Origin of the sequence: Acinetobacter sp. 1566109 (genome assembly GCF_000582255.1) — a bacterium.
GTDB classification, from domain to species: Bacteria; Pseudomonadota; Gammaproteobacteria; order Pseudomonadales; family Moraxellaceae; genus Acinetobacter; species Acinetobacter nosocomialis.
The window spans coordinates 1-45,398 of record NZ_JEYB01000029.1 but is presented as its reverse complement, the minus strand read 5'-3'; the positions used below and the strand labels follow the sequence as shown (position 1 = coordinate 45,398).

At 40.3% G+C, this 45,398-nt stretch carries 50 protein-coding genes, 1 tRNA gene and 2 pseudogenes; 33 read left to right on the top strand and 20 right to left on the bottom strand.

Features of this window, described 5'->3' with window-relative positions; genetic code table 11:
* The 5 genes from J582_RS16940 to J582_RS16920 form a co-directional block, all read right to left on the bottom strand.
* The coding region (locus J582_RS16940; protein WP_050674845.1) for an FtsW/RodA/SpoVE family cell cycle protein at window positions 1-1,004 on the bottom strand (1,004 nt) is incomplete at its 3' end.
* Window positions 1,005-1,130: 126 nt separating this feature from the next.
* The gene (locus J582_RS16935) at window positions 1,131-1,781 is read right to left on the bottom strand and encodes a hypothetical protein (protein ID WP_002052502.1); all 651 of its coding nucleotides are present in this window, start codon (window positions 1,779-1,781) and stop codon (window positions 1,131-1,133) included.
* Window positions 1,782-1,804: 23 nt separating this feature from the next.
* Window positions 1,805-2,617: an NADPH-dependent 7-cyano-7-deazaguanine reductase QueF gene (gene queF, locus J582_RS16930; protein WP_031983575.1), complete on the bottom strand. Its 813-nt coding sequence runs from the start codon at window positions 2,615-2,617 to the stop codon at window positions 1,805-1,807.
* Entirely contained in the window at window positions 2,614-3,387 is a 774-nt protein-coding gene (locus tag J582_RS16925) for an ABC transporter permease (RefSeq protein WP_002052782.1), read from the bottom strand. The genes queF and J582_RS16925 overlap by 4 nt, the downstream gene beginning before the upstream one ends.
* On the bottom strand, window positions 3,384-4,319 hold the full coding sequence (locus tag J582_RS16920; RefSeq protein WP_002052950.1) for an ABC transporter ATP-binding protein: 936 nt from the start codon (window positions 4,317-4,319) through the stop codon (window positions 3,384-3,386). The genes J582_RS16925 and J582_RS16920 overlap by 4 nt, the downstream gene beginning before the upstream one ends.
* 297 nt (window positions 4,320-4,616) lie before the next feature.
* On the opposite strand from J582_RS16920, the gene J582_RS16915 reads away from it, so the two are divergent.
* Window positions 4,617-5,603 carry a tyrosine-type recombinase/integrase gene (locus J582_RS16915; RefSeq protein WP_006581899.1) on the top strand — a complete coding sequence of 329 codons (987 nt, stop codon included), beginning with the start codon at window positions 4,617-4,619 and terminating at the stop codon, window positions 5,601-5,603.
* Here J582_RS16915 and J582_RS16910 read toward each other — a convergent pair.
* From J582_RS16910 to J582_RS16895, 4 genes are read right to left on the bottom strand one after another with little or no spacing between them, the layout of a single operon-like run.
* The gene (locus tag J582_RS16910; RefSeq protein WP_032048289.1) at window positions 5,600-5,869 is read right to left on the bottom strand and encodes a hypothetical protein; all 270 of its coding nucleotides are present in this window, start codon (window positions 5,867-5,869) and stop codon (window positions 5,600-5,602) included. The genes J582_RS16915 and J582_RS16910 overlap by 4 nt on opposite strands.
* A 1-nt stretch (window position 5,870) precedes the next feature.
* Entirely contained in the window at window positions 5,871-6,065 is a 195-nt protein-coding gene (locus J582_RS16905) for a hypothetical protein (protein ID WP_000005732.1), read from the bottom strand.
* Entirely contained in the window at window positions 6,062-6,271 is a 210-nt protein-coding gene (locus J582_RS16900) for a hypothetical protein (protein ID WP_000028947.1), read from the bottom strand. Before J582_RS16900 ends, J582_RS16905 begins: the two co-directional genes overlap by 4 nt.
* Complete coding sequence (locus J582_RS16895; protein ID WP_032048288.1) at window positions 6,268-6,804, bottom strand: DUF551 domain-containing protein; 537 nt, start codon at window positions 6,802-6,804, stop codon at window positions 6,268-6,270. The genes J582_RS16900 and J582_RS16895 overlap by 4 nt, the downstream gene beginning before the upstream one ends.
* Before the next feature lie 140 nt (window positions 6,805-6,944).
* Between J582_RS16895 and J582_RS16890 the strand changes: the two genes are divergently transcribed.
* The 9 genes from J582_RS16890 to J582_RS16850 all read left to right on the top strand — a co-directional run bounded on the left by J582_RS16890 (window position 6,945) and on the right by J582_RS16850 (window position 11,886).
* Window positions 6,945-7,337: a hypothetical protein gene (locus tag J582_RS16890; RefSeq protein ID WP_032048287.1), complete on the top strand. Its 393-nt coding sequence runs from the start codon at window positions 6,945-6,947 to the stop codon at window positions 7,335-7,337.
* A gap of 4 nt (window positions 7,338-7,341) precedes the next feature.
* Complete coding sequence (locus J582_RS16885; RefSeq protein ID WP_032048286.1) at window positions 7,342-7,764, top strand: hypothetical protein; 423 nt, start codon at window positions 7,342-7,344, stop codon at window positions 7,762-7,764.
* Between the two features lies 1 nt (window position 7,765).
* Window positions 7,766-8,164, top strand: coding sequence for a hypothetical protein (locus J582_RS16880; RefSeq protein ID WP_032048285.1), 399 nt, complete (start codon window positions 7,766-7,768; stop codon window positions 8,162-8,164).
* 246 nt (window positions 8,165-8,410) lie between these two features.
* A complete protein-coding gene (locus J582_RS16875; protein ID WP_000991780.1) occupies window positions 8,411-8,953 on the top strand; it encodes a phage antirepressor Ant in 543 nt (180 codons plus the stop codon).
* Window positions 8,943-9,197: a hypothetical protein gene (locus J582_RS16870; RefSeq protein ID WP_032048284.1), complete on the top strand. Its 255-nt coding sequence runs from the start codon at window positions 8,943-8,945 to the stop codon at window positions 9,195-9,197. Before J582_RS16875 ends, J582_RS16870 begins: the two co-directional genes overlap by 11 nt.
* A 66-nt stretch (window positions 9,198-9,263) precedes the next feature.
* Entirely contained in the window at window positions 9,264-10,193 is a 930-nt protein-coding gene (locus J582_RS16865) for a phage tail tube protein (protein ID WP_032048283.1), read from the top strand.
* A gap of 14 nt (window positions 10,194-10,207) precedes the next feature.
* A complete protein-coding gene (locus J582_RS16860; protein WP_032048281.1) occupies window positions 10,208-10,702 on the top strand; it encodes a hypothetical protein in 495 nt (164 codons plus the stop codon).
* Between the two features lie 480 nt (window positions 10,703-11,182).
* Entirely contained in the window at window positions 11,183-11,404 is a 222-nt protein-coding gene (locus tag J582_RS16855) for a hypothetical protein (protein WP_001032561.1), read from the top strand.
* 11 nt (window positions 11,405-11,415) lie between these two features.
* Window positions 11,416-11,886, top strand: a complete 471-nt coding sequence (locus tag J582_RS16850) for a DUF2335 domain-containing protein (protein WP_000077909.1) — start codon at window positions 11,416-11,418, stop codon at window positions 11,884-11,886.
* 107 nt (window positions 11,887-11,993) lie between these two features.
* Here J582_RS16850 and J582_RS16845 read toward each other — a convergent pair whose 3' ends face one another.
* Window positions 11,994-12,860, bottom strand: a complete 867-nt coding sequence (locus J582_RS16845; protein ID WP_032048280.1) for a Bro-N domain-containing protein — start codon at window positions 12,858-12,860, stop codon at window positions 11,994-11,996.
* Between the two features lie 143 nt (window positions 12,861-13,003).
* On the opposite strand from J582_RS16845, the gene J582_RS16840 reads away from it, so the two are divergent.
* The 15 genes from J582_RS16840 (at window position 13,004) to J582_RS0104890 (ending at window position 28,027) form a co-directional block, all read left to right on the top strand.
* Entirely contained in the window at window positions 13,004-13,375 is a 372-nt protein-coding gene (locus J582_RS16840; protein ID WP_004743743.1) for a hypothetical protein, read from the top strand.
* Window positions 13,376-13,458: 83 nt separating this feature from the next.
* Window positions 13,459-14,220, top strand: coding sequence for a hypothetical protein (locus J582_RS16835; RefSeq protein WP_000910437.1), 762 nt, complete (start codon window positions 13,459-13,461; stop codon window positions 14,218-14,220).
* A 65-nt stretch (window positions 14,221-14,285) separates the two neighbouring features.
* The gene (locus J582_RS16830; RefSeq protein ID WP_000721063.1) at window positions 14,286-14,666 is read left to right on the top strand and encodes a J517_1871 family lipoprotein; all 381 of its coding nucleotides are present in this window, start codon (window positions 14,286-14,288) and stop codon (window positions 14,664-14,666) included.
* 64 nt (window positions 14,667-14,730) lie between these two features.
* Entirely contained in the window at window positions 14,731-17,448 is a 2,718-nt protein-coding gene (locus J582_RS16825; RefSeq protein WP_032048279.1) for a hypothetical protein, read from the top strand.
* Between the two features lie 286 nt (window positions 17,449-17,734).
* Complete coding sequence (locus J582_RS16820; protein WP_032048278.1) at window positions 17,735-18,076, top strand: phage tail protein; 342 nt, start codon at window positions 17,735-17,737, stop codon at window positions 18,074-18,076.
* 53 nt (window positions 18,077-18,129) lie between these two features.
* Window positions 18,130-19,305: a hypothetical protein gene (locus tag J582_RS16815; RefSeq protein WP_032048277.1), complete on the top strand. Its 1,176-nt coding sequence runs from the start codon at window positions 18,130-18,132 to the stop codon at window positions 19,303-19,305.
* The gene (locus J582_RS16810; protein ID WP_032048276.1) at window positions 19,292-20,098 is read left to right on the top strand and encodes a phage minor tail protein L; all 807 of its coding nucleotides are present in this window, start codon (window positions 19,292-19,294) and stop codon (window positions 20,096-20,098) included. The genes J582_RS16815 and J582_RS16810 overlap by 14 nt, the downstream gene beginning before the upstream one ends.
* 6 nt (window positions 20,099-20,104) lie before the next feature.
* A complete protein-coding gene (locus tag J582_RS16805) occupies window positions 20,105-20,860 on the top strand; it encodes a C40 family peptidase (RefSeq protein ID WP_031983746.1) in 756 nt (251 codons plus the stop codon).
* A complete protein-coding gene (locus tag J582_RS16800) occupies window positions 20,844-21,497 on the top strand; it encodes a tail assembly protein (RefSeq protein ID WP_017394010.1) in 654 nt (217 codons plus the stop codon). The genes J582_RS16805 and J582_RS16800 overlap by 17 nt, the downstream gene beginning before the upstream one ends.
* A 52-nt stretch (window positions 21,498-21,549) precedes the next feature.
* Entirely contained in the window at window positions 21,550-25,983 is a 4,434-nt protein-coding gene (locus J582_RS16795; protein ID WP_032048275.1) for a host specificity protein J, read from the top strand.
* Window positions 25,980-26,522, top strand: coding sequence for a DUF4376 domain-containing protein (locus J582_RS16790; RefSeq protein WP_032048274.1), 543 nt, complete (start codon window positions 25,980-25,982; stop codon window positions 26,520-26,522). The genes J582_RS16795 and J582_RS16790 overlap by 4 nt, the downstream gene beginning before the upstream one ends.
* Before the next feature lie 67 nt (window positions 26,523-26,589).
* The gene (locus J582_RS16785) at window positions 26,590-26,946 is read left to right on the top strand and encodes a hypothetical protein (protein ID WP_000138209.1); all 357 of its coding nucleotides are present in this window, start codon (window positions 26,590-26,592) and stop codon (window positions 26,944-26,946) included.
* Entirely contained in the window at window positions 26,943-27,161 is a 219-nt protein-coding gene (locus J582_RS16780) for a hypothetical protein (RefSeq protein ID WP_001083663.1), read from the top strand. Before J582_RS16785 ends, J582_RS16780 begins: the two co-directional genes overlap by 4 nt.
* Entirely contained in the window at window positions 27,151-27,705 is a 555-nt protein-coding gene (locus J582_RS16775; protein ID WP_032048273.1) for a lysozyme, read from the top strand. The genes J582_RS16780 and J582_RS16775 overlap by 11 nt, the downstream gene beginning before the upstream one ends.
* Before the next feature lie 124 nt (window positions 27,706-27,829).
* Entirely contained in the window at window positions 27,830-28,027 is a 198-nt protein-coding gene (locus J582_RS0104890; protein WP_000084542.1) for a hypothetical protein, read from the top strand.
* A gap of 74 nt (window positions 28,028-28,101) precedes the next feature.
* Here the strand turns inward: J582_RS0104890 and J582_RS16770 are convergent.
* The 3 genes from J582_RS16770 to J582_RS16760 all read right to left on the bottom strand — a co-directional run bounded on the left by J582_RS16770 (window position 28,102) and on the right by J582_RS16760 (window position 29,739).
* Window positions 28,102-28,178 (bottom strand) — tRNA-Arg (locus J582_RS16770).
* A gap of 101 nt (window positions 28,179-28,279) precedes the next feature.
* Complete coding sequence (locus J582_RS16765; RefSeq protein WP_032048272.1) at window positions 28,280-28,903, bottom strand: hypothetical protein; 624 nt, start codon at window positions 28,901-28,903, stop codon at window positions 28,280-28,282.
* A 149-nt stretch (window positions 28,904-29,052) separates the two neighbouring features.
* A complete protein-coding gene (locus J582_RS16760) occupies window positions 29,053-29,739 on the bottom strand; it encodes a 3'-5' exonuclease (protein WP_031982646.1) in 687 nt (228 codons plus the stop codon).
* Window positions 29,740-29,987: 248 nt separating this feature from the next.
* Here J582_RS16760 and J582_RS16755 point away from each other — a divergent pair, with 248 nt between their 5' ends.
* Entirely contained in the window at window positions 29,988-31,217 is a 1,230-nt protein-coding gene (locus J582_RS16755; RefSeq protein ID WP_031982648.1) for an alpha/beta hydrolase, read from the top strand.
* A gap of 108 nt (window positions 31,218-31,325) precedes the next feature.
* On the opposite strand, the pseudogene J582_RS27305 reads toward J582_RS16755, so the two are convergent.
* Window positions 31,326-31,403: pseudogene (locus J582_RS27305) on the bottom strand (hypothetical protein); the annotation flags it as partial.
* A gap of 60 nt (window positions 31,404-31,463) precedes the next feature.
* Between J582_RS27305 and glyA the strand changes: the two are divergent.
* Window positions 31,464-32,717, top strand: coding sequence for a serine hydroxymethyltransferase (gene glyA, locus J582_RS16750; protein WP_002049224.1), 1,254 nt, complete (start codon window positions 31,464-31,466; stop codon window positions 32,715-32,717).
* Window positions 32,718-32,756: 39 nt separating this feature from the next.
* Here the strand turns inward: glyA and adeH are convergent, their stop codons facing one another.
* From adeH to adeF, 3 genes are read right to left on the bottom strand one after another with little or no spacing between them, the layout of a single operon-like run.
* Window positions 32,757-34,205: a multidrug efflux RND transporter outer membrane subunit AdeH gene (gene adeH / locus J582_RS16745; RefSeq protein ID WP_031982649.1), complete on the bottom strand. Its 1,449-nt coding sequence runs from the start codon at window positions 34,203-34,205 to the stop codon at window positions 32,757-32,759.
* 12 nt (window positions 34,206-34,217) lie between these two features.
* On the bottom strand, window positions 34,218-37,397 hold the full coding sequence (gene adeG, locus J582_RS16740; RefSeq protein WP_031982651.1) for a multidrug efflux RND transporter permease subunit AdeG: 3,180 nt from the start codon (window positions 37,395-37,397) through the stop codon (window positions 34,218-34,220).
* A 6-nt stretch (window positions 37,398-37,403) separates the two neighbouring features.
* Complete coding sequence (gene adeF, locus J582_RS16735) at window positions 37,404-38,624, bottom strand: multidrug efflux RND transporter periplasmic adaptor subunit AdeF (protein WP_031982652.1); 1,221 nt, start codon at window positions 38,622-38,624, stop codon at window positions 37,404-37,406.
* Between the two features lie 197 nt (window positions 38,625-38,821).
* Between adeF and adeL the strand changes: the two genes are divergently transcribed.
* From adeL to J582_RS16710, 5 genes are all read left to right on the top strand, one after another.
* Complete coding sequence (gene adeL / locus J582_RS16730) at window positions 38,822-39,853, top strand: multidrug efflux transcriptional repressor AdeL (RefSeq protein WP_002049092.1); 1,032 nt, start codon at window positions 38,822-38,824, stop codon at window positions 39,851-39,853.
* Window positions 39,854-40,029: 176 nt separating this feature from the next.
* Window positions 40,030-40,815, top strand: a complete 786-nt coding sequence (locus J582_RS16725) for an ABC transporter substrate-binding protein (protein ID WP_002049251.1) — start codon at window positions 40,030-40,032, stop codon at window positions 40,813-40,815.
* 91 nt (window positions 40,816-40,906) lie between these two features.
* Window positions 40,907-41,596, top strand: a complete 690-nt coding sequence (locus tag J582_RS16720; RefSeq protein ID WP_000010370.1) for an ABC transporter permease — start codon at window positions 40,907-40,909, stop codon at window positions 41,594-41,596.
* Window positions 41,593-42,306 (top strand): ABC transporter permease, encoded by a 714-nt coding sequence (locus J582_RS16715; protein WP_002049239.1) that lies wholly within the window; start codon window positions 41,593-41,595, stop codon window positions 42,304-42,306. The genes J582_RS16720 and J582_RS16715 overlap by 4 nt, the downstream gene beginning before the upstream one ends.
* 9 nt (window positions 42,307-42,315) lie before the next feature.
* On the top strand, window positions 42,316-43,092 hold the full coding sequence (locus J582_RS16710; RefSeq protein WP_000438610.1) for an ABC transporter ATP-binding protein: 777 nt from the start codon (window positions 42,316-42,318) through the stop codon (window positions 43,090-43,092).
* 70 nt (window positions 43,093-43,162) lie between these two features.
* Here the strand turns inward: J582_RS16710 and abeS are convergent, their stop codons facing one another.
* From abeS to yegQ, 3 genes and pseudogenes are all read right to left on the bottom strand, one after another.
* Window positions 43,163-43,492 carry a multidrug efflux SMR transporter AbeS gene (gene abeS / locus J582_RS16705; protein ID WP_000121131.1) on the bottom strand — a complete coding sequence of 110 codons (330 nt, stop codon included), beginning with the start codon at window positions 43,490-43,492 and terminating at the stop codon, window positions 43,163-43,165.
* Window positions 43,493-43,726: 234 nt separating this feature from the next.
* Window positions 43,727-43,990: a YfhL family 4Fe-4S dicluster ferredoxin gene (locus J582_RS16700; RefSeq protein WP_004707811.1), complete on the bottom strand. Its 264-nt coding sequence runs from the start codon at window positions 43,988-43,990 to the stop codon at window positions 43,727-43,729.
* Between the two features lie 2 nt (window positions 43,991-43,992).
* Window positions 43,993-45,144, bottom strand: a pseudogene (yegQ, locus tag J582_RS16695) (tRNA 5-hydroxyuridine modification protein YegQ); the annotation flags it as partial.
* On the opposite strand from yegQ, the gene J582_RS16690 reads away from it, so the two are divergent.
* Window positions 45,139-45,398 (top strand): transposase (locus J582_RS16690; protein WP_032048270.1); only part of this gene is annotated, 260 nt, incomplete at its 3' end. The pseudogene yegQ and the gene J582_RS16690 sit on opposite strands and share 6 nt — an antisense overlap.

Genomic DNA, 45,398 nt, shown 5'->3' with positions numbered 1-45,398 from the left:
ACATAAACAAAAAAAGACAAACCAAAGGCACCAGCAACTAAACGACCGTAGTTATGAAAGCTCTGTAAACCAATCTGAAATGTTCTAAAAATAATAGCTGAATAAAGAATAACTAATATAAGTACGCCAATTAGGCCAAATTCTTCGGAATAAGCCGCAATAATAAAGTCAGTATGGCCTTCGGGTAAAAAGTGTAAATGTGATTGTGTACCTTCAAGAAAGCCTTTACCTGAGAAACCACCAGAACCAATAGCTGTTTTGGACTGAATAATATTCCATCCTGTTCCTAATGCATCTGCTTCTGGGTCAAGTAGCGTTAGAACCCGTTGACGCTGATAGTCGTGTAAAAGAAATTCCCAGGCAATTGGAATAACAATAGCTGCACAAGCTGCTGCGGCACCGATCATGCGCCAAGATAACCCACTTAAAAATAGTACGAAAATACCACTTGCTAATACGAGTAGGGATGTTCCTAAGTCAGGTTGTTCTGCAATCAGTAAGAAAGGAACACCAATTAACATTAATGATAAAACAACTTGAGAAAAGCTTGGAGGAAGTGGTTTGCGTGCTAAAAACCATGAAATCATCATTGGCATGCCAATTTTCATGAACTCACTGGGTTGCACGCTCCCGAAACCGGGAATATCGATCCAGCGTTTAGCCCCCATGCGGACTTCACCAAAGACCATAACTCCAATTAAGGAAAATAGTGCAAATAAATAAAAGTAAGGTGAAAAAGCTTGATAAACCTTAGGGGGAATTTGAGCCAGACTAATCATGACTAAAAAGCCAATACCAAAACTCATGGCTTGTTTACTGACTAAGCCTACATCTTGTGCAGATGCACTATATAGTACCGTTAAACCTAATAGGGCATTTAGAAATAAAAATAGGCATAACCACGGGTCAATATGAAGTTGCTGCCAGCGCGATGGTTGCATGGCAGTACTAAGACCATCTCGAGGAGCTTGGCGTAAAAATTTATATTGTGGACTAGGAGACATGCGGCTTTAACTAGGTCAATCAGTGCTTGGCGCATGCTAACATAAACCTGATTAATGGCAATGTATATCAATATTTTGCAATAAAAAAACCTGGCTCTCGCCAGGTTTCCGATGGTCTATTTTCTGTTAGTTAAAGAATAAACTATCGTGATATTCAGCCATCGCTTTTAGTTCAGTGCGATTTAAACTTGGAATAAGTTTATCGATCGCAATATGGACTGCTTTTGTTACAGCTGCTGCGCCAATATCGGCTGCTTTGCGCTTAATCATGCCTAAATCTAATGTTTTATTAAAATCAGACATAAAGTGTCTAACCATAGCATCACCAAACTGTTTATATAGTTCTGCTAAGGCTGCTTTATTAATGTCATTACCTGCTTGAAGCTCGGCAAAATTATGCTTCAAATTAGTCACTAAACCAGCATCTAAAGCTACACCAACTTTATATTGACCTTGTGGGTCTTTAAATAAGCTTTTCTCTGAAAACTCCACAGATTGTTTAACAACATCGTTTGGTGCTTTACTCAGTAATTGCTTTAAAAGCACAGCAACTGTTGATTTGACATAACCAGCTAGTTTTTCGGCAGTATCTCTTTTTTCACTCGCTGGGAAATGTTGTACTAACTGAGTCAGTACATTTTCAATAATTTCCTCATTAAGTTGTAAAGCAATTTTGTCTCGAAGTGGATATAACGGTTCACTGGAATTCTTATTCGCAATTCCAGTCTGTATATCGTTCAATAAGCCTTCAGAAGGGGTAAAACCAAAAAACGGCATGGTGTATCCTCAAATTATTCGTTTTATTGTCGTGCCAATCGAATCGGTTTTGGCATCCATGATAGATCCGATACTCGGCAAGGATTGATATCAAGTCCACCGCGGCGAGTATAAGTTGCATAAACCATCAGCTTTTCAGGTCGCAAATTTTGCCAAATATCTGCAAAGATTTGCTCAACACACTGTTCGTGGAAACCGTTATGCTGACGGTACGAGATAATATAAGCTAAAAGACTACGATAACAAGGTTTTTTGCCCTTAAAACGGATAAAAACTGTACCCCAATCTGGCTGTCCCGTGACTGGGCAGTTACTTCTCAAAAGATGAGAATACAGTTCAATTTCGACTTCTTCACCAGACTCATCCAATTTTAAAAGTGATGCATCGGGATGTTGTTCTAAACGTTCAGGTGTTAGATCATCAATACAAATGCCTTGTGGTTTAGAAATATCAAGTTCATCTACTTGAAATAGCGTTAGCTCAACTTTTGCACCAGCTGCAGACGATAGATCTTTTTCAACCGTTTCAATAAATAACTCTTTAGAGCCAAACTGAGTGAAGTTAAGACTATTGAAGTATAGCTTTAATGACTTTGATTCAATCAAATTTGGTGAAGAAGCAGGCAGGGTAATTCTGCCAATCGCAACCTGTGGAATACCATGCGAGTTTAACCAAGATATTTCAAAAACATGCCACCAATCTTTACCTTGGTTAATACCTTCAATATGTGAATAGTTTTCACGAGATTGAGCACGTGCAATTGGAAATAACACATCGGGTTGATAGCTAGTTGGATATTGGGTTTCTTTACCCAATAAAGACTGTTCGACACTCATTCACGCATTCCTGAACCACGAGCAAGTAAATAGTAGGCAATTCCATAAAGTACAACACAACATAATGTCACAATGATTAAAGAGAACGTAACGTTCACGTCACTATGACCTAAAATGCCGAAACGGAAAGCATTTACCATATACACAATAGGATTAATTAAAGAAAGTTTTTGCCAAAAAGGACCAAGTGCACTAATGGCATAAAACACACCACCTAAATAGGTGAGTGGAGTAAGTACAAAGGTTGGAATAATAGAAATATCATCAAATGATTTTGCATAGACTGCATTAATAAAGCCGCCTAAGGAAAATAAAACGGATGTAATTAATACTGTATATATAGTTACGAACCAGTTATGTATAAAAAGATGGGTAAAGAACATGCTCATCGCAGTAACAATGGCACCAACTAAAACACCACGACAAATACCACCAATCACGTAGCCCCATAAAATAATATGTAAGGGCACGGGACTCATGATGAGTTCTTCAATACTCTTTTGAAATTTAACACTGAAGAAACTAGAAGACACGTTAGCATAGCTGTTTGTAATAACAGCCATCATGATTAAGCCAGGTACAATAAACTGCATGTAGCTCACGCCGCCCATTTGCCCAATACGTGAGCCAACCAAATTACCAAAAATGACAAAATACAAGCTCATGGTAATCGCAGGTGGTAATAAAGTTTGTGGCCAAATGCGAAGAAAACGGCGTACTTCTTTACGAACTAAAGTCCAGAGGGCAATTTGCAGTTGGTTAAAGTTCATTTTGCCGCTCCTTCAAGATTTTTCTCGACCATTTTGACAAATAGCTCTTCAAGACGATTCGATTTGTTACGCATACTACGAACACGAATACCTTGTGACTCTAAAAGTTGGAATAAGTCATTTAATGTATGTGCTTTATCCATTGTTACTTCTAAAGTACTACTATCAATTAAGTTAAACTTCACACCAATAATATTGAGCTGGAGTGGGGCAATTGGTTCTGCTAAATCAAAAATAAAAGACTCTTCACTCAGCTGGTTTAGGAAATTTTTCATGCTGGTATCTTCTTTAATGACACCACGGTCAATGATGGCAATTTGACGACACAACATTTCTGCTTCTTCGAGATAATGTGTCGTTAAAATAATAGAAGTACCGTTTTCGTTCATTTCGGTCAGAAAATCCCACATAGAACGGCGTAATTCAATATCTACACCCGCAGTAGGCTCATCTAGAATAAGAAGTTTAGGTTCATGCATCATGGCGCGGGCGATCATTAGTCGGCGTTTCATACCACCAGACAGCATACGCGCTTGTATATTGCGTTTTTCCCACAAGCCAAGTTTTTCTAAATAATGTTCCGCTCGTTTCTCGGCAATCTTTTTATGAATACCGTAATAACCAGCCTGGGTAACTAAAATATCGAATGCTTTTTCAAATTGCCCGAAGTTAAATTCCTGAGGGACAACGCCAAGCTGCTGTTTTGCCAACGATGGATGAGTATCGAGATTATGTCCAAAAATCTCAACAGTTCCTGAAGTTTTTTTCGTGAGGGAGCTGATAATACCAATGGTTGTTGATTTGCCGGCACCATTTGGGCCTAACAACGCATAAAATTCACCTTCAGGCACAGTGAGGTTAATACCTTTTAACGCCTGAAAACCATTACGATATGTTTTGGACAAATCTCTTAAAACCAAAGCATCAGTCATGAAATTCTCACATTATGAAAGAGGGGTATATTTTGAGCGATAATGATTAATAAACCAAGTAAAATAGTCGGAATTTTATGAAATTGAGATAAATTTATGAAGTTATTATATATAAATTGGTGCGCCCGGCGGGCACTTGTTTAAAAACAACAACTTCTTAGGTTTTTCTATCTTTTCTTATTATTTCATACAAAACAAACAAATGCCAAACTAGCCAATAATCTGTACTTCTATTATTTCTTATTTTTTCCTATTATTTCGGTTAATACCATTACGCCAAGATTACGCCACAAAATTATGGCTTCATTTAGACAACGCAACGATACATGGCGAGCCGAGATAAGTGTAAACGGAATTCGCGAAAGTGCAACCTTTGATACAAAAGCACAAGCAAGAGCTTGGGCCTCAAAACGTGAGACTCAATTACGCGAACAATCGCATGGTAAACTTCCTGACCATTCATTTTTAGAAGCTATAGAACGCTATTTAAATGAAGTAAGTATAAAGAAGAAAACTCATGAGAATGAAGTAAAGCGAATGGCTTTCTTTAAACGTGAGTATAAAAAGCTATGCCAAAAACAATTAGCCAAAGTCACAACTGACGATTTAGTGCAATGGCGTGACTCCCGGTTAAAAGAAGTGCAGGGCGCTACAGTCAGACGTGAAGCAAATATTTTAGCTTCTTTATTTACTGTAGCCCGGAAAGAATGGAAGTGGATTAAAGAGTCTCCAATGGCTGACTTAACTTTGCCGCCTCCATCAAAGCACCGGGATAGACGAATTGCTCAAGATGAAATTGATAGATTATGTCTTGCAGCAAATTGGGATAACAATGTCCCGGTAAACTCTACGCAGCAAATTATTATTGCCTTTCTCTTTGCGATTGAGACAGCTATGCGCGCTGGTGAGATTGTTGGCTTAACTTGGGATCGCGTTTATTTAAAAGATAGATATCTTGTTTTGACTGAAACAAAGAACGGTACTAAACGAAATGTACCTTTATCTAAACGAGCAGTTGAATTGCTGACATTATTAAAAGGCTTAGATAGAAAACAGGTGTTTACTTGTAATTCTCAAAGCTTTGATACGCTATGGCGTAAATTACGAGATAGATGTCAAATTACTGACTTGCACTTTCATGATACCCGGCATGAAGCATGTACACGACTTGCAAGGAAATTAGAAGTTTTAGACTTAGCTAGAATGATTGGGCATAAAGATTTAAGAAGCTTAATGATTTACTACAATGCTACTGCAAGCGAAATTGCAACGAGGCTAGATTAGCCCCGTTTGCGTGGTCGTCCTCTTTTAGGCTCATCATCAGACTGTTCATTCAACCAGTTTGATAATTCTGCCAAGTTCCAACGTCTCCCTTGACCGCACTTGATAACGTAGCGAGGTTTAGGGAAGGTTGGCAGGCAGCAAACTGCCGCCTTAAAGTGAACATCTTTATAGCCTAAATATTCTGCTGCTTGTAAATCATTAAGCCAAATTTCTGATGGCGGTAACGCAACAACAAAGTTGCTACCAATATTCGCAATTGCAGTCATTTCACCCCTCCTTACTTTCCGCTTTACCATCTTTCACACCTTGTTCATAAATAAGCTGAAAGATTGGCTTCATAGTTACTAAAGCAGGCTTCATAATAGTTGCCATTGCAATGCCATAAACATCGATATTTACTTTGTTCATTTCATCCATAGAAACTTTGAAGACTTGCTCGAAACGTTGGTTTACTTCACTCATCCCTCAGCTCCCGATTCAACATCCAACAACATGCTGCCTTCCTCTGGATATTCTGTCATCCAAAAGTAATAGCCTTTGCCACTGTGCCCATCTTCAAAAAATTTAATAGTTAGTTCAGTTTCAAGTTGATCTAAATCATTTTCACCATCTGGATTTACAAATTCGAGAAGGCTTTTTAATTGGTGACCATTAAGAGTTATGCTCATTGTTCAGCTCCCGATTCGCTTGCTTCTTTTAGTTGCTTCCAATGAGTTACTTTTTCTTCAATAAAATAACTAGAATACTCATCACCAATGTAAGCCGTATTTGCATACCATCCTTCCTTGATATAACCGCAGCCGCGCTCTTCGTCATAGTCATACCAATCATCATCACCATGATACTCTTCAGTGAACTTAGGAATAAAATGAGCCACCATGTAGTTTTGGTTCTTAACTGGATTTGCATCTATCAAAACAAGCACATTACGCAATGACTCAGGCATGCGATCTTCAACCGAAATCCACTCGGGCACCGCCTGAGCTTTGGCTTTTTCTAGCTCTGCTCTAAGCCTGTCAATTTCACAAGCCGCATGGTTACAAATAACACGTAATTCATCTTCGTTATATTCATCTGCATGCATCATCATTAAATGACTTATTTCGGTGCCAAATTGACTATCACCATCGAACACCCAAACAAAACCATCATCTTGTTCAAAGCGTAAATTAACTTCTCTTTCCTTATTCAAATCTGTCATGCTGCCACCTTTGCTTTAATGCGCTCTTGATAGGCAAAGAAGAGTCAGTAAGTGGCGATATGCAATTTATCCTTGATCTGCTTGAGCCATTCTTTAGCGAGAAGTATCACATCAACACCTTTGTTATTACGGAGTAGGCCATGGGAATGCGTGATGAAATTCAGCAAGAACTGGCAGCCGCATTTGATGCAGAGGATGAGCTTGCAGACGCGGTTGATTCCTTTACCTGTACTCGCAAACAATTAGTCAGCTCCAATCCTGCTACTGGTGAGGATACTTACACCGAATATGTGTATAGCGGCAGAGGCGTCCTATTTGGAAGCTGGGCAAAAGATTTGGTCAAGCCTATAGATTACCGAGCAACAGACTCTAAAGCCGTGCTACTGCAAAATGAAGTGAAGGACGCAGCAGGCACTTTAGTTAATCCAGATGTTAATGATATTTGGGTGATTGAAGGCGGTAATTATCGAGTTGTGAGCTACGGAAAAGATCCATCGTCAAGTGTGTGGATCTGTCAGTTAAGAAAGGTATAACACCATGGGCTGGACAAGCAAACCGAGTGCCTTCACTAAAACGATTGAAGCCGACCTTACCAAAAAGCAAAAAGATATTGTCATTGATGCATTGCAAGGTGTGGTTCTTCAAAGCCCAGTTGATACAGGTGCTTTTAGAGCATCCCATAGAGTCAGTATTAACCAGACTGACCAATCATTTAATGAGGTAGAGAAAGACAAGGGCGGTGGATCAACCATTAGCAAAGGCACAAGCGCTTTATCTCGGTTGGTTCCTTTCAGTGTTGTTTACATCCAAACGAATGCGCCTTATGCAACTAAGATCGAGTATGGCGACTTTACAGACAAGCCTGAAACACCAAAGACAACAGGCGGCTACTCAAGACAAGCGCCACAAGGTGTTTACGGTTTAACCTTTAACTATATTGCTCAGAAATACGGTGGTTAAAATGGCAATGACTTTAGATCAAGCAAGACAAGCCATTATCACTAGAGCAATGGCATTTACTGGAATTGAGCAAAATCGTATTCAATACCCTAATGGCCCATTGATTACTATTCCTGTAGATGGACTTTGGTGTGACTTAAATATTCTATGGGGCAGTTCTATCATTGCTGGTGTAGGTGATACTCCTTGCACCAGAAGAACAGGGGTTATTTCAATTAATTGCCTTGCAAGACCTCAAACTAATGAGGCTGATATAACAAAGCTCGCTGATGCTTGGTTAGCTCATTTCGAATATTACACAACTGGCCAACTAGAGATACTCCAAGGTCAAGTACAAAACCTCGGCAGTAATGGGGATTTCATTCAGTACAACATTTCAATAAATTATCGCGTCAATTAACGAATTTAACTTTTAAACGAACCTGTCCTTAGCGGCAGGTTTTTTTATGCCTGAAATTCAGGCGAACACTGGCTAGGCTGATCCCCGAAAAGCACGTTTCCATGTTCAACGTGCCTGCCAGTTTATTTTCTTCAAATATCTAATTTTAAAGATAAATCCAAACTTGAGTTAACCGTTTTGCCATACAGATATGTCTCGTTACCGCATGTCTGTGTGGCTTTTTTATTTGGTAACGAGGTAAACGATATGAATGCAATTGTGAAAATTGAAAATCAAACTCCATTTATCGAAGTTGAATTAAATGGAAAAGTCCAACTCGGCGTGAATGCGCGTGACCTACATAAAATGTTAGAGGTTAAGACGGACTTTTCGGATTGGATTAAGCGACGCATTAAACAATGTGGCTTTGAAGAGAATTTTGATTTTATTAAGCTCCTCAAAAAAGAGGAGCTTTCAAAAACAGGACAAAACCTAATTGAGTACATCATCTCGGTGGATATGACCAAACACCTTGGGATGATGGAGCGCAATAAAAAAGGTCATGAGATCCGCAAATACTACATCGAGCAAGAGGAATTGGCTCGTCAACTCAAAGATGGGCTACAGGTACGCATTGGCAAGCTTTCAGCACAACTTGAGCTGATTACCCAATCTCTGTCAGGCGCAGCAAGCTTTCTATCAATCCATGGTAAGCAAACAAAGCCAGCTATGCTTAAAGAATTGGATGATCTAATTAAGGAAGCGCAACCATCCTTAGATTTTGATGAGGATAAAGATAATGACAAATAATGTTCCTGCTTACATTGTGGTGGAGTGCAGACCAAGCACAGAAGAAGATGGTTATGCCGATATTGTTATTCATAACGACACCTACATTTTTGAAAGTGTAGAGCCGACAGAAAACCTGCGCGCAGCAATGCTAATAGCTATTGATATTGAGCGAACTAGGCCAGAACACAAACATATAACCCTTCATGCAGAAAGCATTTTGAAACTTTGCAGGGGTATTCAAGGTAAGCCCTTAAATGCCTGAGAACACAACCAAACAACGCCCTCAATTCGAGGGCTTTTTAATGCCCGAAAATTAAGGAGAACTTAGATGAGTTCTGGTGCACGTATTAAATTATATTATGCTGAAGAGCAAACCCCCGAAGTATTACCAACTACACCCGTATGGAAAACCGTTCGTCGTGTGACTGATGGCTTAACTGAAAACGTCACCACTGAATCATCAAACAGTGTGGTCGATTCGCGATTCCGTCAAGGTGGTTTTGCAACTGAAGCAGAAATCACAGGTTCTTTAGAAGTTGAATTATCTATTGGCTTGTTTGATGACTTCTGGTCAGCAGTTGCAATGAATAACTGGGCCAGTGATGTTCTTAACTTTGGCGGTAATGTGCGAAAGACATTTACCTTCGTCAAAGTATTTGAAGATATTAACCAGGTATTTATTTACCGTGGTGTACGCATAAATGAAGCTACGATGTCTATTGCTACTACTGGCAAAATCACAGCTACATTTGGCTTGATGGGTACTCTGTTTGAGCGTACTACTACAAACCCTGTTATTTCGCCTTTACCAGTCCCTGAATTAGTCCTTGTTTCAGCGCTTAACGTCGGTGATCTTAAAGTTAATGGTGAAACAGTTGTCGGAACTGCTTGTATGCAGTCTCTTGAATTGACCATTAACAACAATATGGAAGCAATCCGTTGTATTGGATCTAAAAAGCTCACTGCAACGACTTATCTCGAAAAGATTGTAGATGTAACTGTGAACACTCAATACATGTTCTCGGCTCAGTCAGCGGCATATATCGACTTCATTAAAACCCGTGACACCATGCCGCTAGAATTCTCTATTGAAGATGATGCAGGTAATGGCTATGCCTTCCAGTTCCCACAATTAGAAGTGGCTGAAGCTAATCACCCTGATGGCGGTGGAGAAGACACCATCACAGTCGACATCAACTACAACCATATTCGCGTATCGCCAGTTATTACTCGTGTGATTGCGCCAGTTACACCTTGATAAGGGGAATTAAAGTGGCTTTTGATATTATTGAAAAGAACAAAGACATTACTTATCCATTTGAATGGGTAGATTTTCCAGCAGGTGGCAAATTTAAGATAAATGGAATTATGCAACCAGAGTTCCAACGTGCACTTGAGATTTTTAATCTTGAGACAGCAGAGGAAAAAGCAGATATTAATCTCATTACTAATGAGCGAATCGAAAAGCGTAACGACAAGTTTGCTTACGCCGTAGGTGTGTTCCTTGTGAATGACTGGGAGGGAATCGAGTTAAAGGATGGATCTGTGCTTGAATATAATCGTACCAATGTAGAGACAATCTTTTGCAAATCAGCGCAAAAGAATCAGCTAATTGATTTTGTGATTAAAGAGGCTACCCGTATTCAAACAGAATCCCTTAAGAGGCTTCAGGACATCGTGGGAAAGTCACAAACCTCTACACCTACGCGAACAAGTACGCGGGGCTCACGGACCACGAAAAAAAGCAAAGAGAAGCCCTCGGCGTAAAGCTTCCTGATGCGCCTGATTATTCGTATGTAGCTAACGCCATTCTTTCGGCATATAACACGATTGCAAGATCTAGACGCTATGAACAAGGTGTTCCTCTGGCGTTAGATATCTCGTCAATTAATGCTTATGTTGAGCAATATGATTTACCAGTTGAGCGTTACATCTTTAATGACTGTATCTTTAAGCTTGACGATATGTTCTTGGACGAGGCGCATAAGAAGTCGACGCAACGAGCGACGAAGACTTAAGTGCTGACGTGCGATACTTAACTGTGAACAAGCGACGTGATATAGCGCACTTGATGTTACATAATACGCCTATTCTCTTGACATTCCCGTAAAGATTCCTTATTGACAGAAATGTCATTAGTGCGTACCCTTGTTCCTATAGAGACCCTGTTATCAAATGATAAGAGGGTTTTTCTGTCATAAAAATTGTATGTTTTATGACACCCATTAAATATAAGGGCGATAAAAAATGAACAAAGGTATGAAGTACTTTACAGAAGGTCTGCTAGCAGCTTTTGTATTAGCACCTCGTGTCCCAGTACATGCTGTTGAGCCTGCAAAAATGGAAGATCCGCGACCAATTGGTAATGCAGCAAAACATTGGGAAGCAGTCGGTAAAAACATGACAAAAGCTACCAACAGAATCGCATGTGACTTGCGCAGTAAACAACCTGAACTTAACTCATTATAAATACCTAATTAATGTCTCAACATCGTCGAACTAAACGTGGCATCGCAACAAAAAATGGCAATGATGTATCAGTTGCTGTGGAAGAGGCGGAAAGCTACTCACCATACCCGCCTCCTGATTTGGTTAAGGCATTTGAAGAAATCCAACCTGGTCTAGCTAGTCGTTTAATGCAGATTGTTGAGAATGAACAGACTATGAGTCATGAAGTGGCTCGCCATCAAATGGCAGAAAATAAGCGCATCAACACTGCAAACATTGAGAATCAAAAACATAACTCTCAATTATTCCTTCTTGGTTTAATATTTGGAGTGTTGATAGGAATAGGGATTCTATGTGTAGCAGTATATGCGCTATATGCTGGTTATCCTTGGGTTGCAACGGCTGCTTTCTCAACCTTAGCAGCTATTTTAGTAATCCTAGTGCTTCGCAAAGTGCCTGCTTCTAATGGTGAGCAGACATCTAAGCCGTCTACTCAAAAATAGTAAGCAACACCCAAACAACCGCTAGAGATAGCGGTTTTTTATTGCGCCTTTATTAACCACTTGTTAAATAGAGGCATTGTTGAAATCACAATGCCTCTAAGCCTCAATTATTTAGAAAGATACCATTCGATTGTATGAACAGGTTGATAATCAACGTGTTCCAAACGAGTGATGCCATATCCAAGTGCTTTACGATTTAAAACGTTAGCATGGGTGACTGATTCTTGAGCTAAAGAAAATAAGCGTCCCGCATAACTACTTTGGATAGCTATTAATGCAGGGGAAATCTCATTTTTGATGAACTTAGCAAGTATTGGAACATACCACATTAAGAACTGAACATTCTTATCGCGCAATACTGTATGAATATGAGGTTCAGTATCCTTGTATTTCTCTGCATTGCTGTACATAGCAATTAAGTGGTGAACATACTCCACTGCAACAGGAATCATGTCATATGGGATTTCATCAATATGCTGAACATTGAAACGCTGATGAACTAATTTATAAGCATCGCTGTAATTCAAATGCTTAGTTTTAGCTACAAGAAGATTTACAGCATTGGTTAGGGGTTCACGTTCTGATTTATGAGTTTTAGCAACTGGTGCGCCAATTTCTTTATCAAGAACATCAAGCACCCATTTGCGAAACTGCTTTGCTACAGAAGTACGTGCAAAGAAGGTAATTAAATGGCAGCCACGAAGTGAGAAGATACGTATATTTCTCATTAAATTACGACCCTTCTTCGAGACACTCATATTGAGGGTCTCGATATTACCCTTGGCACTCATATTGAGGGTCAAGGTCATAGATGCGTTGAACTCATCTTTATTACGTTCATAGATTTGAGTCACTGCATCAGATTTGGCGTAACCAAGAGCCTTTGCAAGTTCACTTGCAGTTAACCAAATTTGGTTGTTGTGCTGTACAGGCGAAAAGTTCACATCATTAAAGCTTAGTGCTAAACTAGACATATCAATTACCTCAAAGTGGTTGATAACTCGCCCCGTCATCCGCCAAGATCATCGGGGCGTTTTATTGTGACATCATCATTGACATCACTTGACTATAATCTATAGTGATATTACTCTTGATGTCAAGCATTGAGGAAAAAATTATGTCGCAATCAGAATTGATCAGATTCCCTGCAAGGCTTCTGCCAAAAGTACATGAAGACCTAGTTGCATATTCCGAGCAACAAGGTGAATCTATAAATACATGTATTAATGAATTGCTTAAGTTCGGTCTATATTATGCTTTGAAGGGGAACAAAGAATCTCTTGACGAGTTCATGCCTGACCAAGAAAGCAATTTATTGAAAATAATTCAAATTATAGATAAGTATTTGCTTGAAGTTGCAGTGGATGAATATGCGGCTAATAATAGCGAAGTATACCTAGAGTTCATTGGAAATCAGTTCAAAAACCTTAAAGATACAGAGCGCAAGATATTATCCGATGTTGCTTATGCTTTAGCTAATAAGAAGTGACAACCTAATAGCAGTCTCTATGAGTTTCTGTTGCGTGTAATTTAAGCTCTTGTTAAATTACCCTCAAATATGAGGGTATTTTTATGCTTAAGGACTATCTTGGGCCTGCCGCTGAACATAAGCACAAAGCAGAACAAGCCATTAAAGAAAAGAGATTTGATGATGCTTGGCGTCATCTTAATGAGCAAAAAATAAATTATTTTCAGCACGCAAAACAATGTAATTTTACTGAAAAGCAAACTTTGGGGCTTGATGCGGTTGTGCACATCACAATGGGCAATTTACTGAGAAGAGAAGGTAAGCATTTACAAGCTTTGTATCACATTGCTTATGTTTATAAGGTAGGTAAGCTAGAGAACCCCCAAAATGACAGTAACGATGATAGGCTAAGAATCTACTATAAAAGAGCAAAGAAAGATGGTGGATTCGAGAACTTTAAACAAGGGCTTGACCTTTTTCCCAGTTATGATTATCAGTCAGTGCAACATTTCACAAGCAGCCTTTTAAATTCTGGAGACGTAAAACAAGGAGCTATTACTTCTCCTCAAATTGAGGAAAAGCCTATTACAAAAATCCCAGAAATTAATAAGAACGCTATAAATAATAAGTTTTTGGCTGAACGCAAGAAAAAAAAGGAAGAACATATTGGGATTCCTCCTCCATTAAAAAAGCCCGAGAAGAAGCAAGTTATTCAATATGAAAAGACGAATAGCCAAATAAGTGCAACACCTGTTAGCAGTAGTTCAAAAACTGAAGGATGTAGGAGTTCGGTTTCAGGGTTCTTTATTGCAGCGACTTGCGTGGTGATAGGTTTAATTCTGCTTGTTTGGTTGCTTTCATACTAAAATAGTAAACTAGAGAATAAACACGCTACATGTTAAATTTTACTCAAAGATAATGGTTTGGGAATATGAAAAAGATAATTGTATTAGGTTCAGTAGTTTTCTTTAGTGGCTGTGCTACGACTGCAAACTTTTTTGAGTTAACACCTACAGTAACAACCAATCACGGCTATTGGACAGGTGCACATTCGAATGTTTCTGTTGCAACTTTAAAGTTAAATCAAGATGGTTCAGGTGTTATTTGCCAAGATTATCAAGGCGAAGCAAGAGTACAATCAATCAAGAAAGTAGGCAATAAAGTTTATACGCAGGACGGATCTTTCTGGGCCATTAAAAGTGAAACTAATACAAATCTTGAACTAGCATATGGAGTTGGTGGCAGCTACAAACTAATTAAAGATGATCAGAAAACCAATATGTCACCTGCCTGCAAGGCTAAATTAGATTAAAAAGCAGTATTCAATAACCCGACCAAGTGTCGGGTTTTTTATTGCCTAGAATTTGGAGAGTGAAATGCCTGAATCTGTAAGCCGATTGGTTATTGTGGTTGACGCCAAAGATGGCAAAAAAGAAGTCGATGCTTTAGATAAGTCTCTAGGTAATGCTGAGAAACAAGGCGATAAGACTGCAAAATCTATTAAAAATGTAGGTCAAGAGACAGGTAAAACTACTGATTTATTCTCCAAATTTAAGGAACAAATTAATTCATCTCTTGGCAATACACGCATTGGGTCTGTTATTGGTGATGTCACTGAAAAAGTTGCAGCTTTGCGTGGTGGCGCTTTGATGGCAGGTGCAGCACTTACAGGAATGGCGGTGGGTGGTGCAGCAGTAGCATTTGCTGGACTTTCTGCAATGGCAATTCAAGCCGCTAAAGCGGATGCTGAGATGATTGTTTTAGCAAATAGAGCAAACACTAGCACACAGAACTTTCAAATTCTTTCACATGCTGCTGAACAGCTTGGTATGTCACAAGATGGTTTGGCACAGTCATTAGCTGATGCACAAGAAAAGCTTGGTGAATTCACTGCTAGTGGTGGCGGAGGTGAAGCAGCAGATTTCTTTGATGCCTTAAAAAACAATATCAAAATGACTGATGCAGAGATTCAAAAGTTTGCTAAGACTTTGCAGGGTAAAGATGGTGTTGAAGCACTTCAGCTAATGAAAGATAAGCTTGATAGTGTTGGGGCATCTGCACAAGAACAGAGATTTGTTTTTGAAAGTCTAGGTAATGATTTAGGTAATTTACTCCCATTGTTCGAAAATGGAGGGGCTTTATTAGATCGTTATGGAGAGGCATTAACAGAAGCGGGGATTATCAAAAGCAAAGAAGCTATTGAACAGTCTCGACTACTTGCTGCTCAAACTAAGTCAGTTCAAACTCGTTTTGAGGGTTTTAAAACACAATTAGCGTCTCAGATGATACCTGTCTTGAACACACTTTTAAGTAGTTTCTTGCAAGGAGCTGAAGATGGTGGCCAATTTGGTTCTGTAATTCAATCTGTAGGTGTAATTGCTAAGGGTGTAGCAGTAGGGATTATTGGGCTAGCAAGTGCAATTCAGGTTGTTATACGACTCATTCAAGGCTTTGTAGAGCAGGCTAAAAATATTGGTTCGACTGCTGTTAATGTTTGGAATGCTGATGGAGTTGTTGCTAAAGGGCAAGCTCTAGTAAATGGTTTTAAAAATGGTTGGTCTATCGCCAGTGATACTGTAAACGATTCAGTAGCGACCATTAAAGGCTCAATGAAGTCCATGAATGATGTGCTGGATGCATCAGTTCCTAAACTTGATAAGCTTGGTCAGTTGTATTACGACACCAGTGGCGCAATAGACAAAACCAACAAGGGCCTTAAAACAAACGCAAAAGATGCTAAAGACGCAGAGAATGCTGCAAAAAAAGCTGCTCAAGAATCGAAAAAGCATGCTCAAGAATTAGAGAAGATCAATGAAGAACGTCTCAAAATTCAGTATGAATACTCTGATAAATCCAAACAAATTGAGATGGATTTGCAGAAGGAAATTGAGCGCTTACAGAAATACGGCATGACTCAATATGTCTCTGTAGCGATACAGAAAGCGAATGATGCAAAACTCATTAGTGATGCTCAACTTGCTTATGATCTTTACTCCTTCAAGATGAATGAGCAAGAGAAGCTTAACGCAAAAACCAAGATTGAAGGACTAAGAATCCAGAAGAGTCGTGAATATAACGCAGAGGAAAAGAAGTCTCGTTTAAGAGCCTTAAAGGAACAATACGATTATGAAACCAACCTAATCAATCTTGCTGCTGAACAAAGAAAACGTGCTTATGAGCAGACTTATAGTAATTCACTAAGAGATATTCAACAGGCTAGAGCGCTCTTAGCAGCACCCAAAGGTGAACGTGAAGGGTTATCAACGCAGTTCGGAGAAAGTAATGCAATGTCTGATAATGACAATGCATTATTGAATGAACAAGACAGCCTAAAAGCAAAACTCGCTCAGGGTGAAATCCTAACTCTTGAATACAATAAGCGAATTGAAGATGCGGTCAGGATCCATGAAGAGAGCAAGTTCAAGATACAAGAGGAGTACAATGAGAAGTATAGGGATTTGCAAAAGAACCAATATACTTCTCAACTGCAAATCTGGTCTAGCTTACTTAGCCAAGGCCAAGGAGTTTGGTCCAACTTAACTCAATCTGTAAAAGATGCTAGTGGCGAACAATCCAAGCGATATAAAACTATGTTTGCTATGCAGCAAGCATTTGCTATTGCATCAACGATTGTTTCTGCGCATCTGGCAGCTGCACAAACTACTGCTGATATTACTCTTCCTTTCGTTGGTAAAGTCCCAGCAGCAACGGCAATCTTAGGCTTTGGATATGCTCAAGCAGGCCTAATTGCAGCACAAACTATCGCTGGTTTCTCATCAGGCGGCTACACAGGCAACATGGGCCGAGGTGATGTAGCTGGTGTGGTTCATGGTCAGGAATATGTATTGAATGCCGCAGCGACTAAGCGAGTCGGTGTTGATACGTTGAATGCCATTAACTCTGGTGGGAGTTTGGAGAGAGTAACATCCTCTAATGCACAACCTGTCACAATCCAAGTGTATGTAAATGATTCAGGTGTTAATACTAATGGTGCTAATACTCAGGATCAGAAGCAGCTTGGGCAAATGATCGGCAATGCAGTTAGAACGATTATCCGGCAAGAGCAGCGACAAGGCGGTTTATTATCAAAGTAACCCACTTAATGAGTGGGTTTTTTAATTCCAAAACAAAACCCCGATGTTGACGCATCGGGGTTTTTGCATTTCCACCAACCGACGAAAGTAAGAGGAAAATAAATCTATATGGAAGATTTTATCAAATTAATTAACTGGTGTCTAAAGGAAATGAATGAAATGAAAGCATGGCGCTTTGTTGCGATCCTTATCACTTTGATTATCTGTACATATCTTTGGAAAATGTAATGAAACTAAATATTTAAACCGACCCATTTAGAGGTCGGTTTTTTTATGGATTCAATTTATGAGCAACCTTAAATTCACTTTCGAATGCGACTTAGATGGCAATAGTAATACTCAGCGCTTTAATACGTTATCAACCAAATTTGGTGATGGATATGAACAAAACATTGCTGTAGGTATCAATAACCGAGCTGGTGAATGGACTTATCAAAGAACGGCTTATAAAGCCGAAATTATGCAAATCAAAGCATTCTTTGACCAGCATAAAGGTGCTGACTCGTTTCTTTGGGATTCACCTTTAGACGGTGAAGTTCGAGTTAAAACAGGTGAATATCAACCACGCTGTTTGGGCGGTGATGTATGGCAAATCTCTACGACATTCACCCAAGTTTTTTACCCTTAATTTAAACCCCTTTAAAGCCCCTTTTTAGGGGCTTTTTTTATGCGAGTAAGAAAATGACGATTCAAACAGTAAATCTTGGCACAGCTCCGACTGGCGCAGGCGGCGACACATTTCGCTCAACTGGCGCAAAAATGAATGAAAACTTTACAAACAACACTCATGCAGCTAGCCGATATGTGGGTACTGCTGCTGGGAATGTGATGGAAGTTGGTGCATTTGGTTTGGGAAAATCAATTCGACTTGGAACTCAAAAATTATCAACATTGAGGGGAGTTGGTAATGCCTTTTATTGGCAAAATAATGGTAATAATATTTCAAGTGCTGGAGACTATCCTGACGACAATTCTCAGGCAATTATTAATTTAGATCTTAACGACTCAACTGATGCTTGTGCGCAATTAAGCATAACGCATAACTCCGATTTTTATGTCAGGTCTGCAAACTGGAATGTAAATACGTTTCAGCCGTGGCGTAAAATCTTGTCATCAAAAAATACAACTGTGGATGCAAATGGTTTCATTAAGTCAGCATCACCCGTTGTTAAATTGTTTGCAGATAAAATCGAACCGAATGATGAAGCTGCTGAGCAGCCACTTTCTTTCGAAAAGTTGGGTATGGGTCATTATCTTGTCAAAGGTTCTTCAGGTTTTGCGAATGAAGGCTGGTGGATTGAAATTCCTACCGACACTCATGGCAATAAGATTTGTGCAGTTGAATATCAGACCTTGGAAAATGGTGATCTTGAAATTAAGACATTCAAGAAAAAGCTAAATGATGAAGGCGATATTGTTGCGAATCTCGATGCACCAATCGATATTCCGAACAATGCAAATGGTGAGCCGCGCTGGATTGATATTCGTTTAAACAGTATCAAGAAGACAATCGTCAGAAAAATTCCACGTACTGAAAAACAACCGCGTATGGTCCAGCAAGTAAAATATGCACCGCAATTGACCTATATCACTAAATACGAAGATTTATTTGATGATGAAGGAAAAGCTGTAATTGTGGATGGTAAGAACTATAAAAAGCCAGTAACCCACATTCAAACTGATCAAAACGGTACGCCTATTTTGTCGAATCAACCAGTCATTAATGAAAATGGTGAGCCAGTTTTTGAATGGGTTCAGGCAGTTGATAGTGAAGGAAATCCTGTTTTTGATGATGTGCCAGTCTTAGACAAAGATGGAAATCCAATCTATGACGAGGTGACTTATGGCCCTGAATAGTGATTTCCAGAAGCTTTATGTAGATGGATTAATCCATTTGTATGAATTAGATGCCAGCAGTTTAGGTGCTGGCATTTTACGTTTTCATGGCCATATAGCTTTTCAAGACTGGGAGAAAATCTACTCTTCAATTGGTTCAAGTGGTCTGATCGGTGCCGACTCTGGCAGCATTGGCAAAGTTTTTGATGCTGGCGATCAAAAAGTATGGAACCGCAATATTATTTGGCAAGGTCAAGTATTTGAGCCTATGGCTTTGGAAGTATCTGGCCTTGAAATGCGTTCGGACGGTAAAGCTTCAGCACCAACTTTAAGCATGGCCAACAATATCAACGGCATTCAAAATGCTGTGTCTGCTTACTGTTTGCAGTTTAAAGACTTTGCTGGTGCAAAACTTAAAGTGATTACCACACTTGCTAAATACTTAGATGCTGAAAACTTCACAGAAGGCAATCCAATTGCATCGAATGAATCAAAAGAGCAAATCTGGTACATCGAGCAAAAGACATCTGAAAATGCACAACAAGTGACTTTCGAGCTGTCCAATCCAATCGATTTTGAGGGTTTAAAAATCCCAGTTCGCCAAATAACTTCACTTTGTCATTGGTGCATGGTCGGGAAGTACCGGGGTGAGGAATGCGGTTACACAGGTGTAGCAATGTTCACTGATAAAGATGAGCCAACTGATAATCCGGCACTTGATCGATGCGGAGGACGTTTACGTTCTTGCCGATTGCGATTTGGTGAAAATAAACCGCTGCCATTTGGTGGTTTCCCGGCTTCAAGCTTATTGTGAGGTTTTATGAAACTGACGGCAAAACATAAAAAAGCAATCATGGCGCATGCTGATGAATGCTATCCGCTTGAATGCTGTGGTGTGATTGTTGATAAGCAATATATCGCTTGTCGCAATATTGCCGAACAATCTGATCAATTTGAAATTCATCCCGAGGATTTGGCAAGTGCTGAAGATCAAGGCGAAATCTTAGCTTATGTTCACTCTCATCCAGATGGAACAACAAAAGCTTCGGAACTTGATCTGATTCAAATTGAGTTACATCAAAAGCCGTGGGTAATTTGTTCATATCCGGATCTGGATTTTCAAGTTTATGAACCATTTGGTTATCGCGCCCCTTTAGTGGGGCGTAATTATATTCATCATTTTCAGGACTGTTATGCACTAGTCCGTGACTTTTATGATCGTGAGCTAGGTATTAAATTGCCAGACTTTGAACGAAAAGATGGCTGGTGGGAAGACAAAGATCATCCGTCAATATTGATTGATAACTTTCCGAAAGCCGGTTTCTATGAAGTGGACACTCCGCAATATGGAGATATGTTGATTTGCCGAGTACCACGAACAGAACACCCAAATCATTGCATTATTTGGCTTGGTGATAATGCAATGCTGAAGTCCGAAGATACCGAACCTTGTATTGGCAATACATTAATTTTGCATCAGCTTCACGGCCGTAAATCTATACGTGAAATCTATGGACCGCAATGGTCAACCAGAACGGTAAAAATCTTGAGGCATAGAGATGTTAAAAACAATTAAGTTGTACGGCATCTTGGGGCAAAAATTCGGTCGTGAATTTAAGCTCGATGTCGCAAATACACGTGAAGCCATGCGTGCATTATCTGTTCAGATCGCTGGCTTTGAACACTTTATGTTGCATGCTCATGAGCAAGGCCTACGCTTTGCCGTATTTTTAAAATCAAAGAACTCAAGTAATAAGCGAGGCAAGAAACGCCCAGCGATTTATGACCACGAAACTAAGCGGCTCATTACCGGCGATAACATCGGTGAAGAGCAGCTAGACATGAATACTGAAGCAGACACTATTCATATCGTCCCGCGTGTAATGGGGGCTGGTGGCAATAATGGGATTTTGCAACTTGTACTTGGTGCGATTCTGATAGCTGCTTCATTTATACCAGGTATTGGTCAGGCTGCTCAGGTTGCATTGATAGGTGCAGGTGCTGGCATGGCTATGGGAGGGGTTGCATCAATGCTCATGCCAAAAATTGATAATACTCAAGACCAAAACCAAGACGGCAACCGTGCCAACAAAGGCTTTGGCGGTGCAGTAACTACAGTTGCACAAGGTAATCCTGTTCCAATTCTTTATGGTCAACGGGAAATCGGCGGCTTCATTATCAGTGCTGGTCAATATCCAGAAGATCAGATGTAAATTTTAATTAACAGGCGCTTTCTAGCGCCTTTTTTATTGCGTGAGATTTCTTATGAATGCAGTAGTAGGCGCAAAAAAAGGCAGTAAAAAACAACGGCAACCTGTCATTTCACCAGATTCTGCACAATCGAAAACTTTTATCAAGGTTCTATATGGTTTAGCTGAAGGCGAGATTGAAGGTTTAGCTAATGGGCTTCAGTCAATTTATTTAGAAGAAACTCCACTTCAGAATGCAGATGGAAGCCTTAACTTTGAAAATGTAAAAGTTGATTTTAGAAATGGTACTAATGATCAGGAATACATTGAGGGTTTTCCTGCAGTAGAAAGTGAAACTGCCATCGATGAGGAGTTAAAGTCTGAAACGCCATGGGTTCGAGCTTTTAGTAATCTTGATCTTGATGCTGTTCGTTTGCGCTTAAAGTGGGGTCCTTTGCGTACTCAGAATGCTACAAATGGTGATGTATCAGGCGTAACGATCGAATACGCAATCGATTTACAGACTGATGGAGGTGTCTGGACTGAAGTACTAAAAACCAAGATTTCAGATAAGACTTCTGCAAATTACGAGCGAGCACACCGCATTGATTTGCCTCGAGCTGATTCTGGTTGGCTTGTACGTGTACGCCGTCTGACGCCGAACTCATCTTCTGAATATATCAGCGACAAGATGTATATTGCAGCTGTTACAGAAGTGATCGATGCGAAATTACGTTACCCAAACACAGCATTATTGGGCCTTCAGTATGATGCTGAGACTTTTGGAAACGTAGCAAAAGTTGCTATGGATACAAAGGGTAGGCTCCTAAAAGTTCCTACTAATTACAATCCAGCAACACGGCAATATGTTGGGATGTGGGACGGTACTTTCAAAGAGGCTTATTCTAACAACCCTGCATGGATCTATTACGACATCTGTACAGTTGATCGCTATGCGCTAGGTGACCGCTTAACTCCACTTATGGTTGATAAGTGGTCATTGTACCGATTAGCACAATACTGTGACGAAATGGTACCAGACGGTCTAGGCGGCCAAGAACCACGCTTTACTTGTAATGTTTATCTTCAGAGTGCCGAAGGTGCCTTTGAAATTTTAACGAAATTAGCTGGTGTATTCCGTGCTATCACATTTTGGGATGGTAATAGCATTATTTGTGATGCGGATATTCCCCAAGATACTTACTTCACGTATACCCGGGCTAATGTTATTGATGGCAATTTTGAGTACGCGGGAACCCGTGCTCGAGATAGACATAATGTTGTAAAAATTGCATGGGATAACCCGGCTAATCACTATAAAACTGAATATGAGTTTGTTCGTGATGAAAAGGCGATTGCTGAAGCAGGTCAAGTTCGTATTTTAGAAATTGATGCTTGGGGATGCACGTCGCGTGGACAAGCGCAGAGAGCAGGCTGGTGGGCATTAAAGTCTGAGCAATTAGAAACTCGAACCGTTAGTTTTAAAGTTGGTCTGGATGGCCATATTCCGCAGCCGGGCAGAGTTATTGATATTGCTGACCCGTTATTTGCTGGACGGGCAAACGGAGGGCGTGTATCTAAAATATCAGCAGATCGTAAAAGCATTACGCTTGACCGTGATGATGTGGTGGCGGTTGCTGGTGACCGACTGATTATTAATGGCGAGGATGGAAAGGCTCAAACTCGAATTGTTCAATCGATCTCGGGTCGAGTGGTTACAGTTACTCATGAGTTTGATGTGATTGCAGCACAAAACGTCTGGGTGATTGATGCTCAAGACTTGGCAACAATGAAGTTTCGAGTGATTTCTATTACCCAAGATGAGCATCATCAATTTTCAGTGACTGCACTTCAATATAACCCAGCCAAGTTTGATGCGATTGACAAGGGTGCTTATTTTGATGAGGTCCCGATTTCGATTGTGAACCCAACAATTCAGGATCCTGTAACTGATGTCGTAATTACTAGTGAAAGCCGTATTGATCAGGGTATCAATGTGGCGACCATGATAGTGTCTTGGGCGCAGGCTAAGGGCGCGGTTAAATATCTAGTTGAGTGGCGTAAAGATGATGGGAGTTGGATTAAGCTTCCAATAACCGGCAACAACTCAGTCGAAGTACCAGGTATTTATGCGGGTCAATATCAAGCACGAGTAACAGCGATTTCAGCTTTTGAGATAGCTTCTTTACCAGTTTATTCAACTTTGACTGAACTCTCTGGTAAGCAGGGTTTACCTCCAAAATTGGCATTTATCCAAGCGACAGGAATCTTATTCGGTATAAAACTTGATTGGGGCTTTCCGGCAACCGGTGCGCTTGATACTGCTTATACAGAAATCCAAGTTTCGCCAGATGGTACCAGCAACATTGCTCAATTGGGCTTATTCGCTTATCCAACAACGACTCATACGATTCAAGGCTTGCAGCCAAATCTGACTCAATTTTATCGGGGGCGTTTGATTGATAGGATTGGAAATATAGGGCCATGGTCGGATTGGACTCATGCGACAACTTCTGCCGATGCAACAGATGTTCTTGAGCTCTTGAACGATCAAATCAGTGAAACTCAGCTCAATCAGGATCTTAAAACCAGGATTGATCATATTGAGACTATTGATGCGGAAATAGGTCCAATTAAGCAAGATATTCAGAATACGAAAGATCGGATTGCACAAGAAGTCATTGATCGACAAAACGCTATTCAGCAAGCCAAAGATGGTTTATCACAGCAAATTATTGATGGTGATGAAGGTGTTCTTAAAGTTGTAAATACTGTTAAACAGTCAAGTGATGATGGTCTTGCTGCAGCTCAAGAAAGCATTCGTGTTGTTGCAAATGATCTTTCACTTGTAGCTGAAAAAACGGACGGTGTATATGCACAGTTAAATCCACCTTTGATTGGATCTGAGTCTGATTTGATCGGTAATGATCAGGGCTTCGCAGGAACTTGGTCTGTTCAATCGGCAATGATCGAAGGGGACTTAGCACTTAGTAAGCGTATTGATACAACGGCAGTTGAGTTAAATAACTTACAGGCTTATGCACAACGAGAAGTACAAGCACGAATTGAGGGTGATAGGGTAACTGTTCAAAAAATAGATAACTATATCGCAAGCAATGATAGTGCTCTTGCAACTGTACGCCAGTCGGCACAGGTAGCAGTTGAGCAGTCATCGGCAAATGCTGAAGCGATTGATTTAATTAATCTTGAGCTTGACGATAAAGCTTCAACGGGACAATTGACGCAAGTTAAGTCAGACATTAAGAATGTAGATGACAAAGTTGCCGCCCAAACAGTACGTATTGACGGTGTTTTCGCGCAACTCAATCCACCATTGATTGGGTCAGAATCTGACTTAATCGGAAATGAAGGAGGTTATGCAGGCGTATGGTCAGAGCAATCTGCTCGTATCGAAGGAGATTTGGCTCAATCTAAACTTACTGAACAGCTTTCTGCTCAGATGAATGAGAACAATGCCGTATTCAAGCGCCAGCTCGAGGCAAATTCAAGTGCTATTTCTTCAACGATAAAAGTAACTGAAACGTTACAAACTAAAGTTGGTGAGAATAGTGCGTCTATTCAAAATGTTACTGAAAGTGTGGATGGCATCTATGCTCAGCAGTTTACCAAGTTCGATGTAAATGGTCATGTTTCAGGCCATGGATCAATGAATGATGGAACTACTTCAACTTTCATATTCAATTATGATGCAATTCAGTTTGGTACGCCTGTCGGTGTTGATGATGTAGAACCTAAACCATTAATGACACTGCAAAATACTCCAGTTACTTTGCCAAACGGTACTGTTATTCCGCGTGGATTGTATGTCGACAATGGTAGTTTTGGATATATCAATGCGAATAGGATCTGGGCAGAAAACTTAAGTGTTATTAGCGCTGATCTAGGTTCAATTAAAGTTAAAAATGCAAATATTGATGATGGTGCAATTAGTACCCTAAAAATTCAAGATGAAGCTGTAACTGTACCTATTGGTGTAACTTTTCCTTCTAACTCAAATATTCCTGATTTCGATAATCAGCTTGTAGATGAAACCTCTATCAACGCTTGGTTTACTTGGTCAAATGGTAAAGTTGCATCAGTTACTATGGCTCGATCTGGAGGAAAGGCTCTAATCAGTGGGGGTATAATGTTAAAACAATTTATGGTTCTAACTTCTATTAATGGAAATACAACCAGAGCTGATTTGGCTTCTTTAATTAGCCTAATTGTTGGTGTTTATAGAAACGGAACCGAGATTGCCCGGCATTACTTTGCCCCATCCAATACACAAAATAATATTTTGTACTTCAGTGGCTCTTATACGTTACCCCCAACTATTGATAATGCATTTTCAGGCAGTGCTGAATATAGCCTTAGAGTTGCGATCGGCAGAAATACCACTTCAGTAAACAACGTTAAAGCCTCCTACTTTAAAGATGCATCAAATCAAGCTGCATTGCCTTTTGAATTAACGAGTAGAACATTAACGGTAATTGAGTTGAAAAAATGACAGCTATAGTTTCAAAACATGGTGAGTTGTTGTTTCAGATATCTGGCAACGACGAGACTATTCAATTAAATACCCCTGAAGATTGTTTTGCAGTTGAAGATCCACCCAAGGCGAATATGTACCATAGCAATGGAAAGTGGAAAGAGATTCCTCAACAACCTTCTGAACATCATATATTTGATTTCAAAGATAAAGAATGGGTAGATCCTCGAACTCTAGATCAGGTTAAGGAGCATAAATGGCTTGAGATAAAACAAATTAGAGAAACCACCGAATTCGGTGGTTTTTCTTTTAATGGATATAAATTTGATTCAGATGAAAAGTCTCAGAGCCGCATTATTGCAGCAAGTGCATTAGGCGTAGAGGTTGAATGGACATTATTCAACAATACCGTTATCACATTATCAGGGGAGGAATTAAAAAAGTTAAGACAAGCATTGGCAGAGCATGTATCTATGTGTCATGCAAGAAGCAGAAAAGCTAGAGAGAGTATTGCGCTGGCTAAAACGAAAGCTGAAGTAGATAAGATCAGTTTTTAATATTAACGAGACATTTTATAGCACCCAACCGGGTGCTTTTTTATTGCCTAAACGAAAGGGGGAAGGCATGACTGAAAATGAATCATACGGGTTGAGATTCGAAAAGAAAATTGACTCTATTCAAAGTGATATTCGCATGTTGTCAGATCATGTTACTCGACTGACTTTCATTAATGAAGCGCACAAAGAGACTAGCGAACAGAACAAAAAGGACATCGATACATTAGATATCAAAGTTGCGAATTTGGAAAATCGTACAGCTTCGCAAGATGGCGGTCTTTCTGTATTGCGTGTACTGCTTGGCATCTTTGCAGGAATCGTATTTTCGCTGTGCGCTTGGGTTGGATCTTCAATTATTCAATTAAGCCAAGATCAATCTTTAATTAAAGAGAAAGTATCACGGTTAGAGGAAGCAGGACGATGAATAGTGAAAACACAAGAGCTTATCTAGCTTTCGCATTAGTGGGACTGATGTTTGTTTTAGTGATTGCTTTATTTTTTGTGGATATGCCACGTGAAAATAGCAATCTGATTAATACGGCATTGGGTTTTATTGCAGGGGCTATGACAACTGCATGTGGCTTTTATTTTGGTAGCTCTGAGTTAGAGAAAAAGAAAGGTGAATCCAATGACAACTAAACCATTCTTCGATGCTGCCCGAGTAATTGCAGGCGGCAAGCTTACACAGGCGCAAGTAGACGATCTAAATAAAGTGGTCGAAAAACTTGCACCAGGTGGAAAAACTACAAGTGATGATGGTATAGATTTAATAACTAGTTTTGAAGGCACGCGATTCAATGCTTACGATGATGGTGTAGGGGTTTGGACCATTGGTACTGGCACAACAGTTTATCCTAATGGCGTGAAGGTAAAAAAAGGGGATACTTGTACACCTGAGCAAGCCAAGACTTACTTTAAGCACGACTTAGCTAAATTTGAAAAAACGGTAAATGAGTCTGTGACTGTACCTTTAACTCAAAATCAGTTTGATGCGTTGGTGTCGCTGACATACAACATTGGTTCAGGTGCATTTAAGAATTCGACTTTGTTAAAGAAACTCAACAAAGGTGATTATCAAGGCGCTGCTGACCAATTCCTTGTCTGGAACAAAGCAGGCGGTAAAGTTATGAAAGGTCTAGTTCGTCGACGAGAAGCAGAGCGAGCACTCTTTTTAAAGAAGTAACTTATATGTGTCAGCGTACTAAAATTGCATCGATCATCACAATGCTGTGCCTCCTTTTCTCAGGTTGCACAGCTCACACTATTAATAGTAATGTGAACGTCTCGATTTGTGTAAGGGCTTTGTGATGTCGCAAGTCATGATCATGGTTTCGGAAGCGGGCAGGATGGAAAATACTTGCAATCTACCCGCTGATTTAGATAAGAACGGGAATGTTCTTAAAATCTATGACTACTCATTAAAAGAGTTGACCATTAATTTAGATGGCACTGTGACTTACAATGGCAAAAGATGGACCTTTGATAAGAAGCAAAATTACCTCTAAACCTGTGGATAAATAGCGCATTACGCCAAATATACGCCAAAATATATATAAGTTATTGATTTTATAAAATAGATTGGTGCGCCCGGCGGGGATCGAACCCACGACCCCAGGCTTCGGAAACCTGTACTCTATCCAACTGAGCTACGAGCGCACATGTGTGGGGCACATCATAGGAAAAAAACACTGGTAGGTAAAGCACGAAATACGTACCAAGTGAGTTTAATGCTTAATTAAACAGCAGCTTGTTCTATTTTAGATGCGTTGCTGAATAAGCTGAATTGAATAATTAATAGAATGGAGAGTATGTGCTAGCTCATGAGGAGGAATACGTGATTCCTGCAAACTGGTAATCCATTGCATTTGGGACATTTTAAGTTCTTGAAGTGTTTTTATTTGCTCTATTTTTTGAATAAGTGGCTTTGCCATAAGGCCACAGTATTGGCTTAAGCTTTGCTTCATCAACTGTTGTATTTCTTCAAAAGAGAGCTGTTGAACTGGAATGCTTGGTTGGTTATTTTCAATATTTGAAGAAGGCGCAGACGTTGAGTGAGGAACCTGAATTTCTCCAACTAAATCATTACTTTTATTCTCGTCAACATTTTTTTGATGTATTTCTTTAGTTGTTATAGATGACTCTTGGGGAGATATTTGTTCAGGTAACTCTGAATAATTTTCACTAGAAGGTGCAATTAGTTTTAAGTCAATGAGCTGTTGTATCAGTTCTGGTGGGGCGATCCGCTTTTTAAACTCAGTATCGAGACTTTGAAAATCTTCATGGTCTATTAATAGAAGTAAACGTCTTTGTTTTGCATTTAACGTAATATTACGTTGTTGAAGCGCAACTCTTCCCAAATTGGTTCGATAAAAACCAGACATTGTATTTCCCCAATATAAAAATGAAGCAGTCTGTTTGATTTTTCTCTATCAAACAGTACTGTTCTTAATAAAATATAAATGGGGTTAAAGATAAAACTCAAAAATGACAATTTGATGAAGAATTTATGAATATCATCTATTTAAGGAATTTAAAATGCGCTTTCTAATGCCTTACGTAGATAGGCATCCAGCTCGTCTTGACGTAGAAGCCATTGAATATAATCTTTAGGCAGTTCAGCAATTGCCGTACCTTTATGCTTACCAAAATTAATCGTATGCGGAATACGGGCTTCTTCAGAAACTTGGTAAAGCTCTTCAATATCTTGAATATTTAAATGATAGATAATATGCATCAAAATATTGGCAGTTAAAATAATGTCAGCGTCGGCACGGTGAGCACCTTTCAGCATTTCTCGAGCTTTACCGCTACCTTGGGAAATCATATAAATGAGTGCAGAAATATTATGAGCTTCGGCATCTGGCCAAGCTTTACGTGCTAAAGCTAAAGTACAAATCGGTTTAATATGAGATACATCGACGCCACAGCGAGCAATTGCGGCAATATCATAATCAATATTATGGCCAATAATATAAGTTGTGCTATCAGGTAATTTAAAGGTTTTATAGTGAGGCTGATTTTCTAGGTCGGACTCTAAGATATGGTGAACAGCCATTGCAGCATAAGAGATCGGAGCTCCCACCTGATAAAGCTGATCAAACAATTTGCTTTTATCTAAAGTGAGTTTACCTGCATTAAGTTCAATAGGGGCGTATGCAATTTCAATAGGCAAACCATTTAGTGTATGAGTTTCTGTATCTAAAATAATGGCTTGCATCTTTTGAACCTTTAAACAATTACAAGTAACCATCAATCTTAACAGTTGACTATCTACTTTAAAACATAGAGTAAGGCTAGATGAGCTATCAAATGCAATTTATGTTGAAAAGTAGAAAATCTCGCTGTTCATTTTGATTAAATATCACTTGCGAAAAATGAAGATTAGGCGTAATTGTTTGTAAGACATTTAAAATGTTCATTAAAAACTAAAGCACAACAAAAATTGAATTTAAGGAAGATATACGAATGAAAATGAAATTGTTCATGACCAGTGTTCTTAGCACAAGTTTACTATTGACGGGATGTGGAGATGGAAGTAGCGATGACAGTTCAGCAACTACTGATCCATTGGGTACTCCAGCCAATAATATTCAAAATCCAGTGGTTAAGGTCGATGCTTATACAAGTACTAACTTAGGAGCGGTTGCTGCTGAAAGTAGTATTTTAACTTATAAAATGTTAGGTCAAAGTGGACAAGAGGTGCAGGCAACAAGTCTAGTATTTACACCGACTACTCCACCACCAGCAGGCGGTTGGCCAATTGTGGTTTGGGCACATGGTACGACAGGGGTTGCAGATGCATGTGCACCGAGTAAATCGGCATTAACAGACAGTACTAAAGATTTAATTAGTAAACTTCTTGCAGCGGGTTATGTGGTGGTTGCACCAGATTATGAGGGATTAGGTACACCAGGTATACATCCATTTTTAAATATTAAAAGTGAAGCTTATTCAATTACCGATGCAGTAGTAGCAACACGTAATTATTTATTACAGCGGAACTTATTAACTTCGAAAAAGTGGGTTACTGTAGGACATTCGCAAGGTGGGCATGCTGCATTGGGCGCTGCACAATATGCGAGCCGTGCGCAGCTAGACTATAAAGGTACAGTAGCGGTAGCACCAGCTTCAAATCTAGGATTTATTTTAATTGCAGGTGAACAGGCTGTTGCTAATGCAACTGTGGATAAAAAGATTCCAATGTATGCGCAGCTTGATACATATACTGCTTTAGTGACAGCCGGCATTCGAAATACACAGCCAAGCTTTGATTATTCCCAAGTATTTACTTCACAAACAGCAAGTACTGCACAGCAGGCGGAAACAATTTGTGCAGGGCCATTGGGGCAAGCCTTTGGTGCAGGTATGACTAAGTATGCTACAGAGCATAATGGAACTCTGGATGGATATACGCGTACACAACCTAATTTTATGGCAGTACCTTTAGTTAAAACATTCTTAGATAAAGATTCTCAACCTTTACAGGCAAAAGTCACTACACCGATTATTATTTATCAGGGGCTAGCAGATACAACAGTTCCGAAAGTAGCTACTGATATTTTGATATCTAATGCCACTGTCGTCGGTACAAAGATTAATAGCTATGTAACGGGTAATTGGGATCATGAGGCGGCAATGAGCAGTAATGTAGATAATATTATTGGAAATGTACAAAACTTGCTGTCAGCTCAATAAGAGTGTTTGATATTTAAGGTTTTTTTATTGCTATGAAAAGCTAAATTTAACTTTGGAAAATTATTAATTAAAAGCTTTTTAAGTGTTTATAAATTATTTTAGATTTGATGGCTCATTTTTTATAAAAATTGAGCCATTTTTATTTAAAACTGAGCTAACTTGATTCTGTTTAATTATAAAGTTCATGCTACAATATGCCGCAATCTTAGCACGGCTTAAAAGCCCTAATTTATAGGACCCCCGCTAATGTTTGCCAATATTTCCATTTCTGAATTTGATCCAGAATTAGCTCAAGCAATTGCTTCTGAAGGTGAGCGTCAAGAAGCACATATCGAGTTAATTGCATCTGAAAACTATTGCTCTCCTGCTGTGATGGAAGCGCAAGGATCAAAACTTACGAACAAATACGCAGAAGGTTATCCTGGCAAACGCTATTATGGCGGTTGCGAATATGTAGATGTTATTGAACAAATGGCGATTGACCGTGCTAAAGAACTTTTTGGTGCTGATTACGCAAACGTTCAACCACATGCTGGTTCACAAGCTAACTCTGCTGTGTATTTAGCACTTCTTAACCCAGGCGACACAGTTTTGGGTATGAGCTTGGCTCACGGTGGTCACTTGACTCACGGTGCAAAAGTAAGCTTCTCTGGTAAAACGTATAACGCTGTTCAGTATGGACTAAATGCTGAAACTGGCGAGATCGATTACGAAGAAGTTGAACGTTTAGCATTAGAACACAAGCCACGTATGATCGTTGCTGGTTTCTCTGCTTATAGCCGTGTTGTAGATTGGCAACGTTTCCGTGACATCGCGGATAAAGTTGGCGCTTACCTTTTTGTTGATATGGCTCACGTTGCTGGTCTTGTTGCTGCTGGTGTATATCCAAACCCAGTTCAAATTGCTGACGTAACGACAACGACAACTCACAAAACACTTCGTGGTCCACGTTCTGGTTTAATCCTTGCGAAAGCGAATGAAGAAATTGAGAAAAAACTTCAATCAGCTGTATTCCCTGGTAACCAAGGTGGTCCATTAATGCATGCGATTGCTGCTAAAGCAATCTGCTTCAAAGAAGCAATGTCTGATGACTTTAAAACTTACCAACAACAAGTTGTGAAAAATGCTCAAGCGATGGCTGAAGTATTCATCGCACGTGGTTATGATGTTGTTTCTGGTGGTACAGACAACCACTTATTCTTGTTATCTTTAATCAAACAAGACGTAACTGGTAAAGATGCAGATGCTTGGTTAGGTGCTGCTCACATTACTGTGAACAAAAACTCAGTTCCAAATGACCCACGTTCTCCATTTGTGACTTCTGGTATCCGTATCGGTACTCCGGCAGTAACAACTCGTGGTTTTGGTGAAGCTGAAGTTCGTGAACTTGCTGGTTGGATCGCTGACGTGATCGACAGCAAAGGTGACGAAAAAGTTATTGCTGATGTAAAAGCAAAAGTTGAAGCTGTTTGTGCAAAATTCCCTGTATATGCAAAATAATTTGTATATATAAAAAAAGCGCCGTAAGGCGCTTTTTTATTAACTACTCCAACCGCCTCCTAAAGCACGGATTAAATTGATGCTTGCAATGATTTGGCTACCTTTCAGCTGAGCTGCTAATTGTTCTTGTTGCAAAATCGTGCGGTCAGAATCAATGACATCAAGATAGCTAATCGCACCTTCTCGATAACGTAAATGAGAAAGTTGATTAGCATGACGAGAAGAGGAGAGTGCTTGGTTTTGAGCCTGAATTTGCTGATCGAGAATTCTTTGATCAGATAAACCATTTTCAACTTCGCGAAATGCGTTTAGTACAGCTTGTCTATAGTTGGCGACGCTTTCCTCATAAGCCGCTCTTGCTTGAGCAATGCCTGCTTTACGTTGTCCACCATCAAATAAAGGTAACGACAAAATAGTACCAGCGACAGGTCCTAGTAAAAAAGTCCGACTCGACCATTTACCCAACTCGCTTAAACTTGAAGATTCATAACCTAAAGCTCCTGTAAGACTGAGTTTTGGGAAAAATGCTGCACGAGCAATTCCAATACGTGCATTATCTGCTGCCATTGCACGTTCTGCAGCCGCAATGTCGGGTCTTCTTTCAAGTAAAGTTGACGGCAAACCGGCAGGGAGACGGATACTATTTGCGTTTAAAGGTTGAACTGGCAAGTTAAAGTCCGCTGGTGGTTTTCCTAATAAGACTGCAAGCGCATGTTCTGCACTGGCTCTGTTACGAGCAATATTTAGGGCAGTGGTTTGTGCGGCAGCAAGTTCGGTTTGTGCACGAGAAACATCTAATTCACTGACCAGTCCGTTTTTAAAACGAAGCTGCATTAAATCTCGTGTTTCGCCTAGTAATTTGATTGTTCGGTTATAAATTGCTTGCTCGGTATCAAGTTGACGTATCAGAAAATAGCCTTGAGCAACATCTGCTTGTAGAGCTAAAAGTGCCGACTGATATAGAGCCTCTTGTTGTTGTAGATCCGCTGTCGCTGCGTTGACACTACTTGCTACACGACCAAATAAATCGAGCTCATATGAAACATTGGCTTGCGCGCGCCATAAGGTGTGAGCCGAAGTATGTGCATTGTCATCTAAACCGAGTGAAGCCCGAGACGGCTTTTGGCGGGTTGGCCCAAATCCGGCATCAATACTTGGTAAGCGTTCAGCTTGAGCTGCCGAACGTAGTGCACGTGAAGCCTGAATATTGGCTGCCACCGCTTTAAGGTTCTGGTTGCCTGCGATGGCTTGCTGTTCAAGTTCATTCAGTTGAGCATCATTGTAAATGCGCCACCATTCACCACGAGTTTGCTGATCGGCAGGTTGGGCAATCTTCCAGTTATTATCTTCAATTTTTGGATCAGATTCTTTGAATTTGACTGGCACTATAACTTTTGCAGGTTGATATTCTGGAGCTAATGAGCAGCCTGCAAGGAGCAGGCTTCCCATGAGTGAGGACAACAACCAGTTTTGTTTTGATGTAATCACCAAATGTCCTCCTTAATGATCGTGTGGGCTAGCTAACGGCGCTTCATGAACTGCCGCAGAATGCAGTTTATGTTTGCTGTTGAGGGTACGAATCAGAACGTAAAAGGCCGGGGTGAGGAATAAACCAAAGAATGTTACACCGATCATGCCGAAGAATACGGCAACACCCATCGCATGTCGCATTTCAGAACCTGCGCCAGTTGAAGTCACCAGTGGTACGACACCCATAATAAATGCAATAGAGGTCATTAAAATTGGACGTAAACGTAGACGACTTGCTTCAACGGCTGCTTTAAAGGCAGTCGCGCCTTGCATTTCAAGTTCCCGCGCAAATTCGACAATCAAAATGGCATTTTTACAGGCTAGCCCGACCAGTACCATTAGACCGATTTGGGTAAAGATGTTGTTATCTCCAGCAGTCAGCCAGACACCTGTCAGAGCCGCTAAGATTCCCATCGGTACAATTAAGATAACTGCTAATGGTAGGGTTAAGCTTTCATACTGAGCAGCTAAAACCAAGAACACGAGTAATACGCTAATTGGGAATACCCAAAGTCCTGCATTACCGGCCAAGATTTTTTGATAAGTTAAATCTGTCCATTCAAACTTGATACCACGCGGCAGAGTTTGTGCAGCAATACGTTCAACCGCAGCTTCTGCTTGGCTAGATGAATAACCTGGGGCAGGGCCGCCGTTAATATCTGCTGATGTGTAACCGTTATAACGAACGACCATTTCAGGACCATAGGTTTGAGTGACATTTACCAATGAAGATAATGGCACCATTTGGCCGGCACTATTACGGGTTTTAAGTTGCAAAATATCTTCGGGATTAGCACGGAAAGGCGCATCGGCTTGTGCACGAACCTGATAAACACGTCCAAAGCGGTTAAAGTCGTTAACGTACTGAGAACCTAAATAAATCTGCATAGTGTTGAAAACATCTGTCACAGCAACGCCTTGCTGTTTAGCTTTTACACGGTCCAGATCTACGTTGAGTTGAGGTACGTTAATTTGATAACTTGAGAACATTGGACCAAGTTCAGGAGCTGATTGTGCTGCTTTCATAAAGTTTTGTGCAGCATCATTCAAGGCTGAATAGCCTAAGGCGCCTCGGTCTTCAAGTTGGAGTTTAAAGCCGCCCATAGTACCTAAGCCCATCACTGGTGGTGGTGGGAAAACCGCGATATAGGCATCTTGAATAGCTGAATATTTCTGGTTGAGCGCACCTGCAATAGCATTTGCAGATAAGTCTTTAGCCTTACGTTCATCAAATGGCTTTAAAGTCACAAAGACAATACCGGCACTTGAGCTATTGGTGAAACCGTTAATTGATAGGCCAGGAAAGGCAACCGCACTTTCTACACCGGGTTGTTTAAGCGCAGTATCACTCATTTTACGAATGACTGCTTCGGTACGATCTAATGATGCGCCGTTTGGTAGCTGCGCAAAGCTAATTAAATATTGTTTGTCTTGAGCGGGAACAAAGCCACCCGGAACAATATAGGAAATACCAACGGTTAAACCTAGAAGTGCTGCATAAACACCCATTGCCGAAGCTTTATGGGAAATGACACGGCTGACACCTTGACTATAACGGTCTGAAGCACGTGAAAACACACGGTTAAACAGTGCAAAGAAACGTCCGAATACACGATTCATAATACGTGTTAAGGCATCAGGTTTAGCATCATGTCCTTTAAGTAACATTGCTGCCAGAGCTGGAGATAGGGTAAGTGAGTTAAATGCCGAAATGACTGTTGAAATGGCAATAGTCATAGCAAATTGTTTATAGAATTGCCCAGTTAAGCCTGTCATAAAGGCAAGTGGAACGAACACGGCAACAAGTGTTAATGCAATCGCAATAATCGGTCCGCTCACTTCTCGCATGGCGCGGTAAGTTGCCTCCCTTGGGTTTAAGCCTGCTTCAATATTCCTCTCGACGTTTTCGACGACGACAATCGCATCATCGACCACAATACCGATAGCAAGTACCATCCCGAACAGTGAAAGCGCATTGATGGAGTAACCAAAAGCGAGCATAAGGGCAAATGTACCAATAATTGAAACCGGTACGGCAAGCAATGGAATGATTGAGGCGCGCCATGTTTGTAAAAATAAAATAACAACCACAACAACCAGTGCAATTGCTTCAAGCAAGGTATGAACGACCGCTTTAATACTGGCCCGTACGAATTGAGTCGGGTCATAAACAATGTCGTATTTAATTGAAGATGGGAAATCTTTTGAAAGTTCCTTCATCGTGCTACGTACTTGATCCGAAACTTGTAAAGCATTCGCACCAGGAGCTTGGAAAATTGGAATTGCGACTGCTTGTTTATTATCAAGTAATGAACGTAAGCCGTATTGAGAGGCTGCAAGTTCAACACGAGCAACATCACCCAATCGGGTAACCGCGCCATCAGGGGCAGTTTTTAAAATAATATCTGCAAATTCTTGTTCAGTGGTTAAACGACCTTGAGCATTGACTGAAAGCTGTAAAGGTGAATTACTTGGTGATGCACCGATTGTACCCGCTGCAACCTGAATATTTTGTTCACGAATGGCATTCACAATTTCGGTCGCGGTGAGGTTACGCTGCGCTACTTTTTGCGGGTCGAGCCACACGCGCATCGCGTAGTCACCAGAACCAAATAATCCGACTTCACCTACACCTTGTAAACGTGCCAAACGGTCTTTTACGTTGAGCACCGCGTAGTTACGCAAGTAGGTCATGTCATAGCGATTATCTGGGGAGGTCAGATGCACAACCATAGTTAAAGTCGGTGAGCTTTTTAAGGTAGTAACACCTAAGCGCTGTACATCTTCAGGTAAACGGGGCATAGCCTGAGACACACGGTTTTGTACCAATTGTTGTGCTTTGTCTGGTTCGATGCCGAGCTTAAAGTTCACCGTAATGGTTAGGTTACCGTCGCTGTTTGCTTGAGATTGCATATACAGCATGTCTTCTACACCGTTGATTGATTCTTCAAGTGGAGAGGCAACGGTTTCAGCAATCACTTTCGGGTTTGCACCTGGATATTGAGCACGTACCACCACAGATGGGGGAACAACCTCGGGATATTCAGAAATCGGTAACTTAAATACCGAAAGGAGACCGGCGAGTAAAATCAAGACTGATAGCACACCAGCAAAGATCGGCCGATCAATAAAAAATTTAGAAATATTCATATGTGATTAACCTTTTGCCGGAGTTGATGTTTTATCTGTTGGCTGAGGTTGAGGAGGAGTAGCGTTAGCAGTGATTTGGGAATTTGGCATAGGAACAAGATGCGGTGTAACAGGGTCACCCGGACGAATCCGTTGTAAACCATTTACCACGATACGATCACCCGCTTGTAATCCGCTATTTACGATTTGCAAGCCATCTTGTTGGGCACCGAGTTTTACTTCGCGGTAAGCAGTTTGATTTTTCACATCAACGACTACGACAAAACGTTTATCTTGGTCGACACCAACCGCGGTTGGACTAATCAGAATCGCTGGGCGAGGTTGGCCTCCACCTAAACGGATTCGTGCATATAGGCCCGGCAATAAAACACCGTTTGGATTGTCAAAAGTTGCGCGAACACGAATCGTACCTGAGGTTGTATTCAGGTTATTGTCGATTGAGTTGATCGTACCTTCGCGAGTAAAGCCTGTTTCATTGGCAAGTCCCATATAGACAGGTACTTGCGAAGAATTGCGCTGATTACTGATATATTTCAGGTAAGTTTGTTCATCAACATCGAAAGATGCGTATAGGCGTGATACAGACACTAAACTTGTTAAAACCTGTGCGCCGTTACCTGCAGAAACGACATTACCCACGGTGACTTCGGCACGGGAAATTCGACCACTGACTGGTGCAGTTATACGGGTGTATTCCAGATTTAAACGTGCAGATTGGACAGCAGCTCTAGCGGCTTGTAGGTTAGCATTCGCTGAACGTGCATCATTTTCGGCTAAATCTAACTCTTGGCGAGAAACAGCATTACTCTGAATGAGACGTTGAATACGTGAAAGATTGCTTGCGGTATATGTTACCTGTGCTTCAGCTGAAGCAAGCTGGGCTTTGGCACGATTCAGTTCAGCTTCAAAAGGACGTGGGTCAATGGTAAATAGTAAATCGCCTTTTCTAACAAGACTGCCATCTTTGAAATGTACGGCAATAAGTTTTCCTGAAACTTGAGGCCGAATATCAACTTGATCAATGGCTTCTAAACGACCGGAATATTCTTGCCAATCGGTAATGGTTTTGCTTACTACAGGGGCTACATCAACAGTAGCAGCTTGTTGGGTACTGGTCGGTGCAGCTTTTGCATCGGCATTTTCATGTAAAAACATAAAACTGCCCCCTGTAGCCAAAATGGCGACAAAGATGGCAGACAGTGCAAACTGTTTGCGGGAAAATGACATGAGGTGCTCCTAGTTATTTGGATACCTGTTTTCAGACTTTTAGTTATGGTCCGTATGGGAGAAACAGGGTTTATGGAATGGACGGAGCATAAAAGTTTGTCAATCACGAATAAATATATTAAATTTGATAACACTATTCGTATTTTTATAACAATTGATGTATTTGAATAAAGAAATGCATTAATAGGAGTGTGCGTGTGGATCTATTTCATGCCATGAGAGTATTCAACAAAGTGGTTGAAACAAATAGTTTCAGTTTAGCAGCTGATAGTTTGGGTTTACCGCGTGCTTCTGTGACTACAACCATTCAGGCTTTAGAGAAGCATTTACAAGTTCGTTTGCTGAATCGAACAACACGAAAAATTAGTCTCACACCGGATGGCGCGGTATATTATGATCGGACAGCCCGTATTTTAGCGGATGTTTCCGATATTGAATCTTCTTTTCATGATGCAGAGCGAGGGCCGAGAGGTCAGCTTCGTATTGATGTGCCTGTATCGATTGGCCGTTTAATTTTAATTCCAAGACTACGCGATTTTCATGCACGCTATCCTGATATTGATTTAGTGATTGGTCTAAATGACCGACCTGTAGACTTGGTTGGAGAAGCAGTTGATTGTGCAATTCGGGTGGGAGAATTAAAAGATTCAAGCTTAATTGCGCGTCGTATCGGAACTTTCCAGTGCGCAACCGCTGCTTCACCGATTTATTTAGAAAAATATGGCGAACCTACCTCAATTGAAGATTTGCAAAAAAACCATAAAGCGATTCACTTCTTTTCAAGCCGTACCGGACGCAACTTCGATTGGGACTTTGTGGTTGATGATTTAATTAAAAGTGTGTCAGTACGTGGACGTGTTTCTGTAAATGACGGTGATGCTTATATCGACTTGGCTTTACAAGGTTTCGGTATAATTCAAGGTCCACGTTATATGCTCACCAACCATTTAGAATCGGGTTTGTTAAAAGAAGTATTACCTCAGTGGACGCCAGCGCCGATGCCAATTTCAGCAGTTTATCTTCAAAATCGTCATTTATCGCTCAAAGTAAAAGTGTTTGTAGATTGGGTCGCTGAACTTTTTGCAGGTTGTCCATTACTTGGCGGTACGGCTTTACCTTTCGACCAGAAATGTGAATTTGCCTGTGATAAAGAAACTGGTCATGAATATACAATTCGTACTTTGGTCGAGCAGCACAATATTGCTGAAGCTTATACACTCAAAACTTAATCTTAAAATTTGATTGATTTTTCAACATTTAAACCGTCAATACAGTTCATTGCTTAGACATCTTCATAAATCCTTAATTTACTGGTATAGAAATTGCAATTATTTCGGCAGAAGAGTAATTTAGAAATTGCTCAAGTTTTTATCACCTTATTAGGATTTTAAGGAGAAGCTTCAAGATGGCAAGCTTTATGAAAAAAATGTTCGTTTCAACAACTTTAGTTTTGGCTGCTGTTGCAACGAATGTCCAAGCAAAGGATTGGAAGGTGATTCGTTTTGGTACTGAGTCGTCTTATGCGCCGTTTGAATATAAAACACCAGATGGCAAGTTAACTGGTTTTGATGTTGATTTGGGTAATGCAATTTGTGCAAAACTCAAAGCCAAATGTGTTTGGGTGGAAAATTCTTTTGACGGGATGATTCCCGCACTTAAAGCGAAAAAATTTGATGGCATTCTTTCATCAATGACCGTTACTGATGAACGTGCGAAACAAATTTTATTTAGCAGCAAAATCTATAATACGCCAACGCGTATGGTTGCAAAAAAAGGTTCGCCGCTTTTGCCAACACCTACTTCATTAAAAGGTAAGCGAGTAGGTGTACAACAAGGCACTATTCAAGAAACATATGCTAAAACCTATTGGGCTCCAAAAGGTGTGAGTGTTGTTCCTTATCCAACTCAAGATTTGATTTACCAAGACATGATGTCTGGTCGTTTGGATGCAACTTTACAAGATGCAATCATGGTTGATGGCGCTTTCTTAAAACAACCGAAAGGTAAAAACTTCTCTTTTGCTGGCGGCAATGTGGTTGATGTCAAAACATTGGGGGTAGGTGCGGCTATCGGTTTACGTAAAGAAGATGCAGACTTGAAAGCGAATATTGACAAGGCACTCGCTGCAATCATTGCGGATGGCACATACAAGAAACTCGAGAAAAAATACTTCTCTTTTAGCATTTACTAATGATGTGAAAAATGTCGGCTAAGTGCCGACATTTTTAAATCTATTCTCATCTCATCAATATTAGATATTGTTTTTAAGGAGAAGATGAGTCATGTCTTTTTCTGGCTACGGGCCACTCCTTCTCAGCGGAACATGGATGACCATACAGCTTGCGCTGTTATCACTCTTGCTTTCTGTCATTATTGGCTTAATTGGTGCGAGTTCAAAACTCTCTAATATTAAAGCTTTACGTTATATTGCGACCGCCTATACCACACTCATCCGTAGTGTGCCTGACTTAGTGATTATGCTGCTGTTATTTTATAGCTTGCAGTTGGGTTTAAACCAAATTACTGAAGCACTACAAATGGACCAGATTGATATAAACCCATTTGTGGCTGGTGTGATTACCTTAGCGTTCATTTATGGTGCATATTTTACCGAGACCTTTCGTGGTGCATTTCAATCGGTTCCGAGGGGACAAATTGAAGCAGCAATGGCCTATGGGATGACGCCGTGGCAGGTTTTTCACCGTGTATTATTCCCTCAAATGATGCGTTTTGCGTTGCCTGGCATTGGTAACAACTGGCAAGTTTTGATTAAGGCGACCGCGCTGGTTTCCATTATTGGCCTGACTGACATTGTAAAAATTACGCAAGATGCAGGTAGAAGTACCATGCAACTGTTCTTTTTCAGCATCGTGGCTGCCGCTATTTATTTGGTCATTACTACCGTATCGAACCTGATCTTAATGTGGCTTGAACGTCATTATTCTGCTGGTGTGAGGAAGGGGCAATTATGATTGAAATCCTTCAACAATATTGGAAGGCATACCTTTGGACCGATGGCCTACAAATGACCGGTGTCGCGATGACTGCTTGGTTATTGGTGCTTTCAATTGGTATTGGGTTTGTGCTTGCTGTGCCTTTATCACTTGCACGAGTATCAGAAAATAACTGGTTGCGTGGTCCAGTTTGGTTGTTTACTTATGTTTTTCGTGGCACACCACTCTACATCCAACTGTTGATTATTTACTCGGGTATTTATAGCTTTGATTATGTCCATGAACATCAAACTCTCGATGCATTCTTTCGAGAGGGCATAAATTGCACCATTTTGGCATTCGCGCTCAATACTGGTGCATATACCACTGAAATCTTCGCTGGAGCGATCCGTTCTATTCCACATGGTGAGATTGAAGCTGCTCAAGCTTTCGGTATGTCAAAATGGAAACTCTACACACGTATTATCATTCCGTCGATGTTACGCCGTGCTTTACCGTTTTATGGCAATGAAGTCATTTTGATGTTGCATGCCACAACCATTGCATTTACCGCAACAGTTCCCGACATTTTAAAAATTGCGCGTGATGTGAATGCAGCAACCTATGACACTTTCAGTGCTTTTGGCATTGCTGCGGTGTTATATGCAGTGCTGGCTTTTATTTTGATTTGGATATTTCGTAAGTTGGAAAAACGTTGGTTGGCATTTTTAAAGCCATCGAATCATTAGGAGACATAAATGGAACAGGTTGCAAAACTAGTGATTCGTGATTTACACAAAACATTTGGCGATCATGAAGTACTTAAAGGAATATCACTTGATGCAAATGCCGGTGATGTAATTAGTATTATTGGTTCATCTGGTTCAGGTAAAAGTACCTTGCTGCGTTGTATCAACTTTTTAGAACAACCGAGCAATGGCACGATTAAGCTCAATGGTGAAAAACTACGCACAGTCTTTGATAAAAAAGGCAATTTAAAAGTGGTTGACCCAAAGCAGCTACAAAAAATGCGTACTCAGCTCATGATGGTGTTTCAGCATTTTAATTTGTGGTCACACATGACAGTACTGGAAAATGTCATTGAAGGGCCAATCCATGTACTTGGAGTAAAACGTGCTGAAGCAGAAGAGTGTGCACGCAAGTACCTACGTAAAGTTGGATTGCCTGAAAGTGTTGAGAGTAAATATCCGGCATTTTTATCTGGTGGTCAGCAGCAACGTGTAGCAATTGCTCGTGCTTTGGCTATGGAACCGGAAGTGATGTTATTTGATGAACCAACCAGCGCACTTGATCCAGAGTTGGTCGGTGAAGTACTAAAAGTAATGCAAGGCTTGGCTGAAGAAGGTCGTACCATGATTGTGGTCACACATGAAATGGGCTTTGCACGTCATGTGTCTAATCAGGTGATTTTCTTGCATCAAGGGAAAATTGAGGAACAGGGACATCCTGATGAAGTACTTAACAACCCGAAAAGTGAGCGTTTAAAGCAATTTTTGACGGGTAGTTTAAAATAAGCTGTTGATACCGAGTATGGTGAAACTTTTTTAACATTCTCATCATACTCGGTTGCTTTTTAATTATATTTTATAGATGAGTATTTTTAGAAAATACATTAATAATCACAATACCAGCGATCATTAAAGCTAAACCAATGCAGGCAGCTAAGTCTAAATGCTGTTTGTAAAATATCCAGCCAATTGCAGAAATTAAAATAATACCTGCGCCTGACCAAATGGCATAGGCAATCCCGATCGGAATTGTTTTGAGCGTAAGAGATAATAAATAAAAAGCAACTGCATAACCCACAACCGTAATAATAGACGGAATGGGAACAGTAAAGCCTTGAGATGCTTTTAATGCTGAAGTTGCAATAACTTCACAAGCAATCGCAATTGCTAAATAAAGATAAGACATGGGAAGCTGCGCCAGAAAGGGTTTTAATCAATCTATATGAAATGTTGAAATGATTTGACCAGTTTTAACGATTGTTCAATTTTTTGGTACAAAAGTACCAGTAAACCAAACTGAACTGATAAATTGATTTTATCACTAGCAAAGTGGTCTCAGCTATTTATTCGTTTATTCAATCATTGATCTGCATGGTCATTTAAGAGGATCAGTGATTTTAACTTGATCCTCTAAATGGTTTTAAGAAGAGAATGAGCCGATTAAATTCAGACCTTTAAATTTCTCTAATAATTGCTCTCTATTTTCAATATGTGCAGGGTCTGGTTCTATACAATCGATTGGGCAAACCGCTTTACATGTTGGCGCATCGTAAAAGCCTACACACTCGGTACAACGAGATGAATCAATTTCATAAACTTTGCTTCCTTCAAAAATAGCTGTATTGGGGCATTCGGGTAAACACATATCACAATTGATGCAGTCATTCGTAATCAAAAGGGCCATGTTTAACTCACTGAATAAGCCAATGTAGAGGCAGTAATACTTTCTTTCGCATGCGGCAAATTGCGTATGAGTAGGGCATAACTAACATCAACATCTTGTGAAAGTGGAATCTCAACAAAATGTCCCGAACCTTTAGCATCTGTAATTGGATTGCCCTTTAAATCGCTCATTTCGGTTAAGGTAAAGCTGATATTGCCTTGAGGCGTCATCAGCTCAAGTGAGTCGCCAATCACAAAACGGTTTTTCACCTCAATGCGAATATAATCGCCGTGACGTTCTAAAACTTCACCACAAAATTGTTGATAGTCAAAATGTGATGATCCGTCAGCATAGTTTTGATATTCGCTATGTACATGCCGTCTTAAAAAGCCTTCAGTGTAACCGCGGTTTGCCAAACCTTCGAGTTGGGTCATTAAACTTGGGTCAAAAGGTTTACCTGCTAATGCATCATCAATAGCTTTTCGATAAATTTGAGCAGTACGGGCACAGTAAAAATAGGATTTAGTACGGCCTTCAATTTTCAGTGAGGCAATGCCCATTTTTATTAAACGATCTACATGTTGTACCGCACGTAAATCTTTAGAGTTCATAAAATAGGTGCCGTGTTCATCTTCTTCGGCAGCAAACATTTCTTCATCATTACGTTGTACGAGTAAAGTTTGAACCGAGGTTGTTTCTGATTGTGCTGATGAGCAGCAAGACTTTTCTGGTGTATTTAGCTGAGTGACTGGAATTATATCGCCGTTTGCATCTTCTTGGGCTTCATGTAGTTTATAGTCCCAACGGCAGGCATTGGTACAAGCACCTTGGTTGGCGTCACGCTTGTTCATATATCCAGAAAGTAAACAGCGGCCTGAGTAGGCCATGCATAGAGCGCCATGTACAAAAACCTCGAGTTCAATATCGGGCACATGTTGCTGGATTTCTTCTATTTCTTCTAAAGATAATTCACGAGATAAAATCACGCGGCTTAGGCCGTAGTCTTTCCAAAATTTAACAGTAGCCCAGTTAATAGCGTTGGCTTGAACCGATAGATGAATTTGCACTTCTGGGAAATGCTCACGCACCATCATAATTAAACCCGGATCAGACATAATCTGAACCGTACCGGGTTTGTCGGAGACCACTTTTCTTGAGAGAATGTCCCGATGAAAAAAGTAAAATACACCCCTGAAATCAGAGATAGAGCGGTTCAATTATTGATTGAATCCGAAAAAGATTATCCATCGAATTGGGCTGCGATCACAGCAATTGCGCCTAAGATTGGTTGTACTCCTGAAACACTTCGTGTTTGGTATCAAAAATATTTAGATAAACAAAATCCAGTTAAAGTACAGCAGCTTTCAGACCAAGAACGTATCAAACAACTCGAACGCGAAAATAAAGAACTGCAACGCGCCAATGAGAT

Bases quoted from the DNA above. Each gene is read 5' to 3' on its own strand.
- J582_RS16790 (WP_032048274.1), top strand. From the start codon at position 25,980: ATGACAGCTATAGTTTCAAAACATGGTGAGTTGTTGTTTCAGATATCT.
- J582_RS16835 (WP_000910437.1), top strand. From the start codon at position 13,459: ATGCTTAAGGACTATCTTGGGCCTGCCGCTGAACATAAGCACAAAGCA.
- J582_RS16885 (WP_032048286.1), top strand. From the start codon at position 7,342: ATGGGCTGGACAAGCAAACCGAGTGCCTTCACTAAAACGATTGAAGCC.
- J582_RS16935 (WP_002052502.1), bottom strand. From the start codon at position 1,781: ATGCCGTTTTTTGGTTTTACCCCTTCTGAAGGCTTATTGAACGATATA.
- J582_RS16820 (WP_032048278.1), top strand. From the start codon at position 17,735: ATGAGCAACCTTAAATTCACTTTCGAATGCGACTTAGATGGCAATAGT.
- J582_RS16910 (WP_032048289.1), bottom strand. From the start codon at position 5,869: ATGACTGCAATTGCGAATATTGGTAGCAACTTTGTTGTTGCGTTACCG.
- J582_RS16795 (WP_032048275.1), top strand. From the start codon at position 21,550: ATGAATGCAGTAGTAGGCGCAAAAAAAGGCAGTAAAAAACAACGGCAA.
- abeS (WP_000121131.1), bottom strand. From the start codon at position 43,492: ATGTCTTATCTTTATTTAGCAATTGCGATTGCTTGTGAAGTTATTGCA.
- J582_RS16870 (WP_032048284.1), top strand. From the start codon at position 8,943: ATGACAAATAATGTTCCTGCTTACATTGTGGTGGAGTGCAGACCAAGC.
- J582_RS16880 (WP_032048285.1), top strand. From the start codon at position 7,766: ATGGCAATGACTTTAGATCAAGCAAGACAAGCCATTATCACTAGAGCA.
- J582_RS16875 (WP_000991780.1), top strand. From the start codon at position 8,411: ATGAATGCAATTGTGAAAATTGAAAATCAAACTCCATTTATCGAAGTT.
- queF (WP_031983575.1), bottom strand. From the start codon at position 2,617: ATGAGTGTCGAACAGTCTTTATTGGGTAAAGAAACCCAATATCCAACT.
- J582_RS16810 (WP_032048276.1), top strand. From the start codon at position 19,292: ATGGCCCTGAATAGTGATTTCCAGAAGCTTTATGTAGATGGATTAATC.
- J582_RS16755 (WP_031982648.1), top strand. From the start codon at position 29,988: ATGAAAATGAAATTGTTCATGACCAGTGTTCTTAGCACAAGTTTACTA.
- J582_RS16815 (WP_032048277.1), top strand. From the start codon at position 18,130: ATGACGATTCAAACAGTAAATCTTGGCACAGCTCCGACTGGCGCAGGC.
- J582_RS16825 (WP_032048279.1), top strand. From the start codon at position 14,731: ATGCCTGAATCTGTAAGCCGATTGGTTATTGTGGTTGACGCCAAAGAT.
- J582_RS16725 (WP_002049251.1), top strand. From the start codon at position 40,030: ATGGCAAGCTTTATGAAAAAAATGTTCGTTTCAACAACTTTAGTTTTG.
- J582_RS0104890 (WP_000084542.1), top strand. From the start codon at position 27,830: ATGTCGCAAGTCATGATCATGGTTTCGGAAGCGGGCAGGATGGAAAAT.
- J582_RS16780 (WP_001083663.1), top strand. From the start codon at position 26,943: ATGAATAGTGAAAACACAAGAGCTTATCTAGCTTTCGCATTAGTGGGA.
- J582_RS16800 (WP_017394010.1), top strand. From the start codon at position 20,844: ATGTTAAAAACAATTAAGTTGTACGGCATCTTGGGGCAAAAATTCGGT.
- J582_RS16775 (WP_032048273.1), top strand. From the start codon at position 27,151: ATGACAACTAAACCATTCTTCGATGCTGCCCGAGTAATTGCAGGCGGC.
- J582_RS16840 (WP_004743743.1), top strand. From the start codon at position 13,004: ATGTCGCAATCAGAATTGATCAGATTCCCTGCAAGGCTTCTGCCAAAA.
- J582_RS16925 (WP_002052782.1), bottom strand. From the start codon at position 3,387: ATGAACTTTAACCAACTGCAAATTGCCCTCTGGACTTTAGTTCGTAAA.
- J582_RS16785 (WP_000138209.1), top strand. From the start codon at position 26,590: ATGACTGAAAATGAATCATACGGGTTGAGATTCGAAAAGAAAATTGAC.
- J582_RS16905 (WP_000005732.1), bottom strand. From the start codon at position 6,065: ATGAGTGAAGTAAACCAACGTTTCGAGCAAGTCTTCAAAGTTTCTATG.
- J582_RS16915 (WP_006581899.1), top strand. From the start codon at position 4,617: ATGGCTTCATTTAGACAACGCAACGATACATGGCGAGCCGAGATAAGT.
- J582_RS16890 (WP_032048287.1), top strand. From the start codon at position 6,945: ATGGGAATGCGTGATGAAATTCAGCAAGAACTGGCAGCCGCATTTGAT.
- J582_RS16715 (WP_002049239.1), top strand. From the start codon at position 41,593: ATGATTGAAATCCTTCAACAATATTGGAAGGCATACCTTTGGACCGAT.
- J582_RS16895 (WP_032048288.1), bottom strand. From the start codon at position 6,804: ATGACAGATTTGAATAAGGAAAGAGAAGTTAATTTACGCTTTGAACAA.
- J582_RS16845 (WP_032048280.1), bottom strand. From the start codon at position 12,860: ATGTCTAGTTTAGCACTAAGCTTTAATGATGTGAACTTTTCGCCTGTA.
- glyA (WP_002049224.1), top strand. From the start codon at position 31,464: ATGTTTGCCAATATTTCCATTTCTGAATTTGATCCAGAATTAGCTCAA.
- J582_RS16920 (WP_002052950.1), bottom strand. From the start codon at position 4,319: ATGACTGATGCTTTGGTTTTAAGAGATTTGTCCAAAACATATCGTAAT.
- J582_RS16700 (WP_004707811.1), bottom strand. From the start codon at position 43,990: ATGGCCCTTTTGATTACGAATGACTGCATCAATTGTGATATGTGTTTA.
- adeG (WP_031982651.1), bottom strand. From the start codon at position 37,397: ATGAATATTTCTAAATTTTTTATTGATCGGCCGATCTTTGCTGGTGTG.
- J582_RS16865 (WP_032048283.1), top strand. From the start codon at position 9,264: ATGAGTTCTGGTGCACGTATTAAATTATATTATGCTGAAGAGCAAACC.
- adeF (WP_031982652.1), bottom strand. From the start codon at position 38,624: ATGTCATTTTCCCGCAAACAGTTTGCACTGTCTGCCATCTTTGTCGCC.
- J582_RS16830 (WP_000721063.1), top strand. From the start codon at position 14,286: ATGAAAAAGATAATTGTATTAGGTTCAGTAGTTTTCTTTAGTGGCTGT.
- J582_RS16720 (WP_000010370.1), top strand. From the start codon at position 40,907: ATGTCTTTTTCTGGCTACGGGCCACTCCTTCTCAGCGGAACATGGATG.
- J582_RS16805 (WP_031983746.1), top strand. From the start codon at position 20,105: ATGAAACTGACGGCAAAACATAAAAAAGCAATCATGGCGCATGCTGAT.
- J582_RS16760 (WP_031982646.1), bottom strand. From the start codon at position 29,739: ATGCAAGCCATTATTTTAGATACAGAAACTCATACACTAAATGGTTTG.
- J582_RS16710 (WP_000438610.1), top strand. From the start codon at position 42,316: ATGGAACAGGTTGCAAAACTAGTGATTCGTGATTTACACAAAACATTT.
- J582_RS16855 (WP_001032561.1), top strand. From the start codon at position 11,183: ATGAACAAAGGTATGAAGTACTTTACAGAAGGTCTGCTAGCAGCTTTT.
- J582_RS16850 (WP_000077909.1), top strand. From the start codon at position 11,416: ATGTCTCAACATCGTCGAACTAAACGTGGCATCGCAACAAAAAATGGC.
- J582_RS16765 (WP_032048272.1), bottom strand. From the start codon at position 28,903: ATGTCTGGTTTTTATCGAACCAATTTGGGAAGAGTTGCGCTTCAACAA.
- J582_RS16900 (WP_000028947.1), bottom strand. From the start codon at position 6,271: ATGAGCATAACTCTTAATGGTCACCAATTAAAAAGCCTTCTCGAATTT.